This window comes from Chryseobacterium sp. VAUSW3 (assembly GCF_002205795.1).
Lineage (GTDB): Bacteria > Bacteroidota > Bacteroidia > Flavobacteriales > Weeksellaceae > Kaistella > Kaistella yananensis.
This window is the reverse complement of record NZ_NIUY01000003.1, coordinates 228,986-286,656: the sequence shown is the minus strand read 5'-3', so window position 1 is coordinate 286,656 and position 57,671 is coordinate 228,986. Positions and strand designations below refer to the sequence as shown.

Below are 57,671 nucleotides of genomic sequence, written 5' to 3'. Positions count from 1 at the left end.
CTCGTTCATATAATAGGAACTGGTTACAAAATTCCCTGTACCTTCATCAAACCAGAAAGCTCCGGTAGGATTATGTCCGGCTGGCAGAATGGAAGCCCGGTCTTTGAGCGATACTCCCACCACTTTCGACCGGAAATTGGTAGCCATTCCGAGCTGATCCGTAATCGTCGTGCTCCAGAGATTGTGCGGCGAGTGCGCCCCGATTTTTTCTGAACTGGCACTGATTCCCTTTACCGATGCATCGGTCGTGCAATATACGTTTTTGCCGGTTTCGCGGTCTGTCCAGTCGTTACCGGCAATCCCATGGATAGAGGGAACCGAGCCTGTGTAAATAGAAGTGTGACCCAGTGCGGTTACCGTAGGAACATAATCGATCATCACATTACTGAGGCTATACCCCTGGTGTAGGAGCCGCCTGAAGCCGCCGCTTCCATATTTGCTTTCGTAGCGGTAGAGGAAATCCCACCGCATCTGGTCTACCACAATTCCTACCACCAGTTTGGGTTTGGGTGTGGTGGATGATTGATTTCTCTGTGCCTTCATGCTGAAAACAGACAGGAACACGAAAAACAGAATTTTAATTTTTCCGGACATTTTATCAAAGTTTTTATCACTGCAAATTTAAAGGAAATTACAAAGGGTTAACCCAAATTTTTAAAAATTCATGCTTTGTTAATACTTCTTTGTTTAAATTTGAAAAAAATAGGATTAATGAAAAGACGGGAATTATTGAAAGGCGGCTCGCTTGCGTTAGGCGGACTGCTTTTGACACCTTTTTCAGCCAAAGCCAATATCTTCAAGGAAGAATTTGGGGGCAAAAAGGCAAAGAATATTATCTTTATGGTGAGCGACGGGATGAGCTCTGGCACGCTGCACATGGCCGATTTATACAGCCGACGTAAACTGGGAAGACCTTCGCACTGGATTTCTCTTTATGAAGAAAATCTTGTACAGAGAGGAGTGATGGATATGGCTTCTGCCAGCTCTATCGTTACCGATTCGGCTGCAGCCAGTTCCTCATGGGGAGGCGGCCACCGGGTAAACAACGGCAGCCTGAATATCGGTGCGAACGGGGAAGAACACCTGCCTATTCTGCAGAAATTTAAAAAAGCAGGAAAAAAAGTGGGGTTAGTGACCACTGTTCCCGTTACCCACGCGACACCGGCAGGGTTTTCGGTATATACCAAAAGCCGTAATTCCCAGGAAGAAATCGCCGCCATATATTCGGAACTGGGGTTTGATGTGATCATGGGCGGCGGACACAAATACTTTGATGCGGCACAGCGGAAAGACAAAAAGGACATGTACGCTGTTTTCAGGAACAAAGGGTATTCGGTAGCGCGGAATAAAACTGAAATGAATGCCGCACCGCAAAACAAACCGCTTATTGCAACCTTTGATGAAGACGGCCTACCCTATACTGCCGACCGGAACAGCAGCAGTTTTATGAAAAACAATATTCCGACTTTAGCGGAAATGACCTCCAGAGCGATCAGCCAGATGAAAGACCACAAAAACGGGTTCGTGATGCAGGTGGAAGCCGGAAAAGTGGACTGGGCTGCGCATGGAAACGATATTTCTGCACTTCTTTATGACCAGCTGGCTTTTGACGACGCCGTGAAAACAGCGATGGACTTTGCCAAGAAGGACGGCAACACCCTGGTGGTTCTCACTTCCGATCACGGAAACGCCAACCCGGGACTTATCTACGGCAAAAACGTGAACAGCAATTTCGACAGAATCCAGCAGTTTTCACAAACCAACGAATGGATTCTTCAGGGAATTAATGCCACCGACAGCATCAGCACCATTAAAAACAGAATTGCACAGGCGAATGCCGGAATTTCGATTACGGAAGACCAGGCAAAAGAAATCCAATCTTATTACGCCAAAGCAAAAATGGAAGACGGCGTGTACAACCCTCGACATCTGCCTTTCAAACTGCTGTCGCAAATCCAGCAGGAGCATACTTCCGTGGGCTGGATCAGCATGGACCATTCGGCCGACTATACCGAGCTTGCCATGTTTGGGCCGGGAAGCGAAAAGATGAAGTCTTTTATGAAAAACACCGATATGCACACCTTCCTTCTGAAAGCCGCAGAAGTTGAAAATAAATTTTAAGGGTTACATACATAGAAAAACAAAACGCTCCGGAATCCGGGGCGTTTTGTTTGTTTATGACTGTTAAAGTACGGTTGAGTTTTTTTAGTTCGATTTAATTTTTCCTGAATTAAAAAACACTCTACATATTTTCGTTCCGGTTTTTGGTAAAGATTACACATCACAGAAATCCTGAAAAACGAAAACCTTTTATAAAACCTTTGCTACATACATAAAAACGCTAACATTTTACATTTAGCGTTTTGCTTTATTTATCTGCTACGAAGTTACAACCTTTATAGAGCGGGGATCACTCTCTTGGCCACATACTTTCTTTTTCGTTGGCATTTAGAATGTATGGAACATCTTCTATTTTTTGCCACCCCTCCTCTGGTAATATTAATGAATCTGATAATCTATAATTTGTGAGTATCTTAGAATAATCAGGTTCTTTAGAATTTATCTTTACAACAAATTTTTTACCAATATCTGATTTTGTGGTATTATAAAGACCGTCTGTAGTATTACCTTTGTATATATTTCCTTTCCAAATAAATGTATAATTTATACTTCTTCCTCCCTTAAAATAACTAAAATCTTTTAAAATTGCCCCTGAATAGATTGTATTTTTATCTAGCTTTGGATGAATGAAATTTTTAATATAATAGCCTCTTATTATAACAATTAAGACAAACAATATTATTAAATACGTTGCAATTTTTTCCTTGTTTTCATTAAACAGTTCAATGATGGTTTTATTTTTTTGCGGCATCTTGTAATTGATTTGATACTGTTTGTGACATTATTTCAGACTGAGCCTCCTCGCTGCCGCACGAAATGAAATTCGACGAAGTCAATCCTTTCGTGTGGTCACATTAAAAATCAAACGTTCTAAATACTTCAATATCATCTAAAAGTCCTTTTTCATCAGCATAATCTCTTGCACTGCTGTAAATATATTCTTCTGCTTTATAAACCAAACCAGCTTCCACAGGGTTTTGGTGCACGTAATCTATTTTTTGTTTAATTACCTTGTTGCTCCACAGTTCGATCGGTTTATTATCATGTCACCAAAACTGATAATGGGTTACGTTTGAACTTTTTGCTGCTTCTTTTCGAAAGAAATCCAATAGAAACTCTTTCCTGCTTTCTCTCGGATTTTCTCCAATGGCTTTAACAATAGCTCTACTGGTAAACCTTTTCAAATCACCAATCAGCAATTCTGGCTTTTGTCCTTTTATACTCCTGAAAACCAAGTGAACATGGCTGGACATGATACACCAGGCATGGATTTCCAACCCTTTTTCTTTTTGACAAAATCTTAGACTATCCAAAAATAAATCTTTATACTCATTCCGTGTAAACACATCAAGCCATCCCACCGCAGCAAAACTGATAAAATATAAACCTTCAGGGTTTAGAAATTTGTAATTTCTGCTCATATTAAATCATTCTTTAATAAAGATAAAAATAATTTAATGAACTAAAAAAATGGCTTTATTGCAATGGCCACACGAAAGGATTGACTTCGTCGAATTTCATTTCGTGCGGACGCGGGGGATAAATTTTAAATCTTAAAAAAAGAAATATGCTTCAATAGTAGAGATTTACAAGGTTTTTACTTCATCAATTCATCAAATAGTCTTTTATAATTTTTAATTGCAATGAAAATTTTAATTAAAAAAAACGCTGAAAAATTTGCTGGTTTAAAAATTACGAGTTAGGTTTGCATCACAAAACAAAGAAAATGTACAATTCAATTATTATTTCTTCAAATATTATTTCGGGTGTGATTTCACATTCCGGGGAGGAATAATTTTGATGTAATCGAAAGATATATTTGAAAGCCTCCCGAGAAATCAGGAGGCTTTTTTTATGAAATTAAAACAAGAAAATGAATTTATATACCAACAATATTATTATCAGCATTATTATCAACTCGCCACCGTGAGAGATGCTGCTGTATGCCAAACTGTAAGCCTTTCTCATTTCGGGAAAGGCTTTTTTTTATTCCTAAAAATCAATTATCAACTCAATAAAAAAGTAAAAAACAATGTATTTCAACAACGAAACAGTCCTTTATCTGGACGGAAAATTTGTAAAAGCCACCGAATCTACAACCGATCTGTATGGTCAAACCCTTCATTATGGTTATGGTGCTTTTGAAGGCATCCGTTCTTACGAAACAGAACACGGAACCAAGGTTTTTAAAGCCGAAGAACATTACGAACGTTTAAAAAAATCCTGCGAACTGGTGAAAATTCCTTTGGATTATACAGTTCAAGAATTAGTTGAAGCCACCTACGAATTGCTGGAAAAAAACAATTTAAAGAATGCCTACATCCGACCGCTGGTATATTGCGCCCCAAATATGAGTTTGACAAAACCTACGAGCGTTTCGCTGATGATCGCTGTGTGGGATTGGGGAGCTTATTTAGGTGAAAAATTATTGCGCTTAACGGTTTCTTCCTATTGTCGTCCGCATCCAAAATCCATCCATATCGAAGCAAAAATCTGCGGTCATTATGTCAATTCTATCTTGGCAACTACCGAAGCAAAAGATAAAGGTTTTGATGAAGCCTTGCTGTTGGATAGCGATGGTTTTTTAGCTGAAGGTCCGGGAGCGAATTTATTTTTTGAAAAAGAGGGAAAATTATTCACGCCTCAATTGGGAAATATCCTTCCGGGAATCACCAGATCTACGGTTTTGGAATTAGCCGAACAATTAGGATTGGAGGTACAACAAGGAAATTTTACTAAAGAAGATTTATTACAAGCCGACAGCGCATTTTACTGCGGAACAGCTGCCGAAGTGGTGGGAATAGCATCAGTAGATGATTATCAATTTCCTCTGGAGTGGAAAAAATCCCTGGGCTACCAACTGCAGACCGCCTATGCTCAAAAAGTGAGAAACACCGTAAACACCTTAAATACAGAAACGGTATGAAAGCACTCAACACATATAGTAAAACCTTCACCCAAAATCCAGGACAGCCAGCTTCCAAGGCTATGCTCTACGGAATAGGGCTTACAGATGCCGATATGGAAAAAGCGCAGGTCGGAATTGTAAGCACGGGGTACGAAGGAAATACGTGCAATATGCACTTGAACGGTTTAGCCAAAACCGTAAAAAAAGGAGTTCAGGAAGCCGGTTTGGTTGGACTGATCTTTCATACCATCGGGGTGAGTGACGGAATGGCCAATGGAACCGACGGGATGCGCTATTCCCTTGTTTCCCGCGATGTAATTGCTGATTCCATCGAAACGGTGGTCAATGCACAGTATTATGATGCTGTTGCGGCAGTGGTGGGTTGTGACAAAAACATGCCGGGTTCTGTCATCGCTTTGGGCCGTTTGAACCGTCCGGGACTGATGGTGTATGGAGGCAGTATTCACTCAGGAAATTATAAAGATAAAAAACTGAATATTGTCTCGGCTTTTGAAGCTTTGGGAGCAAAAATAAACAACAGTATTTCGGAGGAAGACTATAACGGAACCATCCGCTGCGCATGTCCCGGGGCGGGTGCCTGTGGCGGAATGTATACGGCCAACACCCTTGCTTCCGCGATTGAAACTTTGGGGATGAGCCTGCCTTACAGTTCGTCTAATCCTGCGGTAGATGAGGTAAAACACAGGGAGTGTCTGGAGACAGGTGCAGCACTCCGTGTGTTGCTGGAAAAGGACATTAAGCCATCAGATATTATGACCCCAAAAGCATTTGAAAATGCCCTTACCATGGTAGTGGTTTTGGGCGGTTCTACCAATGCGGTACTGCATTTAATCGCAATGGCAGATTCGGTTGGGTTGGAATTAAGCATTGATGATTTTCAGAAAATGAGCGATAAACTGCCGGTTTTGGGCGACTTAAAACCCAGCGGAAAATACCTGATGGAAGATCTGCACCAGGTAGGCGGCACCCCTGCCGTGATGAAATACCTGTTGGAAAAAGGCCTGCTTCATGGTGACTGTTTAACCGTTACCGGAAAAACAATTGCTGAAAACTTAGAAAACATTCCGGGATTAAGTCCAGGGCAAGAGGTATTCAGAACACTGGATCAGCCTGTAAAATCAACCGGACATTTACAGATTCTTTACGGGAACCTTGCCACCGAAGGAAGTGTTGCGAAAATCAGCGGTAAAGAAGGTGATTTTTTTGAAGGCAAAGCCAAAGTTTTCGACGATGAACAAAGCACCAATACGGCCATCGAAAACGGTGAAATACAGAAAGGTGATGTGGTGGTTATCCGTTACTGTGGGCCAAAAGGCGGACCCGGAATGCCGGAAATGCTGAAACCAACTTCAGCTTTGATGGGCGCCGGTCTGGGAAATGATGTGGCCCTCATTACCGATGGGCGGTTTTCAGGAGGAACGCATGGATTTGTGGTCGGACACATTTGCCCGGAAGCTATTGAAGGAGGAAACATTGCTTTGGTTCAAAATGGTGATGTGATCACCATTGATGTGAAGAACAGGCTGGTTAATCTGAAGGTAAGTGAGGCGGAACTGCAACACCGAAAATCAGAATGGACAGCCCCACCGCTCAAAGTGAAACGGGGCGTGCTGTACAAATATGCAAAATCTGTGTCCAGTGCTTCTACTGGCTGTGTAACCGATAAATAAAAACAATGGAAACAACAATATTATCAAAAAAAGACCAGAATAAATCTGTGCAAAAACAAAAAATGAACGGTTCTGAAGCGGTGATACAAAGTTTGAAAGCAGAAGGGGTAAACACTGTTTTCGGGTACCCGGGCGGCGCTATTATGCCGGTTTACGACGCACTTTTTCACCATGCGCAGGAAGTGAAGCACATCCTTACCCGCCACGAACAGGGGGCGATTCACGCAGCACAGGGTTTTGCCAGAACTTCGGGAAAAACAGGAGTCGTATTCGCCACTTCCGGCCCGGGCGCCACTAATTTAATCACCGGATTGGCAGATGCTTTAATAGATTCCACTCCTTTGGTCTGTATTACGGGGCAGGTGGCCTCGCATCTTTTGGGGACCGACGCTTTTCAGGAAACAGATGTCATGGGAATTTCAATGCCCGTGACAAAATGGAATTGCCAGGTAACGAAAGCAGAAGATATTGCTCCGGTCCTAGCCAAAGCTTTTTACATCGCAGGTTCCGGGCGACCCGGTCCGGTACTGGTGGATATTACCAAAGATGCCCAGTTTGAGTCAGTGGATTTTCTGTACAGAAAGTGCTCCGCCGTCAGAAGTTACCAACCGGAAGTAAAACTAAATTTAGAACAGGTACAGACCGCGGCAGCGGTATTGAACAAAGCGAAAAAACCTCTGATGATTATCGGACAGGGAATTATGCTTGCCAATGCGGAAGAAGAACTGTTGACATTTGCTGAAAAAACGGGAATTCCGGTCGCCTCTACCCTACTGGGTTTAGGAGCGTTTCCAGGTCATCATCCTCTGTTTGTGGGAATGGTAGGAATGCACGGCAATTACGCACCGAACGTAAAAACCAATGAATGCGATGTCTTGCTGGCAGTCGGTATGCGTTTCGACGACCGGGTAACGGGTGATGTTTCGCGATATGCAAAACAGGCAAAAGTGATCCACATCGACATTGATGCTGCCGAAATCAATAAAATCATCAAAGCAGATATCGGGGTCTTAGCCGACGCTAAAGATGCCCTGACCATATTAACTGAGTTGGCCGAGCAACAAAGTCATCAGAATTGGCTGGATGAATTTCATCATGCAAAACAAAATGAACTGGATGTATTGTCTGAAAACAGAAAAAAAGAATTTTCAGATGAGCTTAGAATGGATTTGGTGATTGATTTACTTTCCGGGAAAACCAACGGCAATGCAGTGATCGTCACCGATGTAGGGCAACATCAAATGATGGCGGCGCAGTTCTATCAATACAATCAAACCAAAAGCAATGTTACCTCCGGCGGATTGGGTACGATGGGATTTGCGCTTCCTGCAGCGATCGGAGCAAAAATGGCAAATCCTGAAAAGCAGGTTGTTGCCATCATTGGCGATGGTGGTTTCCAAATGACTTTACAGGAACTGGGAACCATTATGCAGAACAGTACCGGCGTGAAAATCATCATCTTAAACAATGGTTATTTAGGAATGGTGAGGCAATGGCAGCAAATGTTCTTTGAAAAAAGATATTCATTTACCGACATTCAAAGTCCGGATTTTGTTGCACTCGCGGCTTCGTACAACATCAGAGGAGAAAAAGTAGAAAAACAGGAAGATTTGAACGACGCACTGGACCGACTTTTAAACACAGAAAACGCCTTTCTGCTGGAGGTGAAAGTAGCCAGAGAAGACAATGTGTTCCCGATGGTGCCCACCGGCGCCTCTGTATCTGAAATCCGATTACAATAATTTAAAAAAATGGACAAAATGGAAACCCCAGATCAAACTTTTACCGTATTCATATTTACGGAAAACACCATCGGCATGCTCAACCGTATTACCATCATCTTTACAAGACGCCATTTAAACATCGACAGCATCACGGCTTCGGAAACTGAAGTAAAAAACGTCCACCGCTACACTATCGTTCTGAGAACTACAAGAGAAAAAATTGATAAAGTGGTGGGTCAGACAGACAAATTAATCGATGTGTTGAAAGTCTTTGTGCACACGGATGAGCAAGTGGTACATCAGGAGATTGCGCTGTATAAAATAAAAACAACCGGATTTAAGTCAAACGATGTAGAGCAGGTAGTACGGCAAAACAGCGCGAAGATTCTTACGGTAGATCCCGATTTCATCATCATTGAAAAAACAGGACATAAAGCCGAAAACCAGGTATTATTTGAAAAACTGAAACCATTTGGTATTCTGGAATTTGCCTGCTCCGGCCGGGTGGCCGTAACCAAACCGATGAAAGACTTAAGCACTTATTTAAAAGAATTAGAACTGAATTAAAAAAATCAATAATTAATGGCACAATTAAATTTTGGCGGCGTGACGGAAAATGTCGTAACCCGGGAAGAGTTTTCCCCTGAAAAAGCGAGAGAAATATTAAAAAACGAAACGGTAGCGGTCATCGGTTACGGAGTGCAGGGTCCGGGACAGGCCCTGAATCTGAAAGACAATGGAGTAAAAGTAATTGTCGGGCAAAGAAAAGGAACCAGGAGTTGGGAGAAAGCGCTAGCAGACGGGTGGGTGGAAGATGAAACCCTTTTCGATGTGGAAACCGCATGCGAAAAAGGAACGCTCCTTATGAATTTACTGTCGGATGCCGGGCAGATCCAGGCATGGGAAACCATGAAAAAACATTTGACCCCAGGGAAAGCGCTGTATTTTTCGCACGGATTTGGTGTTACTTTTCACGAAAAAACAGGCATCGTGCCGCCTAAAGAGGTTGATGTTTTTCTAGTGGCACCGAAAGGTTCGGGAACATCGCTGAGAACCTTATTTTTAAAAGGGCAAGGGTTAAACTCCAGTTATGCCGTTTTTCAGGATGCAACCGGAAAAGCTGAAGAAAAAGCGCTGGCATTAGGCATTGCCATCGGTTCGGGTTATCTGTTTGAAACCACTTTTCAAAAAGAAGTATACAGCGATCTGACTGGCGAACGGGGCGTTCTGATGGGGGCGATCGCAGGTGTTTTTGAGGCCCAGTACCAAGTGCTCCGCGAACGCGGACATTCGCCAAGTGAAGCCTTCAATGAAACCGTGGAAGAGCTTACCCAAAGTCTGATGCCTTTGGTGGCGGAAAACGGAATGGACTGGATGTTTGCCAATTGCAGTACGACCGCACAACGCGGAGCACTGGACTGGAAAGGAAGATTCAGAGAAGCCACCACTCCTGTCTTTAATGAATTATATGACCATGTGCTGTCCGGAAAAGAAGCCGCAATTGTGATCGAAGCCAACAGCAAGCCGGATTACAGAGAAAAACTCAACGAAGAACTCCAAGAGATCCATCAAAGCGAACTTTGGCAAACCGGCATGCAAGTCCGAAAATTAAGACCTCAAACCACATGATCAGTTTAGAAAATATAAGAGCAGCGGCCGAAAACCTTAAAGGAGTGTCGGTTCATACGCCTCTTATGAAAAACGAAAACCTGAGCGAGCGGTTTGCCGCTCAGGTTTACTTAAAACGGGAAGATTTACAGCCGGTACGCTCCTATAAACTACGCGGTGCCTATCATAAAATAAGCAGCCTTAGTGAAAACGACGCAAAATCCGGGGTGGTATGTGCAAGTGCCGGAAATCACGCCCAGGGTGTTGCTTTCGCGTGTAGAAAACTGAATATAAACGCGGTTATCTATATGCCTGTTACCACGCCGGCACAAAAAATAAAACAGGTAAAGCTCTTCGGCAAAGAACATATCGAGGTGGTACTGAAAGGCGATACTTTTGATGATGCCTACAATGAAGCACTTCAATACAGTCAGACAAAAAATGCAGTTTTCGTTCATCCGTTTGACGATGAATCCGTCATTTCCGGACAGGGAACGGTAGGTTTGGAAATTCTGGAAGACACCAAAGAGCCTATTGATTTTCTATTTTTTCCGGTGGGTGGTGGTGGCCTGGCTGCGGGAGTGGCGACGGTCTTTAAACAGTTAAGTCCGGAAACCAAACTCATAGGGGTGGAACCGGAAGGTGCTGCATCAATGAAAACATCACTGGAAAATGGTAAAAACACGGCATTAACCGATATCGATAAATTTGTAGACGGAGCTGCCGTAAAAAGAGTCGGTGATAAAACATTTGAAATCTGTCAGAACCTTTTAGATGAAGTCATCGCGGTTCCGGAAGGGAAAGTCTGCTCTACGATTCTGCGTCTGTATAACGAAGAAGCCATTGTTGTAGAACCTGCGGGAGCGTTAAGCATTGCTGCGCTGGATCTGTACAGAACGCAGCTCGAAGGTAAAAATGTGGTGTGTATTGTGAGTGGCAGCAACAACGACATCACAAGAATGGAAGAAATAAAAGAGCGATCTCTGATGTTTGAAGGTTTAAAACATTACTTTATCATTAAATTTCCGCAACGGCCTGGTGCGTTAAGAGAATTTGTAAATGATATACTGGGAGCACATGATGATATTACTTATTTCCAGTTCACCAAAAAGAATAACCGGGAAGACGGGCCTGCAGTGGTGGGAATTGAACTGAAATCCCATTCAGATTTAGGTACCCTGGAGGAAAAAATGAAAAACAAAAAGATCAGCTATCAGCACCTGAATGAACAGAAGGAGCTGTTTACCCATTTAATTTTGTAGCGTTTGAAGTGAAGAGATCGTCCGGGCAGTTGGGCAAATCTTACCGGTCAAGTGCGGGTTGCTTTTCAAAGTCATTTTTCTTGGAAGTGCTCTCTGCATTGGGGGAATTTTTTATTAATTTTTTAAATCTTCGACTCATACTTCATTTGTGAAATATCCATGAAAAAGCTATCTATGAACTACTCATGAACTATCCATGAAGTATCCATGAAGCATCCATGAAGCATCTATAGAGATGACCAATTTGTGACCTGTCCTCAACTAACTACAAATATTATAGAACATCCTGAAAACGCTATATAACAGTACTTTTTACATCTGAAGGAGTGACTCTCTTGTATGTACCGGAAGTGCAAAATTTAAGTTAAGATATAGAAAATATTGGCTTTTTTGACGCCAAATCTGTCTGAAAACCAAAGAATTTCGGTTAAAAAAGACTCTTTTGGGAAGTTTTAGGGCGTGATTTTCCCAATTTTTATGCTGAAATTTTTGTGCTTGGGACATTTCGAGTCGGTTTTGGAGGATTTTTAATTCCCTTCGTACATTTTTTAATTTCATTACTACGGAATTTTTGTTTCATACTAATGAATTTTTTTTTCATACGTACGAAAATATTTTTTGTCCTTACGTTTTCAGGCTGTTTTCAGTATAAAAAAAGAAAAAACCTTCCCAAAAACGGAAGGTTTTAACTATATATGAAAAGTAGGATTAGAATTTCAGATCTCCGTTTACTTCTCTTACCGCCTTGGCAGCTGTTTCGAATTTTTCTTTTTCAGCGTCTGTAAGCGCGATTTCCACGATTTTTTCAACACCGTTAGCACCGATAATCGCCGGAACGCCTAAACAGATATCGCTTTGCCCGTACTCTCCGTCGAGCATCAGGGAACATGGAATCATTTTTTTGTGGTCGCAAAGGATCGACTGTACCATTACGGAAACCGCCGCTCCCGGTGCATACCATGCAGAGGTTCCTAACAGTTTGGTTAATGTCGCTCCTCCTACTTTGGTTTCCTCTTCCACATAAGCCTGTTTTTCAGCATCCAGGAATTCAGTTACAGGAACGCCGTTTCTTGTTGCTTTGCTCATCAGCGGTAGCATTCCAGTGTCGCTGTGCGCCGCGATCACCATCCCGTCAACATCTGAAATCGGGCATTCCAGAGCTTCTGCCAGTCTGTATTTGAAACGTGCTGAATCCAGGGCTCCACCCATTCCGATAATTTTGTTTTTCGGAAGTCCTGAAGTTTTGTGAACCAGATACGCCATGGTATCCATTGGGTTGGAAACGACGATAATGATAACATCCGGAGAATGTTTTACCAGATTGGCAGTCACTTCTTTTACGATTCCTGCGTTGATTCCGATGAGTTCTTCTCTGGTCATACCCGGTTTTCTTGGGATTCCGGAGGTGATTACGGCTACTTTCGAGCCTGCAGTTTTGCTGTAATCGCCGGTGGTACCGGTAATTTTGGTATCAAAACCATTCAGTGACGCGGTCTGCATCAGATCCATTGCCTTTCCTTCGGCAAAACCTTCTTTAATATCAACCAAAACTACTTCGGCTGCAAAATTTTTCATCGCAATGTATTCTGCGCAGCTTGCGCCCACTGCTCCTGCACCTACAACGGTAACTTTCATATCTACTTATTTATTTGTTTTTAATGGTGATATGGAACCTTGCGGTTTCCATATCTTTTTATTTATTGTTTTTTAATGGTGATATGGATCCTTACGGCTGCATATCATTTAATTTTTAAAAGTTTCTTTTCTGAAGTCAAATTTACAAAATATTGAAGTTGCAGACAAAAATGAGCGTGTAAAGTTTTGTCAAAAATCATCATCCCCCAATATTCTAATCACGATCTCTTACAGAACGTTTTCTGTTACGTGCCGGAGTAAGCGGAATCTGATGACTTCCGACAGAGCAGACTGTTGCCGGTCATCTTTTTTATGAATCGCTCTATTCAGTTTTTCTTACCATGAATCAATTATTTTTGGATAAATTCTTGCATACCTTTGTGTAAACTTTCCGAAAAATCATTATGAGTTTTACAGAACATCTTCACCAGGGATACCGCAACAGAAAATTTGATATCGACAAAAGGAAGACCGAAGATTTTATCGACCGGTTTTTCCGGTTTATCTTTTTCCTCGAATACCATCGCTGTTCGGAAATCCCACAGATTGAAGAGCGTCTTGAAGGTTTTAAGACTGAATTCAAAGAAATTCTTTCGAGTGTCATGAAAGGCCAGGAAGCCGTAGAAAGCGATGTTTTTTTCGCGAAATTTCCTAAAATCTACCGCACGCTCGAAGACGATGCACGGTATATCTGCGAAAACGATCCGGCCGCAAAGAATATGGAAGAGGTTATGTTCTCCTATCCCGGTTTTTTTGCCATTGCGGTGTACCGTTTTTCGCACGAACTTTTTAAAAATAATGTTCCGCTGATTCCCCGAATCTGGACCGAATTTGCGCACAGCAAAACCGGAATCGATATTCATCCCGGAGCAGAAATCGGCAAAAATTTCTTCATCGACCACGGAACCGGAATTGTGATCGGAGAAACAACGGTGATCGGAAAGAATGTGAAACTTTACCAGGGCGTCACGTTGGGCGCGCTATCGGTGACTAAAGACTTGGCCAATGAAAAACGGCACCCGACCATTGAAGATAACGTGGTAATATATGCCAACGCCACCATTTTGGGTGGTGAAACCGTAATCGGAGCACACGCACTCATCGGTGGTAACGTATGGATTACTGAAAGTGTCGCGCCGAACTCTGTCGTATTTCACAGGGGATTGGTGACGGTGAAAAATAAACTGCCGGTGAATGAACCGATAAATTTTGTTATTTAAATATAGGGTGATGGGTGATCGATGATGGGACGGTTTTTGAAGAACTAAGAGGAGATGCAAAGTTTACCACAGAGAACACAGCGTTCTATTTAGAGGACACAGAGATTAATCATAACCTTTTGGGGTCTTTTGAACAAATAAGATTAAATTTTGTGGTAGGTATTGTTTTTTTACCACAGTGTTCACAAAGATTTCACAAGGGGGCACACTGAAGTGCATTGAAATTTAAAGGCAAAATCTGCCGGCAATTGAAATAACTTAAAAACAGAATATATGAAACTGAACAATGTTTTGGAAGCCATCGGGAATACTCCCACGGTAAGAATCAATAAACTTTTCGATAAGAACGTAGAAGTATGGATGAAACTCGAAAAACAGAATCCAGGTGGCAGCATTAAGGACAGAATTGCCCTCTCGATGATTGAAAAAGCTGAACGGGAAGGCAAAATCAACAAAGACACACTGATTGTAGAGCCTACTTCGGGCAATACGGGCGTAGGATTGGCGATGGTTTGTGCCGTGAAAGGCTACAAACTCGTGCTGGTGATGCCAGAAAGCATGAGTGTGGAGCGCCGCAAACTGATGTCGGCGTACGGCGCACAGTTTGTGCTTACCCAAAAAGAATTGGGAACGTCGGGTGCCGTAAAAAAAGCGCAAGAAATGGCAGAGGAACTCGACAATGTCTGGATTCCGCAGCAGTTTGAAAACGAAGCAAATCCCGATATTCACCAAAAAACTACCGCCCAGGAAATCCTTGCCGATTTTCCCGAAGGTTTCGATTACCTCATCACCGGCGTGGGAACAGGCGGACATATCACCGGTGTTACCCGAGTGTTGAAGCATAAATTCCCCAACCTGAAAAGCTTTGCCGTAGAACCACATGACTCACCTGTAATTTCAGGTGGAAAGCCGGGACCACACCCGCTGCAGGGCATTGGTGCCGGATTTATTCCCGGAGTTTTAAATACCGGTCTTCTGGACGGCTCTATTCAGGTGGAAAAAGAAGAAGCCTATGAATTCAGCAGAAGACTCGCACGTGAGGAAGGAATACTTGCAGGAATCTCCACCGGGGCATCGCTCGCCGCCATCAACAGAAAACTTTCGGAAATTCCCGACGGTTCGAAAATCCTCACCTTCAATTATGATACCGGAGAACGTTACTGGTCTACAGAAGGGCTTTTCGGAGAAAATGTTTTCGAATCTTAACGGACGCTAAATTTCCCGCAGATTCCTGATTTTTTTCAATATGATCATATTCAAAAGTTTAAATCAGTGAGATCTGCTCAATCTGCGAGAAAGAAAATTTCCCATAGTAAAATTAAAATCCTGCGGCATTGCAGGATTTTTTTATGAATATATTTTTTGGCATTTGGGGCAAACGTAAGTCTTGCGTTTTACTTTTCCCATCTCATCAATAATGAGCTCTGTTTTGTCTTTCGGACAGGACTTTTTTCCATAGATCAGCGTTTTTTCTTTTACCTGATCTGTTTTCAGCAGATCGAGAAATTCGTAGGCGTAATTCACCACCGTTTCGATCAGGTATACCAATTTTTTCTCAGGGATGTTTTTCACGGGACTGTCGGGATGAATTTTCGCACGGTAAAGCGCTTCAATCCTGATGATGTTACCAACGCCGGTAAACAGCTCCTGGTCCAGCAGCGCATCACCGATCATCTGGTCGGCATAATGTTGCTGAAGTGTGCTCAGGACGAACTCTCCGTCGAACTCCTCTTTTAAAATATCGGTTTTAAAATTAAAATAATCGGTTGGTTTTCCCTCGTACAATTTGGGATGGGCGACATAAAAATTAATTTCCGAATGAGGAAAATGAAGCGAAAAGCTGGCATTCACCTTTTTTCTTTTATTCACAAGCATGCTTCCGAAAAGCCCAAGATGCACACCAACAAAGAAATCCTTAAACACGAAAAGCAGATTTTTCCCGTAGGCATCAATGTCAAAAATTTTAATGTGGTCGATGGCAGATTTATCCATTTCGCTGTAGCCGGAAGCTTCAGAAACGGTTTTTCCTTTGAAACGCTGGAGTCTGTTTTTTAAATGTAAGATGGAAGGTCCTTCTGGCATGTTATTTCTGTTGGTTTAAAAACTGCCGGGTGGCGACAGACTGGTTATAGATTTTCTGACGGATTTTCTGCATTCGTCCTACCGGCTGCAATTCTTCCGGGTTTTCAAAAGGATTGAATGAGAGGTTTTCGTAACTGATGGTTTCGTAATCTGAAATATTCTGTTTCGGTAATCTAATTTCCCCTACCGTAATGAACTCCGAATGTTTTTCCTTCCAATCTTTCAGCAGATTATTTACCGGCGTTTTCTTTTCATCAACCGCCAGCTGAACCTGAAAATCGAGTAAAAGTTCATTATTCAGAAAATAGTTCCTTAGGGTTTTTGCCTGGTCAATGTCTTCGCCTTTCTGAACTTTCTTATTTTGTGACGGTTTGAGACGGATTTTCACCATTCGTTCTCCGAGCCGGAAACAGCCAACAGAATGAAAATCGTACGAGGAAATCCACTGTTTTTCAATATCCAGCACCTTCATGACGTTGTTGAGGATGGGCAGGATTTCTTTATCAAAAAAGAGACTCAGCCCGGCTCTGATAAGTCCCGGAATCTTTAAAAATGAAAGAGAAAACGGCGTTCCCCGCGAAATTATAAACCGGTTGGCTTTGATGTGAAGTTTTAAAAACTTCGAAACCGAATTTGTCACAAAAACCGGAAGATTTACCAAAGGAAATTTGGCGCTTACGGGAATGTTTTTATTGTAGATTTTAACGGCACATCCATACAGCGGATATTCGCCGCTGCCTTCTGAAACAAAGGCATTCGGATGCGAATAACGGATAATGACGCCTAAATTGTGGCCCTTTAAAAATTCAGAAAAATCAGCCGCCTCATTGACGACGGGAATAAAATCTCCGCGCACAAAACCAAAAGATTTGGCATGAGCATTACGGGTAGAAATTCTCTTTTCATTGAGTTTATGGGAAACCGAGACGGCTTTTTCGATGAGTTCAACATCCTCATTCAGGAGCTTTTCTTCTTCGGCGGTAAGGTGATCATATTTTGGCGAATAGGTAAGGCACATCTTGATAGATTTTTCTATACAGAGGAACATCAAATATGAAACCACGAATTTACACCGAAAGGCTCAGCAGGAACTGATAAGCTTTTTCTGCCCCGGAAATACAGTCCTGATGCCTTTCAACCGTGATCTCCTGATCTAAAACCTGTTTAAAATTCTTCCAGTAAGAACCAGTATTTTCGCCATAACACCGAAAATAACTGAAAGACAAATCTTGAAAATCCGGATGCTTTGAAAGCTGTTTTGCGATGACATTTCCACCTAAAGTGGAACCTTCCATCACGTATAAAATCCCGAACGCTTCGGCTTCATTTTTTATTTCCACAGGCGTAAGGGTTGCTGATTCTTCAATATTCAGCACATCCATATCCTTTTTAATCGAAGCCAGTTTTCTTCTTTTTTCAAGATCGAGTTGCTGTGCATTCTTAGGAGTTACCGCAGAAAAAACCGCATCTTCAAACTGCAGAAGGAAAAGGTAATTGTAGCGGATGAGATTTCTGTAATCAACGACTGAAAAACGACCGTCGAAAATCCTTTGGGAATTGAAATGTGCCTCCACACGGTCGTGCAGGATTTTGGTATTTGCTTTTAAAATTTCAGAAATCATTAAGGTTTTTTAAAGGTCAAAATAAAGGTCGTTCCTTCATTTTCTTTACTTTCATAGGTAATATTCCCGCCCAGACGTTTCATAATTCGATATGCAATGGAAAGACCTACGCCATTCCCTTCAAAGGATTTGGCATTGTCCATCCGGTTGAAGATCTTGAACATATGGGCCTGTGCTGATTCGGGAATTCCGATTCCGTTATCTTTTACTGTGTAAATTACATAGTCGCCTTCCACTTTCCCATTGATTTCCACTTTTGGATTCTCACTTTTGGAAGAATATTTCACGGCATTGCCAATGATGTTCAGGAATACCTGGGTAAGCATGGTTTCGTCTCCCATTACATTAGGCAGGTCGCCCACGATAATTTCGGCATTTTGGTTAAGTGTTAGCTTCATATCGCAAGAGACTTTATTGACAATAGCGGTTGCAGACAGCTCCTGAACTGTGATTTCGGATGATTTAGCACGGCTAAGGCTCAGTACGTCACGCATCATGTTTTCCATACCCAGGATTTCCTTTAAAATACTGGCGATTCTTTTGCGGACTTCAGGATTATCGTGATGGGATTTCTCGAGGAGCTGGGCATTGAGTTTAATCACGGTTAAAGGCGTGCCCAAATCATGGGAAATGGTGTATGAAAAACTGTCGAGTTCCTCATTAAGATTGCGGAGTTCTTCATTTAATTCCTGCACCCTTCTGAACTGGGTGTAGGTTGTTTCCAGAATGGTTGCCACCACTTTTTTAGCGGCGAAAATATCTTTGTTTTTCCAGGGCTGTGCTTTTCCTTTGATTTCTTCGATATAGGTTTCAAAAGATTTCCGCGGGGAAATTACAATCAGTTCCTCACCGTCAACGATTCTGGCTTCGGTTTTTTTCGCCGGATTGCCTGCCCACAGGATCTGCCCGTCGATTTCTTTGCGGAACCAGATGAGCAGCTCATTCCGCTTGTCGTCGGTAAACCCGAACATCACGCCTGCTGCATTCTCTATCCTACCCAGATTTCCCTGCTGGGAATTACTGAAATGATTGGTGGCGTAAAAATTCTTCAGGGGATTTTCTCTTGCGTACTGTACTATTTTGAGGATGTTTTCATCGGAAGGTACCTGCCCTGAAGTTCTGATATGATGACCTACAATAATCGCCAGCCCATCGGCTTCCGGATATTCCTGCATTTCCGCAACGTTACTGAAGAGGGAATTCTCAAGGTTATCATAAGCCATGAGTTTTGCCTTCAGGGCTACAATTTTACGGTCGAGCTCTATACTGTCGGCAAGCAGCTGTTTCGATTTATAGGAGGTGTAGGCGTTTGCCGCGATTACGGTAAAAACTTCGGCACGGATGCGGTTGACCAAATCGATATGTTTGGGTTCAATATTCTGGCAGGTCACCATTCCCCACAGTTTATTATTGACGACAATGGAAGTACTGAAACTGGAGGCTACACCGGTATTTTTAAGGTACTGCCCATGAACCGGCGACATTGCCCTCACGGAGGAATAGGTTAAATCCACCGCCGCATCTGTACTGCTGATGATGGGAACCGGTTCGGAGTACACATTGCTGAAAATACGTTTGCGCTTTTTAAGATACAGTGCCCTTGCCTGTCTTGGGATATCATTTTCAGGATAATGCAGGTGGAGGAAACTTTCGACCTTGCTTTTTACTTTTTCGGCAATTACTTTGCCGCTGCCGTCTTCCAGAAAACGGTACAGCATGATTCTGTCGTATTCTACCGCTTCGTATACCGAATTGAGCAACTCATTCCAGATATCTTTGGAATCGGTTGCATTATGAATATTTTCGTATTTTTTGGTGACAAAGTTTTTTTGATTAAAGTGTTCAATAATCTGCTCGAACTCCAAAAATACATTTTCTAAATACCTGTAAATGGTTAAGTGAAAAAGTTTTCCTTTAATTTCTATTCTGTCGAGAAAAACATCTGTTTCTCTCATGGTTTTAAAATCAAGGTTGGTAACAACAACCGAATCCAGCAAAGCGCGGAAGGCCTGGGGATTGTCACTTATTTTTTTACCAAAAGAGCCTTTATCCATAGGAAAAAGCTCTGAAATATTCTGTGAGAAAAATTTCACTGTTTGCGAATCAGCATCCAGCCCGATAAGGTATCCAAAATCCTGGATATGACCCGAAATATGTATTTTTTCCTCGTGGCAATCCACAAAATTCATAGGCAGAAATAATGAAAGTAATAAACAAATATACTACTTTTATTTAACATAATAATTTACTTTTCTTCTTCGAAATAAAGTCGGTAATATTTGCCTTTTTCATCCTGGCCCGTCTCAATCATCTTGCGGTCGCCGTGAACATAGATATGAAAGTTCTTATCGAGCTTTATGACGCTTTTGAAGCCCCGGCTCTGTTTTTTAACGGCCGCTTCGCTAATCGCAAAATCTTCCGAGATGGAAACCTGCATTTCCTGTTCGTAATCGGATTTGAAATTTCCGAAACTTTCAATCACATTGGGATCTTCCAGCACTTCTCTGGTAAATTCATCGTAATCGAAAGTCTCCTTTTCCTTGAAAAAAGTGATCGATTTATTCAGAAAATCTGCCTGATCGGCTTTGGTGGTTTCAAATTCCTGAGGCAGCTGTTTGGTGATGTATTCTTTATACACCGTAAGGGTTTCCTGGGTCTGGAAATATTCATCATCGCGCTGTTTTACTTTCAAGAAATCCTCGAACCAGTAGTACATATCACCATTTTTGTTGTTATCTACCACCGAAACGGCATAGCCTGTTTCTTTACTGCTGTTGTAGATCAGCGCGCCTTTATCGAGTTTGGAAAGCCCGATGCCGTAATCTTTTTCAATTTCAAAAGCTTCATTCTGAGGGAAAATTTTCAGGAAAGGATTTTTATTTTCGGTTTTGAAAATCCCGATTGAATCAATTTTGTTTCCGTCGGCATTTTCTTCGCCTTCAAAATAAACGATGAAGAGTTCGCCACTCTGCACACGCGGATTTTCGGCCACTTCGTAAAGATGCTGCGCAATATTTTCAGCTTCGTAAACAAATTTGTCTCTGTCGTCGAAAATTTCAGAAACCGAGCTGTACACCGGATTATTGACCAGATAGGTATCGCTATAGAAACTAAATTGTTCTTCGGATTTAAAGGCTTTCAGAAAGAAATCTTCCAGCAGCTCCTTCATTTCATCTTCAAGCTGAAGCTCCTCCTGCGAAAGAATTAGTGATTCCTGATTGATTCTGTTTCCTACTTTATGAACGATAATTTTTGAGAGCATTTTTAAGTTTTAAATGAGATTGCAAAGATAATTTTAAAGACTGCGGCTGCAAACTTTTTACGGTTTTGTGTGAGGCTTTTTTAAACAGTAGCAATCATTTTCCTCACCATTTCATTTGACTGACCATAACTCACGATTTGTACGTCCAAATCTGTGTTTTTAAACTTCTGAACTGATTTTTTGATGGCATCCAGAATCCATTCGGTCTTGTTTCCGAAAACACCCCCGCCTACGAGTGTAAGCAAAAGCCTGTTAGAACCACCGTTCTCTAAATTGATTAGTGCGGCATAAAAGGTGGCTTCATAAGTGGCTTCTAAAATAATTTTTGCGAAGCTTTCCCACTGCTGTTCCGGGAATCCGGATACATATCCGATGGGAAGCGCAGAACAGTATACCTGACTGACAATCTGATCCTTATTGGCTGTAGTTACTTCGGCATTCCACTGTATTCCCACTTTCAGTTTACCTTTTAGGATTTCTCTTTCATCCTCATCCATTGCGGTAATGTGGGCATTAATTCTTTCCAAACCCTGCGCGGTGGGATAACAGTAACCGTTTCTCATGCTCCATAGCCTGAATTTTTCGTTGTTGAAAAAATCTTCAAACAGGGAAAGGCAATTAATCTGGTGGTATTCCGTCTGGCCAACCTGTCCGTTCAGCGGCACAAAATAATTTCTGTACACTGTTCCAGCGCCACAGGCAATGGCGCATGCAGGGCCCTGGGTGGCATCATTTTCGTAAATACCAACGCCCTTTTCGGGAGTAACAGTGGGATGAACCATTTCCAAAAGGTTAAACTGAGATGCAGCCTGAAAAACCGCTCCGTTATTTTCAGGAGCACAATGCAACATGCCGACATTTCCAACTGTTTCCGACAGGGAAATTTTTCCTTTAAAATCTCGGAGATTGATTTTACGCTGTAAATCCCTGAGAGAAGGAAGCTCCAGTGTGCCAAAGCGGTAAGATTTTCCGTTCGCTTTAGAGATCAGCTTCTCCCCTTCAATTTCAATATGCGTCCGTACATTTTCAGGAGAAACCTCCTCAAAGCCCATCAGTTTTTCAAACCAGGTCATTCTTTAAATTTTTATAAAAATAATGAATAATTTTTGACGTTTGCTATTTGAATCAGGTTCATCATGCAATAATGGACATAAAATCCCCGAATCTATGACCCGGGGATTATTATTATCATCAAAGGATTGCTTGGCCGCCTTTGGTGGCTCGCCATAACGTATTTTGTTATTTGTGATTATTTAACTTCTTCGAAGTCTGCATCCTGAACATCATCTGCACCAGAATTAGCTCCGGCATTTCCCTGAGAAGGATCTGCACCTGGCTGCCCTTGCTGGCCTGCTGCGTACATTTCTTCGGAAGCGGCCATCCAAGCAGCGTCTAGAGCTTCAGTTTTGGTTTTTACAGAATCTAAATCTTTAGCTTCGAAAGCGGTTTTCAATTCAGCAACTGCAGTTTCGATGGCTGTTTTCTTGTCCGCAGACAATTTATCGCCAAATTCTTTCAATTGTTTTTCGGTTTGGAAAATCAATCCGTCAGCTTTATTGAATACTTCAACTTCTTCTTTTTTCTTAGCATCTGCTGCAGAGTTTTCTTCTGCTTCACGCTTCATTCTTTGGATTTCATCGTCAGAAAGTCCTGAACTTGCCTGAATTTTAATAGACTGCTCTTTTCCTGTTCCTTTATCTTTAGCTGAAACAGAAAGAATTCCGTTCGCATCGATATCGAAAGTCACCTCGATTTGTGGAACTCCTCTTGGCGCTGGTGGAATATCTGTTAAATCAAATCTTCCGATTTCTTTGTTATCGTTGAACATTGGTCTTTCTCCCTGTCCTACTCTGATGCTTACAGCCGGCTGATTGTCAGACGCGGTAGAGAATACTTCAGATTTTTTAGTTGGGATGGTAGTGTTGGCTTCAATTAGTTTAGTGAAAACAGAACCCATGGTTTCAATACCCAAAGAAAGTGGAGTAACGTCTAATAAAAGAACATCTTTCACATCTCCAGTTAAAACTCCACCTTGGATTGCTGCACCAATTGCTACAACCTCATCCGGGTTTACTCCTTTTGAAGGTTTTTTACCGAAGAATTTCTCAACTTCCTCTTGGATAATCGGGATTCTTGTAGAACCTCCTACCAAGATTACCTCATCGATATCTGAAATGGTAAGACCTGCATCGGCCAAAGCTTTTTTGCAAGGCTCCATTGATCTTCTAACCAAATCTGCTGACAATTGCTCGAACTTCGCTTTTGTTAAGGTTTTCACCAAGTGTTTTGGTCCTGTAGCGGTAGCAGTAATATACGGAAGGTTGATTTCTGTTTGGGTTGAAGATGACAACTCGATTTTTGCTTTTTCCGCAGCTTCCTTCAACCTCTGCAACGCAATTGCGTCAGATTTTAAATCTACCCCTTCTTCAGCTTTAAATTCATCTGCCATCCAGTTGATGATTACATCATCAAAATCATCACCACCAAGATGGGTATCTCCATTGGTTGATAATACTTCGAAAACTCCGTCACCAAGATCAAGGATAGAAACGTCGAAAGTACCACCACCTAAATCGTAAACTGCGATTTTTTGGTCTTTATGATTTTTATCTAAACCATAAGCTAAAGCTGCAGCGGTAGGCTCATTGATAATTCTTTCAACGGTTAAACCAGCGATTTCACCAGCTTCTTTAGTAGCCTGTCTTTGCGCATCGTTAAAGTATGCAGGAACGGTGATAACCGCTCTGGTTACTTCCTGTCCCAAATAATCTTCCGCAGTTTTCTTCATTTTCTGAAGAATCATTGCAGAAATTTCTTGTGGGGTATATTCTCTGTCGTCGATTTTTACTTTTACAGTATCATTTGGTCCGCTTACCACTTGGTAAGGAACTCTAGAAACTTCTTTAGCATCATCTTTAAAGTGGGTACCGATAAATCTTTTGATCGAATATACGGTTTTGGTAGGGTTGGTTACTGCTTGTCTTTTTGCAGGATCTCCTACTTTTCTTTCACCATCTTCGGTGAAGGCAACAATTGAAGGCGTGGTTCTTTTACCTTCAGCATTAGGAATTACAACAGGGTCTTTACCCTCCATAACAGCAACACAAGAGTTGGTTGTTCCTAAATCGATTCCAATTATTTTACTCATAGTATGTATATTTTTGTTTTTAAATTTTATTTGCAGTGGTTTTCTCCAATTTTGTACCAAGGAAAAAAGTGTGACAAATTGACATTTATTTCATAAAAATTGGTAGTCATCAGCTGACAATTAAAGCAGCAAAGCTCAGCGGTTAATATAACAGTTAATCTCATCTGGATTTATGATTACTGTGATAAAGCTATGGTGATTCGGATCATAAAAAAACTCCTCACAAGGATGATAACTGTAAGGAGTTTTTTTACGGAAAAGTAAAATTTGAAAGGACTTATTTCTTCAAAGTCAAAATATACTCAACCATTTTCTTTGCATTTTCTTTGCTCATCCCTGCGTGCGGGGTCATAGGAATTTCACCCCAGTTCCCTTTTCCGCCTTCGATGATCTTGGTGGCCAACATCTCCATATCCGCATCAGTATATTTATCTGCAATCTCCTGGTAAGACGGTCCCACCAATCGGGCATCAGTTTTATGGCAGGTAAGGCAATCCATTCCTTCGATAAGCGCCAGGCCTTCATGTTTTCCGGCAGCTGCAGAGTCTACCACCTTCAGTGTGGGTTCTTCCAGCATTACATTACTTTCTTTCGCGGAATCAATCGGCTTTTTACTGCAGGAAGCAGCCATAACAAGTACACAAATCACTACATATTTCTTCATATTGCTAAATTTTTAACAAAATTATTTTTTATTCTTTAAACATCTCCTACAAATTTGACGATAAAAGTCATATAAACCGTATGACTTGGATCATACTCGCATGAGGGCAAATGTTTCTACTTTTGAGTAAACAAAAAACAATTAAATTATGTACACACTTAAAACAATGGCACTTTCAGTGCTCACTTTGGCACTTTTCTCCTGCGGAGGGGATAAAAAAACAGATTCAATTCCTACAGCAACCACCACCGAAACTACAGCTACTACTACAGAAGCTCCTGCTGCATCCGGAACCAATGAGTACGATCCTAAAAGAGGTTTAGGACCACACGAAAACGTAGATGTAAGCAAATTTGACCCTGCAATGGCGGCTGCCGGCAAAAAAATCGCTGAGGTGAAGTGTACTTCATGTCACAAACCAACAGAAGAAAAATTGGTAGGACCAGGCTGGAAAGGCGTTACCCAAAGACAAACTCCTGAATGGATCATGAACTTTATCAGCAACCCGGATCCAATGATCGATGTAGACCCTGAATTACAGAAACAACTTGAGCTTTGTTTGGTGAGAATGCCAAATCAGGGACTTGCTGATAACGAGGCAAGAGAACTCCTGGAATATATGCGCGAGATTGACGGTGCAAAATAATTTCTGAGAAGAAAAATTTTAATCAAATATATATGAAAAGTCTTAAATTATTGGGGCTCTCTGCCATTGTTGCCATAACAGCGCTGACAGGTTGCAAACCAAAAGGTACTGAGACCGCCGTAAGTGGCGACGCTGCACAAAAAGTTTACGTTGCTCCCGGCAAGTACGATGAGTTTTACAACTTCGTGAGCGGTGGTTTCAACGGGCAGGTAAACGTATATGGCTTGCCAAGCGGAAGATTGTTAAAGGTACTTCCTGTTTTTTCTGTAAATCCTGAAAACGGATACGGATACAGTGAAGAAACCAAACCAATGCTCGAAACTTCTCACGGTTTTATTCCATGGGATGACCAGCACCACCTTTCCCTTTCACAGACTAATGCGGAAGTGGACGGAAGATGGCTTTTTGCTAACGCAAACAATACTCCGCGCGTGGCAAGAATTGATTTAAAAACATTCAAAACTGTTGAAATTCTGGAGTTGCCAAACTCTGCAGGGAATCACTCTTCACCATTCCTTACGGAAAATACAGAGTATGTAGTTGCAGGAACCCGTTTTGCAGTTCCTACAGATGATGCCAACGGCGACGTTCCGATTGATTCATTCAAAGAAAACTTCAAAGGAGTACTTTCATTTATCGGAATCGATCAGCAAACCGGCGGTATGGATCTTTCTTTCCAGATTGAAGCTCCAGGGATCAACTTTGACCTTTCACATGCCGGTAAGAAAAAATCGGGCGACTGGTTCTTCTTCTCCTGCTACAACTCAGAGAAAGCAAATACTTTACTTGAGGTAAATGCTTCGCAGAACGACAAAGACTTCATTATGGCAGTGAACTGGAAAAAAGCTGCTGAACTGGTGAAAGCCGGAAAAGGAAGAAAAGTAACCACAGAATATGCGCACAATAAATGGGATGAGAGTACCCACAGCGCAACTTCTACTATGAAAAAAGAAGTGGTTGTACTTTCTGTTGAAGATATGAAAGATGCCATGTTTATGATTCCTTGCCCTAAATCTCCACACGGATGTGATGTTGACCCAACTGGTGAATACATTATTGGTTCCGGTAAATTAGCTGCACTTATTCCAGTATTCAGTTTCGACAAAATGATTAAAGCGATTGCTGACAAAAATTTTGCAGGAGAATACGATGGCGTACAGGTGATTAAATATGAAGCTGCTTTACACGGTGAAGTTCAGAAACCAGGCTTAGGCCCACTCCACACAGAGTTCGACGGAAAAGGAAATGCCTACACTTCGATGTTCGTTTCTTCTGAAGTTGTGAAATGGAATATAAAAGACCTTAAGGTTCTTGACAGACAACCAACTTTCTACTCTGTAGGACACTTAATGATCCCAGGCGGTGATTCCGGGAAACCTTTCGGGAAATACCTTGTAGCGTACAACAAAATTACCAAAGACCGTTATTTACCTACAGGTCCGGAACTGGCACAGTCTGCACAGCTCTACGACATCAGTGGCGATAAAATGAAACTGCTGCTGGATTATCCAACATTTGGTGAACCGCACTACGCACAGGCATTACCGGGCGACATGCTTTCTAAAAATCAGGTGAAATTCTTTAAAATTGCCGATAATAAGCACCCTTATGTAACCAAAGGAGAAGCGGAAAGTAAAGTCGTAAGAGAAGGAAATAAAGTACATGTTTACATGACCTCTATCCGCTCTCACTTTGCTCCGGATAATATTGAAGGCATCAGGGTTGGGGATGAAGTTTACTTCCATGTAACCAATCTTGAGCAGGACTGGGATGTACCTCACGGTTTCGCCATCAAAGGAAACGAGAATGCCGAACTGCTGATTATGCCGGGAGAAACCTGCACCCTGAAATGGGTTCCGAAAAAACCGGGCATGTACCCAATGTATTGTACCGACTTCTGTAGTGCACTGCACCAGGAAATGCAGGGATATGTAAGAGTATCACCCGCCGGAAGCAACACGCCGCTTATCTATTCACTGAATAATAAGAAGGATAATGCCCAGGGGCCTGTAAAAGAAGGGGAAACAAAATAAATTCAGAAATAAGGGGCAGATATTTCTGCCCTTTTTTAATTTTAAAAATAATGAAAACTCAATCCTTAAATAATTTAACAAGAGTTTTACTGGTAGTGTGCGGGATTGCACTTGTGGTTTCTATTTTTGTACCCCTATGGTCCATATATCTTGAAGCACCGCAATATCCTGAAGGTTTAGCCATGTATCTCTGGGCAAATAAAATTACCGGAGAATATGAGATCATCAACGGACTGAACCACTATATCGGCATGAAAACCATTCATCCCGAAGATTTCTGGGAGTTCAAAATACTTCCCTATGCACTTTCCTTCTTTGCAATCTTGTGCTTCCTTGCGGCATGGCTGAACAAAAAAACCTGGCTTTATATTACTGCGGTTCTGTTTATGTTCTTCGGTATAGCATTTATGGTCGATTTCTGGCTTTGGGAATACGATTACGGCCATAATCTGGATCCGAACGCAGCAATTGTAGTTCCGGGGATGTCTTATCAGCCACCATTAATCGGATTTAAGCAGTTACTGAACTTCGGTGCTTACTCTTACCCCAACATCGGCGGAGGAATTATGTTTGGCGTAGCACTAATTTTGGCTATCTTAGCATTTATAGAGTTCAGAAAAACCAAAAACCCCAAACGTAATTAGTTCAGAAAGAAACTATAAAATTTAATTCAAAACACTATGAACTTCTCAAAACCTCTTATTCTTGCCGCATCAGTCTTGGCCATTATGTCCTGCCAGAAAAGCGGTCCGCAAGACTTCAACCTTGGTAAAGACCAGTGCGATAACTGCCGGATGACCATTACTGATCTGAAATATGCCACCCAGCTTATTACCGAGAAAGGGCGGGCCTATAAATTTGATGACATCATGTGTATGAACATGTACGAAAGTTCAAACCCTGATAAGGCAACCAACGCCAAGACCTATGTTATCGATTTCCCTTCCGGTAAATTCCTGGAAAAACCAAGAGCTACCCTTATCAAAGGCGGCAGCATAAAATCGCCAATGGGTGGAAATACGCAGGCTTATCAGGACAAGGCTGCTGCACAGAAGGCTGCCGCAAGCCTGGGAGCAAGTCTAATTAAATAAGGAATTCATGTTCAGATTAATGTTTCTTTTTTTTCCTGTACTCATATTTTCGAATATTCTGAAAGTGGGAAAAAACGAACAGTTTAAAACCATTAAACAAGCTGTCGCCGCATCAAAAAGTGGCGACAGTATTTTAGTGGAAAGCGGGGTTTACAAAGAAGGCAACCTCAGCATTACGCATCCTTTATCACTTATCGGTATCGGCAGGCCGGTTCTGGATGGGGAAATGAAGTATGAAATCCTCTCTTTCCGCGCGAACAATATCTTGCTGAAAGGCTTCCGAATCATCAATTCCGGTGAAGACGAAATTAAAAACATCGGCGCAGTGAGGCTTTACAACAGCCATTACTCAACCATTGAAAATAATATTTTCGAAAACAACTATTTCGGCATCTATATACAACGCGGTTACCGCTGCATGATCCGCAATAATAATATCACATCTACGCGGGCCACTTCACAGGAAGGAATTGGTGACGGAATCCACGCCTGGGTAAGCGAGGAAATCTGGATCAAAAACAATTATATTGAGGGTCACAAAGACGGCATTTACCTCGAAAAAGTTATTAAATCATACATTTACCGCAACTACTCTAAAAAAAATCTAAGGTATGGCCTGCACTTTATGTCATCGAATGATGATGTATATGTGGGCAATACCTTCGATAACAATAACGCAGGTGTGGCGGTAATGTACAGCAACAATGTGGGAATGGTGGGTAATAATTTCATCAACAACTGGGGCGACGCGAACTACGGCCTGCTGTTGAAAGACATCAGTTTCAGTAAAATAAAACATAACCGATTCCAGAACAATACAACGGCCATCTTTCTCGATGGCGCCACGAAAATCGACCTTTTCAAAAATGATTTTGAGGACAACGGCTGGGCAATGAAAATCAATTCCAACTGTATGGAAAACCGGGTGATGAACAATAACTTTATCAACAACACCTTTGATGTATCCACGAGCGGAACTATGGCCATGAATGATTTTAAAAAGAATTTCTGGGACAAATATGAAGGTTATGACATGGATAAAGACAAAGTGGGCGACGTGCCTTTTCATCCTTTGAGTTTATATGCCGTGCTGGTAGAGAATAATCCATCGATTATGTTACTTTTTAAAACCTTTTTTGTGGATCTGCTCGATAAAACTGAAAAAATAATTCCCAGTCTTACGCCTGAAAATTTTGTGGACGAGCAGCCGCTGATGAAGAAAGTCGAAATATAAAATGAAATACGAAGTTTGAAGTCCGCAGTTTGAAGTCGGAAGTTTGGAGCTTCCCACTTCCCTCCAAATATAGAATTATGATAGAAGTAAAAAATTTAACCAAGAAATTCGGCAAATTCACCGCTCTGGATGACCTGAATCTGAGTTTTACGAACAGTAAATCCATTGCGCTCATCGGCCCGAACGGCTGCGGGAAAACTACATTGATTAAATCGATTTTAGGACTCAACGTCATCGAGACCGGTGATATTCTGGTGGACGGAAAAAGTGTGAAGGACGATTATCTTTACCGCAAAGACATCGGCTATATGCCACAGATCGGCCGCTATCCGGAAAACATGAGCATCGGACAAACCATCAGAATGATTAAGGATACGCGGAAAATATCCGAAACCCATCTCGATACCGAACTTCTGGAAAACTTCGAACTGGAAAAAATGTACGACAAGAAAATGGGTACGCTTTCCGGAGGTACGACACAGAAAGTGAGCGCCGTACTGGCATTTATGTTCGATCCGAAAGTCATTATCCTGGATGAACCTACAGCCGGACTGGATCCTTTGGCTTCCGAAATCCTGAAAAATAAAATCATCAAAGAAAAAAACAGAGGCAAACTCATAATCATCACCTCGCATCTTCTGAGTGAGCTGGATGATATTGTGAGCGAAATTGTTTTTATGAATGAAGGCAAAATTATCGTTCAGCAATCGGTAACCGACCTGATGACCGAAAGAAAATCAGAAAAAATATCAGAATCCATCATCAGCATCCTAAAAGAAATGAAAAAATGAACAAGATCGCACGCTTTATACTTTTTGATATTTTAAAAAATAAGATTGTAATTTTCTATACCATTTTACTTTTCATTATTTCCTGGTCGGTTCTCGGCCTCGAAAGCAATTATACCAAAGCTACACTGAGTTTGCTGAATGTGGTACTTTTGGTAGTTCCTTTGGTCAGCATTATTTTTTCGACCATTTATGTTTACAACAGCAGCCAGTTTATCGAACTGCTCCTGAGCCAGCCGGTGCCGCGGGTAAAGGTTTGGTTTAATATTTTTTTGGGACTTTCCACGGCTTTGGTTCTGGCATTTCTGCTGGGATGCGGCATTCCGATTCTGCTCTATTCGTCGATTGAAACAGGATTTTCGCTTATTATCATCGGTATTTTACTCTCGGTGATTTTTACTTCATTTGCGATGCTTTCCGCCATTATCAGCCGCGACCGAGCGAAGGGAATCGGAATCTCGATTTTCATCTGGATGTTTTTCAGCATTATTTATGACGGAATCCTGCTCGTTCTGATGTTCCAGTTCGCCGATTATCCTATTGAAGGAATCATGGCCACACTTGCAGGTCTCAATCCGGTGGGGCTTTCGCGAATTTTCGTTTTGCTTCAGCTGGATATTTCAGCGATGCTGGGTTACTCGGGAGCTGTTTTTCAAAAAGTTTTCGGATCAGGCGGCGGCATGGGAATCTCGATGCTGATTCTGATGATCTGGGCAACGGTTCCATTTGTACTTTCTTTGATAAAATTCAATAAAAAAGACCTTTAATTATTTATTAAATACCGCTTTTTCGTTTTGGTGACAAATATCACAATTACAGACACTTGCATATGACCACAGTCATACCCCGCAGTTCATTTTTGTTCGTACTTTTAATAAAAATTAAGCAATGAAAAAATCGATTATCATTTTAGGCCTGGTGGGTTTTGCCCTGGTGTCGTGTAAGAAGAATGAAACCACCACGACAGATTCTGCTGCAACGACCGAAGCCGTAGGACAGGGACAGGAAGCTGTTCTGGACGATGATTCCAACCCAACAGTGGTACAGTTGGCGGCAAAAAATCCGGATTTATCAACTCTGGTGACCGCAGTGAAAGCCGCAAACCTCACAACATCTCTCAGCAACGCAGGTCCATTTACAGTATTCGCTCCACTGAATTCTGCTTTCGACAAACTTCCGGCAGGCACTGTTGACGGTCTTTTGAAACCAGATCAGGCTGATGCATTATCTGATGTTCTTGGATATCATACGTATGTTGGGGTGATTAAAGAAGAAAATATGACCGACGGACAAAGTTTAGGAATGGTAAACGGAAAAAATATTACGATAACGATAGTAGACGGGAAGCCTGTAATCAACGGAAAAGCAAAAATTGTAGCCACAGTTCCTGCTTCTAACGGTATTGTGTATGCGATTGACGAAGTACTGCTGCCCGAAAAGTAAATTCTGAGTTTGTTAAATTTAATTGTAGAAATGGCTCTCAAAAATATTTTGAAAGCCATTTTTTATTAATAAAAGTATCTGTTTTTAATGCTGCTTTTTCGTCTTTAAGTTTACAAAGATGAGGAGCAGCGCAATAAAAATAAGTAAAGAAATGTACAGCAGGAAATGGTTTGCATAAGGAATCGAAATATATTTTATCGAAAAAATGCCCATCAGTCCCAGAAGAAATTCATTAAGGAAAATACCCAAAAGAAAAAGTTTAAGACCCAACAGCAGCGGTTTGGAAATGGTGAAGAAATTGGTTGCCAGAATCTCGTTCACCAAAAATGTTGCAATACACATCAGCAGCACCAAATGCAGATAAGCGATCACTACATTACGGAATCCGAAAGCAAACTGGTTTACTGCAGGAATATTGGAGCCCAACTGCAGCGCAATTTTCACTGCAAATGCAAATCCCACAAAAAGAAGTACAAACCTGTGCATCGGCGACCATTTCACCACCAGATTCGTCCAACTTTTTTTTACAAAATCATAAATCATTACGGCCCCTGCAGTTTGGCCCAGCGTCGCTATAACAATCAGAGTAAACACGGCAGCCGGCAGCTTCATCCATAAAACCGAAAGCCCTACGCCGATGAAACAGCCAAGAAACATCAGCCAGAACAGCAATTTATTTTTCTTTTCAGAAATAGGCGATCCGGCTTCTTTCATCGAATAGAGCAAGAGGCCGATGCAGGAAAATATAAAGAATCCGTTATACTGAAAATGCAGAAAGTAATATTCTGAGGCCAGGTAAAGATCCTGGTTTATATTTTTAGAACTCATCATGTAGGCCAGGTTGAAAACGCCTGCCGACGAAATCACCGCAAAAAACAATCCTGCAAGGAACCAGATTTTTGAAGCATCCTGAATTTTCATGGAATCTCTGATGAAGAAATAACAGAATACAAAACTGGTAAGCAACGCTGCTGTAGAAGCTGCAATCGACGCCCAGAAATAACCGCCGTAGATGAACGTACCGAGCATTGCAAAAGATGCGGCAAGGTTAATAACGATTAAATATTCATACTTTCTGAGCTTAACCAAAGGATTCACTTTACTTATATAGTGCATGATCAATACATACAGCACGTTGGTAATCCACCCATAAAAAGCGAAGTGCGAATGGGCTTCCTGCAGATGTTTCTGATCCAGGAAGGGTAATGAATAAAGGATTTTATAACGCATGATGACACCCAAAAGCGCCACCAGAAAAAAATTGAAGACGGAAAATTTAAGCCAGAACGTGCGCTGCATCAATAATAAATTTTATGGTTAATGAGTTGTATTTTATCTTCTCGTTCCATTTTTTTAACCGTTCGGATTACCGTTTCAATCGCCAGTCCGGTAGAGTTAGCCATTTCTTTTCGGGTCACATCTATAATGGTCTTTTCGCCGGGTTCAATACCCATGGTTCTTTTGTGGATTTTAAGAAAATTGATGATCCTTTCATGTGGGCACTGGTGTACGATCGATTTTAATCTTAAGGTTTTTTCATATGCTTTTTTGGCAATTTCCTTAGTAAACTCATAGTGAACCTCAGGATTATCTAGCATGAATTTTTTAAAAAGACTCTGATTAAAACTGAAAACCTCAGCACTTTCGCTTGCAATTACTGCATTCGCGGGATATCGTTCTGCAAGCAGAAACGGCGGTTCACCGAGAAACTGGTGGTCATTCACTTTATTGATCAGGAACTCTTTCCCGTCAGAATCGGTATTGTAAATCTTTACTTCACCTTCAGTCAGATAATAAAGATTGATTGCGATTTGATCCTCCCGGAAAAGGGTGTCCCTTTTTTTAAGATAAATGACAGGAACCTTGTTTTTTAACAAAATTTCTCGTGTAAACATAGGCAAAGTTTGTCTCAAATTTAACGAAAATTTATCATTCTGCCTACGGTAAGACCGGTAAAAGTGAGCGAAAATTACCTATTTTTGAGGAAAATACAGTAAGTTTTATGGCGAATCAGTTTAATCCGAGAGATGTTACCTGGCTTTCATTCAATGAGCGCGTTTTGCAGGAAGCGATGGACGGAAACGTTCCGCTTCACCTGCGCATCCGTTTTCTGGGCATCTTTTCAAACAATCTTGATGAGTTTTTCCGCGTGCGTGTTGCTGGTTTAAAGCGCGCTATGGATTTTAAAGATAAATTCATTACAGAATCCTTCTATCAAGCCCCAACAAAAATCCTGCAGCAGATTAACGAAATTGTAATCCACCAGCAGCAGAATTTCGATAAAACCTGGAAAAAAATCCAGATTGAAATGGCGGAACAGAAAATTTTCATCCGCAGCGCAAAAAACCTTTCCCCGGCGCAGGAACGTTTCGTAAAGGAGTATTTTGATGAGATGGTTGAAAGTAACGTGATTCCCATTTTACTTCATGAAAATGTGCCTATGCCCTATCTCCGCGACAAATCACTGTATCTGGGCGTGGCAATGAGAAAGAAAGAATTTCAGTACGAAAGCAAATTTGCCATTATTGAAATTCCTTCCCGGGCGGTGGGACGCTTTGTGCTGCTGCCGTCCGAGGATAAAGCGGAGAAAAACGTCATGCTTCTGGAAGATGTAATTATTTATAACCTTCCGCATATTTTCTCCTATTTCGGGTATACTGATTTTGAAGCGCACTGCTTTAAAGTAACCAAAGATGCGGAATTCGATTTAGATAACGATATCAAAACCACGCTTGCAGAAAAAATTGAGAAAGGCATTAAATCGCGAAGAAAAGGAAAGCCTACGCGGTTTGTTTTCGATAAGGATATGGATAAAGCCCTGCTCGAATTTCTGATCCGTAAACTTCATTTAAGCAAAAAAGACAGTATAATTCCTGGCGGCAAAATACACAACTTCCGGCATTTTATGGACTTTCCCGATGTTTTTAAAATGTACCGGAAACCAGAGGAACGCAATTCTTTTGACCACGCGATGTTTATCGGACAAAGAGTTACGGATGTGATTCAGAAAACCGATGTTCTGCTCACCTTTCCGTATCACCGGTATACGCCGGTCATTGATTTACTCCGCGAATCGGCGATGGATCCCGAAGTAAAATCGATACAGATCACGGCCTACCGATTGGCAAGCCAGTCGAAAATCGTGAATGCCCTCATCAACGCAGTAAGAAATGGCAAGGAAGTTACGGTGATGCTGGAACTTCGCGCAAGATTCGACGAAGAAAGCAATCTGGAATGGAAAGAAATCCTGGAGCAGGAAGGGGTAAAGGTACTCTTCGGAATTCCGAATAAAAAAGTTCACGCAAAACTCTGCATCATCAAGAAAAGATCGCACAACAAAACCGTTCAGTATGGCTTTGTAAGCACAGGAAACTTCAACGAAAAAACGGCAAAAATATACGGCGACCATCTCCTGATGACTTCGGACCGCGGAATTATGGCCGACATCAACAAAGTTTTCAATGTATTGAGAAAACCTAAAGAAGACATTCTGCCCGCCCTGAAATCCTGTAAAAATCTACTGCTCTGTCCTCAGTTCATGCGCGAAAAAATAATGCAGCATATCGACAAAGAGATTGAAGAAGCAAAGGCAAACCGTCATGCAGAAATGATTATTAAAGTGAATTCTTTAAGCGACCGCGCCCTGATTCAGAAGATTTACGAGGCAGCAAATGCCGGAGTTATCTGTAGGCTGATCGTTCGTGGGATTTACTGTGCTGTGAACCAGAAACAGTTTAAGAAAAAAATTCAGGCCATCAGCATTGTGGATGAATATCTGGAACACGCCAGAGTCATGTATTTTTACAGCAAAGGAAACGAAGATATTTATATTTCTTCGGCCGACTGGATGACGCGGAACCTGGATTACCGAATTGAAGCGGCGGCTAAAGTCACCCAGAAAAATTTAAAGAAAGAAATTAAAGACATGCTCGATATTCAGCTCAGCGATAACGTAAAAGCCAGAATTCTGGATAAAAAACTGCGCAACGAGTATGTAAAAACCGGCACAAAAGAAATCCGCTCTCAGGTGGAAACCTATCATTACCTCAAGAGTTTATCGGCCAAATCCTAACACCACCTTCTCATTCTTGTAGGTACAGGATTAAAAATGTACCTTTGCTCTGCTTTTGGAAAAGGGAATCACGTGAAATCCGTGAACTGTCCCCGCAACTGTAAATCACATAAAAAAAATTGTTTCAATACAAAACCACTGGAAACGGGAAGGTGAAACAATGTGAAAGTCAGGAGACCTTGCCTAAAGTTTAACAACAAAAACGCTTTCGGAGGAAAAGCCTGAAATATGAATAAAAAATATCTTTTCTCAGCAATACTGCTTTGCAGCTCTATACTTTTACTGGCACAGGAGCACGCCATAGATACTGTTTTTGTATTTGACAATCAATTGGATAACTCGAGAAAAGTTCAGAAAATATCAAAACTCAAGGAAGAAGATTTACTCAAAAACACCACGAATCTTTCCGAGGTTCTCCGTTTTCAATCGCCCGTTAATATTAAAGAAAACGGCCGGGGAATGGTTTCTTCGCCCTCTTTCCGTGGAACAACCGCACAGCAAACTGCTTTCATCTGGAATGGGATTAATGTGAATTCCCCTTTTTTAGGTCAGGGCGACATCAATAATCTGAATCTCCTCGGGTACGATCAGTTAGAAATAAAATCTGGTGGCGGAAGCGTGATTTACGGAAGTGCGGCAATCGGCGGAACAATTCACCTAAACAATGAACTGACTTTTAACAAAGGTTTCCGCCAGTCTCTTTTTATGGAATATGGCTCTTATGAGACAGTTAACACCTTTCTGAAATCATCTTATAGCGATGAAATCCTAAGTGTGAAATTTAGCGGCAATTATTCAGAAAGCAAGAATTATTACGAAGTTCCGGAGAAAAATTATCAAAACATCAACGGACAATACCAAAATAAAAATTTCAATCTCGGTGTTGCTTATAAAATCGGTTCGGGAAATACCCTTGCCTGGCAGACCCAGCACTTTAGCGGTTCACAGCATTATCCCACTACAGAATTTGGTTCCAGATCCAAATATCTTTCCGATAGCTTCCGAAGCACGCTGAGCTGGAATTTTAAATCAAAAAAAATTCAGAACATTTTACGACTGGCTTATCTGGAAGATGAATTTCAGTATTTCAGTATGATAGAAAAGCCTAAAAGCAGCGGCGGAACAAGCGAAGTTTCTTTGCTGAAAAACGATTTCAACTATTCCATTAATGACGATTTTGCCCTGAATATCATTACCGATTATCAGCTCAATAAAGGCAAAGGTTACCAATCCGGAATTACGGATGTCGTAAGAAATGCCGGTGCTTTTGCCGCATTATTGCGATGGAGTCCTCACCAAAAATATTATTTCGAGGCGGGAATAAAGAAAGATATCGTTGAAAATCTGGAAACTCCCATTTTATTTTCATTATCCGGCCGCCACGCCGTAAACCATTGGTATTCATTAATTTTCAATTTATCTAAAAACTTCAGATATCCTTCTTTTAATGATTTATACTGGCAACCGGGCGGAAACCCAGATTTGAAATCGGAAGTTGCACATCAGGTTGAACTCGGCAATAATTTCAAATACAGAAATCTCTCCTTAAGTCTGTCTCCCTATTATCTGCGAATAAAAAATATGATCCAATGGGTTCCGGGTTCCCTCGGATACTGGGTTCCGGTCAACACTTCAGAAGTTGAATCTTTTGGCCTCGAGTCTCAGCTTGAATTAAAGAAAACCTTTGGTCAACATTCTGCAAAGATGAGTGTAGGATATGTGTTCACCCACGCGATCAATAAAGAAACCGGGAATTTCATGACGTACGTACCAAAACATAAAGTTTTCGGCAATGCAAGTTACCGCTATCGTTCTGCCGAATTATATGCACAGGCAATGTTTACCGGCCTCACTTACACCACCACTGATGAAGAAAGATCTTCTGCCATCCCATCCTATTTTGTAATGAATACCGGAATGAACTTCCGTGTTCTGAAAAACCAGCAGCTGGGAATTAAAATCAACAATCTCTGGGATCAGGTATATGAAACTTCAGCATATTATCCGATGCCTAAAAGAAATTACAGCATTCAGTTACTGATTAACTTTTAAATAAATATAAAAAAATGAAATTATCAAAAATTTTAGCTTCGGCTTTTGCCTTTACGTTATTGTTCAACATTTCCTGCCGAAATGAAGATCCTGTCGTGGAAGTTCCGAAAGGCGCTTATGGAAAGGGGATTCTAATTGCAAATGAAGGAGGATTCTCAACCCCTACTGCATCGGTAACGTTTTTGCCGAACGATCTTTCAGCTCAGGAAGACAATATTTACGGCAAAAACAACAATAACGAAAACTTAGGAAATGTATTCCAAAGCATCGGCTTTAAAAATGATAATGCGTTTTTGGTAATGAATGTTCCAAACAAAATTGAAGTCGTAAACCGATATACTTTCAAAAAAACCGCTACGATTTCTGCCAATCTTGAGCAACCCCGTTACATTGCTTTCACAGGAAATTACACCTACGTGACCAATAATAACTTTTATGATGTCATGAAACTGAATATTTACGACGCCGGCAACAGCTTTGTGAAAAGCATTAATTTCGACCGTTATGCCGAAAAAGTAGTTGCTTCCGATGGCTTTGTATATGTACAAACCGATGGAATTACCTATGACAGCAACTACAACGAATTGCCAACCGGACATACCATCACTAGAATTAACCCTTCAAATAACCAGGTGGATAAAACCATCACGCTAACCGACAATGGCGCAATTCGTGACATGATTGCTGACGAAAACACGGTATATGTTTTATCATCAGATAACAACCAGACCTACCTTTACAAAATAGCGGCAAAAACGGCAACCGTGGAACAAATTGCTTTACCCGGAATTACGAATGCGGCAAAACTTGCGATAGAAAACAATAAAATCTATTTTGTGACAGCGGCGAAACAGCTGTATTCAATGAACGGAAACACCGTAGTTCCTATGTTCGGTTTTGAAACCAGAAACATTTATGGATTTAATGTAATCGACGGAAAAGTATATATTGCAGATCCTTCTTTCTCAGCCAACAGTATTACCAGAGTTTATAACACTTCCGGAACGTTACTCAAAACCCTTACTACCGGGATCGGGACCAATGGTTTCTACAAAAACTAATTTTTTTTCAAAACGGTGTCAAGGTCTTTACTTTGACACCGCTTTTTTTTAAGCAGGTTTTAATCCTAAAATCTGCGCCTCTTTGATGACGAAATTTCGGGCTTCAACTTTATCGTTGGCAATTTCGCCTTCCAGAATCGCTTCTTTTACTTTTTCCTTCAAAATCCCGATTTCTCTTCCGGGTTTCAGGTTGAAAAGTTCCATAATTTCCTCTCCGGAAATCGGCGGCTGAAAATTCCTGACCTGATCTTTCTCCTCTACTTCTTTAATTTTCTGGGCAACATATTCAAAATTTTTCTTGAATTTCTGCTGTTTTGAAGAATTTTTAGTGGTAATATCGGCCTTGCACAGCGTAAAAAGATCTTCCAGATCCTCACCGGAATCAAAAAGCAGTCTCCGCAGCGCCGAATCTGAAGTTCCGTCATCGATTAAAGAAATAGGACGCGACGAAAGCTTCACGAGTTTCTGCACATACTTCATGTCGCTTCCCAAAGGCAGTTTCAGCCGGTGGAAAAGACTTTTCACCATTTTAGACCCCAGAAATTCATGTCCGTAAAAAGTCCAGCCAATGCCTTCCACAAATTTTTTGGTCGGCGCTTTTCCGATGTCGTGAAGAAGGGCGGCCCAGCGCAGCCAAAGGTTTTGGGTGTTTTTGGAAATATTGTCGACCACTTCCAGGGTGTGCCAGAAATTGTCTTTATGAGTCTGCCCTTCCACTTCTTCAATGCCGCGTAAGGCAGTAAGTTCCGGCATCACCAAAGGCAAAATACCGGTTTCTTCCATTAGTTTTAAACCAACAGAAGGTTTTTCCGAAAGCATTATTTTATTGAATTCAACCATAATCCTTTCCATGGAAACGATTTTGATTCTTTCGGCTTCTTTTTTTATGGCGTGAAGTGAATTTTCTTCGATTTTAAAATTCAGTGTAGATGCAAACCGAATGGCGCGCATCATCCGCAAAGGATCATCCGAATAGGTTTGGCTGGGCTCCAGAGGCGTTCTAATGACTTTATTTTCAATATCAGAAATTCCGTTGAAAGGATCAATCAATTCTCCGAAGTTTGCTTTATTAAGAGAAATGGCGAGCGCGTTGATGGTAAAATCGCGGCGTTTTTGGTCGTCTTCCAGCGTGCCGGTTTCTACGGAAGGCTTTCGGGAATCTTCGGCATAACTTTCTTTCCGTGCCCCTACGAATTCCAGATCCAAACCATCATGTTTGAACATTGCCGTTCCGTAATTTTTGAAGACTGAAACTTTTAATTTTGGGTTGATTGCCTGGGCTACTGCTTTCGCCAGATCCATCCCGTTACTTTCGGTAACGAAATCGATATCTGTTGGCACTTTCCTTTTCATCAGAAGATCGCGGACGTATCCGCCGACAATAAAAACTGTCTGGTGCTTACTTTCTGCGACTTCAGAAATAATTTTAAATAATTTGAAATTTTGATTTTGAGTAAGATTAATCAGCATAGCAGGAATTCCGGACCCGGAAAATTTTTGCAAAGATAGCAAAATAGCAAAACCTGCATTTCTGCAGATTTATTTTATTGTATCTTATTATTTTCATCGAGAAGCCAGTCATCGATTTCGTCTTCAAGGTAAGAAGTCTGGAGTTTGATGGCTTCCAGAAAATCATCTGGAATATTTGAAACGTCTGTATTCTCCAGATTCCATAACTCGTCGCTCATTGATTCATATTCTGAGTAAATTCTTTTGAAACGCGGGCTTTTCTGCTCTAATTCCTCTATTTTTTTCTTTTGAGGATTGAATTTTCTGTAGGGTCTGGAAGGATTCATGGAAATGTTTATTTTTTAGTTTTAAACTGTAAAATATCAATCAAATAAGTATATTCAGATAAAATAAACATTCCAATACTGTTTGAAAATGAAAAATTTATCAGATTGTCAGTCGCTTTTCAGAAATTAAAATTAGTCATAAAATTGAAACAAAAAAATATTTTAACAAGAATTTCTTATTGTTTAACATATAGTTATAAATTTGCAGACACGCTTTTTTTATGAAAGAACTTTTACTGAAACAGAAACAGGTTGTGTTTTTCATTATTGCCGGTGGTTTGAGCGCAGTGATGGAAATTGGTTCTTTTAAAATCTTCAGTATTTATATTCCTTTGGTCTTTGCTGATGAATACAATTACCACGGAATTTATTTCCCGCTGAGTAATATTTTCTCTACTGCATGTGGAATTATTACAAACTATTTTTTAAGTATTTGGTTTGTTTTTGTTCGTGGGAAACACTCCAAAAAAAGAGAATTTGCTTACTTTATGGGTGTTTCTTTTCTATCAACAATTTTAAGTTTAACATTTTTCCAGATTTTCTTCAGCTTTATCTTCATCGATCACCTTGATCTGGGATTCTTTGTAGTCAGCCAGGAAATGTTGAGTAAAATTTCGGCTATTCTTTTGGTTTCAGTTTTAAATTATACCGTTAAGAAAAATTTTATTTTTAATGGCTAGAAAAAGTTTAAGTTTGATGTTCTAACTGTAGATTACTGAAAACCGATTTCTCCAATGAAGAAAATCCTTAATTATGTCTGGCGTGGCTGGATGATTGTGCTGGGTGCCGTGCTCACCATCAGTTTAGGAATTCCTGTACTACTGCTTTCGATCCGCAAAGAGCATTATAAATATGCATACAAATTCATCAGGATTTGGTGCTACGGAATGTTTTACGGAATGGGATTCCGGTACGATCTTAAAAAACTGACCGACAAAAAAATCGATAGAAACACGCAATATGTTTTTATCTCGAATCATACTTCGATTATGGATGTAATGCTGCCGTGTATTCTGATGCCTCATCATCCGCTGTGCTACGTCGGCAAGAAAGAACTCGTAAAAATCCCGATTTTCGGCATTATTTATAAAAGAATCTGTGTCATGGTAGACCGCAGTTCGGCCAAGAGCCGGGCAGATGTATACCGCCGCTGCGCTGAAAGAATGGAGGAAGGCGACAGTATCGTGATTTTTCCTGAAGGCGGGGTTCCCGATGATACCTCCGTCATTCTCGACAGTTTTAAAGACGGTGCGTTTACTTTAGCTTCCAAACATCAGTCTCCGCTCCTTGTGTTTACGTTTGTGGGACTGAAGGAAATGTTTCCCTTTGATGCTTCCAAAGGATATCCAGGTAAGGTAAAAGTTTATCTCGCCGATATTATGAGCCCGCACCATTCAGCAAACGAGCTGAAAACAGCAGCACATGCCCAAATAAAAAAGATTTTGGAAAACTCATATTGAGAAAATAAATAGTTATATTTGTTTTAAAGAATCATAATAAATGTCGACAAACTATTCTAAAAAAACCAATTGGGGACAGTTCGTGCCGTTGGTAACCGTGTTTTTCTTCTGGGGATTTGTTGCTGCGAGCAACGATATTTTGATCCCGGTCTTCAAAAAAGCCTTTAATTTATCACAAAGCCAAAGCCAGTTGGTATCCGTAGCATTTTATGTTGCCTATACCGTTGGTTCTTTGATTTACATGTTTATATCCAAAGCGATAAAGCAGGATGTGGTAAACAAAATTGGTTATAAAAATGGTTTAATTGTAGGACTTTTGATCTCTGCTGCGGGGACACTTCTGTTTTATCCTGCCGCAAATATGGGCTCTTTTGCGCTGATGATTTCAGGATTGTTTATTGTTGGTTTGGGCTTTTCGCTTCAGCAAATTGTGGCCAATCCTCTAGCAATTGAAGTAGGACCCACAGAAACCGGCTCGCAGCGTTTAACGATGGCGGGAGGAATTAATAACTTCGGAACTACGATTGGTCCACTGATCGTTTCTTTTGCAATTTTCGGTTCTGCATCAGCTGCAAATACCGAAGCGAGTATTGAATCGGTGAAAGTTCCGTATCTGATTTTAGGTGCAGCATTTGTTCTGGTTGCGATCCTTTTAAAATTCTCTTCATTACCTAAAGTTACCCCCACCATTACAGAAGATACGGAAGACGCAGTTCCAGGTGAACACCGAACTTCTGCACTTAAATATCCACAACTTGTTTTAGGGATGATAGCGATTTTCGTTTATGTAGGCGTAGAAGTTTCTACCGCGAGTAATTTACCTGCTTATATGGAAAAATCACTCGGATTTTCAACCAAAGATATTGCTCCTTACGTTTCCTTGTATTGGGCTTCATTAATGATCGGCCGTTGGACCGGTGCTGTGGATGCATTTGACATTACTGCCGGATTTAAAAAAATTCTTAGGTTTTTGGCACCTTACTTAGCTTTTGGAGTATTTTTAGCAGTAAATGCTATCGCCAAACATGATCTTTCCCATTTTTATGTTTACAGTCTTATTATTTTGGTTATGATTGCGTGTGATATTCTGAGTAAAGGAAATCCGGCAAGAATGCTTCTGATTTTCTCTTCAATGGGAATTATCGCCATTGCGATCGGAATGATGACTTCAGGAATGACTTCCGTTTATGCCTTCACCAGTGTTGGATTATTTTGCTCTACCCTTTGGCCTTGTATTTTTGCACTGGCGATTAATGGTTTAGGAAAACATACCAACCAAGGTTCGGGATATCTTATCATGATGATTATGGGAGGTGGAATTATCTCCTGGATCCAAGGCATGCTTGCGGATATGACGAACATTCACTTCAGTTATATCGTGGGAATTTTATGTTTTGCTTATCTGGTATTTTATGCGGTTCGCGTAACTAAAATCCTGAAGGCACAGGGAATCGAACTTGATCATCTGAAAAGTGAAAGTGGCCATTAAAAAGAACTATATTAAAAGAAAAAGATTTTGGGCAGGTAGTTTACTTGCCCAATTTCTTTTATTTTTCATCTTCTCAAAAACTGAAATTACTGTTCGTTTCTTTGAACGGTTTTTTGAGTGGCAAAAATCCCTTCATCAGAAAATATTTGCACACAGCCCTTTTTCAGTGGGAGATGTGGCGTATATTTTACTGGCCATTATTTTCAATTTCTTTCTGATTAAAATTTTAAATAAAAAAACCCGGAACGCTTACCTTTTCAAATCTGTCATACTGCTGAATATTCTGTATTTTATTTATCAGCTGTTTTGGGGAATGCTTTATTTTCAGGAACCCATTATCCATAAACTTCCAAAAGAGGAAATTACTCTGGAAGAAACCAAAGATTTAACCGTAAAATATCTTAAATACTGTAAACAACTTAGATCATTGGTGAAGGAAGATAAGGACGGGGTTTTTAAGGTAGAAGATCTGGAATCAATAAAGCAAGAAATCCTGAAGCAACAGAGGCGTCTTCCCGGCTTTCCTGATCCAAAAAGCAGCAACAATATCAATTCTCTAAAACCCAGTCTGTTTACAGGCATTATGAGCTATACAGGCATATTGGGATATTATAATCCTTTTACTGCAGAAGCGCAGTATAATGCAGCATTACCAGCCACTTACCTGCCTTTCACCTTTGCACATGAAAGTGCCCATCAGTTAGGTTATGCCCGTGAACAGGAGGCAAATTTCATTGGATACCTTATCGGGAAAAATTCGGAGAATAAGGAATTAAAATACAGCACTTACTATTTTGTATTAAAATCGCTCCTCAACAGTTTAGCAGAAAAAAATCCAGATTTTGTAAAACAGATTATCGGTGAATATTCTCCAGAGATGAAAAGAGACCGGGCTGCTGAAAAAAGATTCGTGAAAGAGCATGAAGGTATTGTGGAAAATTTCTTTGGATTTACGAACGATCTTTTCCTGAAAAGCAACCAGCAGGAAGGCAGTGTTACGTACTCTTATTTTGTTGATTTAATGGTACGTTACGAAAGATACTCCGGTGTTAAATAGCAAAAAAAGAATCGCATCTTGCGATACGATTCTAAAAACACAAATGATGAAAAAAAATTTATGCCTTTCTAAAGACTTGCATCCTCATTAAGACGGCGTAAAATTACTACTTATCTTTTAACTGACCAAATTTAATCTATAAAACTGCTAAAAATCAGAAAAAAACATAACCGATAGACAGCACACTAAGATAAATCTCATTTATATAGAAAGCATTAATATATTTCTGACAGAAAATAAAAAAAGCCCAACCTAAGTTGAGCTTTTTTGTAGCGAAGACGGGAATTGAACCCGTGACCTCAGGGTTATGAATCCTGCGCTCTAACCAACTGAGCTACCTCGCCGCTAAAGTGGTGCAAAGATAAAAATATTTTGCAACCCAGCAAAAAATTAATTCAATTTTAAATAAGATATTACATCTGCGGCATGATCCGGTTTGGCAATAATGGTGTTGTTTGCATCCAGAACGAAATAAGTAGGCGTTGCACGCACATTATAGGTATCGGCATAACTGCTGTACCAGCCTTTCAGTTCAGAATCGTTAATCCAGGGTAAGTTATTCACTTTGTTATCGTAAGCTGCTTTTTCACTGTCCAGAGAAAAGGCAATAACTTCTATTTTCTGGGCTTTCATGGCGTTATACTTCTCGATAAGTTTCGGAAGTTCTGCTTCGCAATGAGAGCAGGTTGAGGCCCAAAAAACGATTACTTTTTTATCTGCTTTCACTGCTGCGAGCGATTTCGCTGATGTTTTCGTAGGTTTATTGAATACATAATCAGGAAACTTAGCTCCAATTTCAGTATTCTTATTGATTGCGATGGTTCCGGCAAGGCGGTCATTAATCGTACATTTCAGGTTTGTAGCTTCTGTAAGATATTTATTTTTCAGATCCTTCATCTCATAAACATCAAAAATCTCGATCAGCTCTGACAATACCGTTTGTCCACGCGGCGTTTCTGTGTTCACCGCCTTAAGAAGCTTATCAACATCTGCTGATACATTTGTACTTGGACCCACATTCAGGTAGGCCAACAGTACAGGTCTCATTAATGATGAAGTTTCAAGCATTTCATTGGATTTTATCAGGAAATCAATGATCTCATCATGCGTAACAGGTTTTTTAGCAGGATTTTTTTCTACGAATTTTGCGTAGTTAGTGTTGTAATAATTGATGAACGGGAACCTGCTGATATCCTGCGCATCCACAGAAAGACGCGATATTTCAGTATCCAGTGCTTTTCTGAATTGGGTATCTGCCTTGTAATAATCTTTTATCTGAACCAATGCGGGCAGAATATATTCTTTCTTTTGCTGCACATCCTGAATATTATTCATCAGGAAATTGCTTTCATCAAGATAATCAATGTTTGAAATCTTGCCGTTCGCAGTATCAAACTTCATTTTTACGTCCTTATTTTCCGAAATAAAATTAACCGACATGTTTCCTTCCGGAAAATACAGCTTCATCATTCCCGAATACGGCTTTGTAACAGCAATTTGCCAACCGTTACCCTTTCTCATCTCTTTGGTTGTAAGGATGTCTTTTGAACCGTTTAATGAGTACAGATAAACTTCTTTAGGATTAAAGCCTGCGGGTACATCAATATTAATTTTGAACTGGGCAGACAGGGAGTTTGCTAAAAGTAAGGCTGAGATTGCAACAATTTTTTTCATAAGGTAAATATAAAAAAACCCACCGTAATTCGATGGGTTTATAAAGCTTTAAATTAATTTATACAATTTTTTTTCTTGTTTTATAATGGTAATAGCACATAAATAATATGGCAGCCGCCGCCAATACATATACATACATGTCAATTGGTGACGCAGGAGTTCCGGGACCTACACCACCACCACCACCAGGTGGAGAAGGAGCAGGCGGTAAAGGTTCAGCTTTGTAAAATACCGTTCCTATCAGGAGACAAAAGAATAGTAGAGATTTATTGAGAAATTTCATAATTTGTGTTTTATATTATCTTACAATTTTGGAACTAATTTTTTCACCCTTCTCTGAAACTGCTGTAACAATATAAGCACTGTTCGCTTTCGCAAGATTCAAAACATAATCTTTGTCTGCCAACACTTTTTTCTCGGCAAGAATTAACTTTCCACTCATGTCATACACTTGGATATCGGCTGTTTTCCAATTTGGATCAAAATGAACCACAAAATTGTCGATCAACTGGTGATAAACTACTTTAGTACGTGACGGTTTCGCAGTTCCATCTGTTCCTAATACACCACTAGGCTTTCCGTAGAACAGGCTGTATCGGTCTGAAGTAACTGGGATCACCTGATTCTGCAAAATCTCCATCGCTTGACCGTCGGGAGATTTATAATAAAATCCTGTACCTGTAGATAATTGATGAACTCCATTTTCAATTACTTCAGTATTCTCTCTAATTTCAAATTTCAGTGACTTGATGCCGCTGTTATATAAAGCTAAAGGGACCGCTTTTCCTAAAAAATCGTTTTCATTGGCTTCATTAATATATAACCAGTAAGCATTAATATAGTTCATATCATAACCGCCATTCACTGCATCTTCTTCAAATGTACCAATGATGTTTTGGTTTCCTAAAACAGACTGCGCAGTTTGCTCCGCAGTATGACCTGTAATTGCAGAAGGGTAAACCGCGTAATATGTCCTTGCAAGTTCTGTACCTTCCTCACTTAGTGCAATAACGCCAAGTTGTTTTACCGTACCATTAGCATCAGCACCTTTCCCGGCATTTACAGAATATCCTGTAGTGTTATTTCTGGGTGTAGATTTAAATCTTCTTAAATTATCAAAACTTAAAGTTTTATCGGAACCTACCTCAGCATTATTATTTCTGAGCTTTACCACAAACGTTTGCATGGGTTTAATTATGAGGCCAACATCACCCACAGGAACAGGTGCACCTGATGTAAAATTCACATATTTGGCGCCGGTTGAGAATGTTCCGGATGGAAGGGAAACTACAGTTCCCGGATCGTAGCGAATACCCTGGATGGATGAAATACTATTGTTATCAGTTACTGCACCATTTTCTGTAATCCCTATAAACCCTAAATCTAAATTAGTAAGATACGGGTTTCCAAACTGATAAATATTTCGGCCAAAAGTAGCAACAGACCATGGATTAGCAGGAGCTGCAGGATAATCCCAATCATCCTGAAGGTATGAATTGTAACGTTCGTTATATGAATTTAGAGCGTTACCCGTTGCACCAAAATTAACGCCATTCGCGGCATTAGTTAACTTTTCCGTTACCCCGTTACTGAAAGGGATTCCTTTAAGGGTATAAACAGTACCTGCTGGAGTTGGTGCGTTTGCAGGCATTGATGCTGGCGGATTACCAGAATCAAACCCGTTGGAACCAAGCATGTAATAAGTGGTACTTTTCGGAGTTAAAGAAGAAATATTCAGGTTATCTGAAACAGCTGTCAAATTATTCCAGGTAAGGACTTCGTTTTTTGAATATCTGACATTTGAAAATGTTTTCCCTAATGTGCCGATACCTGTACCTGAAAGTGTATTGATTGTTTTATTATAAAAAGGAAGAGCAATTTGCTGGTAAGTACCGTGTTTACCCGTGCGGTATTCCTTATCTACTATCGCAGAGATATTGCCCTGTGCAATTCCGTTGATGTAGAGTTGGCCATAAGTAGAAGCTGCGTAGTTCGCAGGATCATTTAGTCGCAGGATAATGTTACCTCCGTCGGTTTTATTGCCTGTTCCGGCATTGTCTAATGTTTTCAAAACATCAGTGGCAGCGCCTTCAATCATGACATTGCCCTTCACATCTAAAATACCGCTTCCTTTAGTCTGTAAACCGCCTCCGTTATAAACAAGCGCGTTTTCACCGACATAAAATATACCCGAATTGTCCACATGGACCATGACCTGGGCGGTACTTTGTAAACTTAACGCCAGGAGCGCTACAGTAAATAGATTTCTTTTCATTTTATGTGTGTTTGTGTTTTTTAAATAACTAAGTATTCACAAACAAAGATATTAATTAATTTTTTAATATAAAATAAATAGTAGAAAATCTTAAAACTTAATATTTGCTTTGGTAAGCACTATCTCATCCTGAGCTTCAATATCGAACATAAAATCTTCCAGTACTTTTTCTGTGGCACCCCTCAAACCCCGGGCTCCCAAGCCTTTTTCCATGGTTTCCTCTACAATTGCCTCAATAGCCTCATCTGTGAATTTAAGATTTACACCATCCATCTTGAACAACTCTATAAATTGGTTGATGATCGAATTTTTTGGTTCTTTCATAATTCTTACCATCGTCTCTTTTGTGAGTTTATCCAGATAAGTCACTATTGGGAATCGCCCCAAAAGCTCCGGAATAAGACCAAATTTACGTAAATCAATCGCATTAATCTGACTTAAAATGTAATCCTCATCTTCAGCTTTATTGAGTTTTTCAGCACTGAAGCCTATGGCCTGCTTATTCAGGCGTCTCTCGATAATTTCTTTAATTCCGTCGAAAGCTCCACCGGCAATAAAGAGAATGTTTTGAGTATTTACCTGAATGTATTTCTGATCAGGATGCTTTCTACCGCCTTGTGGTGGCACGTTTACAATACTTCCTTCCAGAAGTTTCAGCAATCCCTGCTGAACACCTTCTCCGGAAACATCTCTTGTGATGCTTGGATTATCAGATTTTCTGGCGATTTTGTCGATTTCATCAATAAAAACGATACCTTTTTCTGCTTTTTCCACATCATAATCGGCAACCATCAGAAGACGAGACAGGATACTTTCCACATCTTCACCAACGTAACCTGCTTCAGTAAGAATCGTAGCATCTACGATACAGAACGGCACATTGAGTTCTTTGGCGATTGTTTTTGCCAATAGTGTTTTACCGGTACCCGTTTCACCAATCATGATGATATTGGATTTTTCGATTTCTACTTCCCGGTTTTCATCCTTGGCGTGTAAAAGTCTTTTATAATGATTGTAAACCGCGATTGAAAGCTGTTTTTTGGCTTGGTCCTGCCCTATAACATACTGATCAAGGAACGATTTTATTTCCTTGGGTTTCTGTAAATCCGAAATACTTTCCGCGGCGGAAAAACCGGAGGACGGGGTATTCTCCATAATGATAGCATGCGCCTGCTCGATACAGTTTTCGCAGATAAAGCCTTCGTTTCCGGAAATCAAGATCTGTACTTCGTTCCGTTTTTTTCCACAGAATGAACACTGGTTGGAATTCATATATTTTTTATAACTTTTTTAGTGAGAATATTATTCAAAAAATTTGTCAAAGCTTTTTCGACTTTGACAAAATTTTGGTTTTTATGAGTTTATGATTTCATTCTGAATTTCTTTGTATTCAGAATCCGATAATTTCAATCGGGAATTTTTAAAATTCATATCATCCATTTTATTGATCGGAATGAGATGAATGTGGGCATGAGGAACCTCTAATCCCACTACTGCAACGGCAATCCTTTGGGAAGGGTAAGTCTTTTTCAGTTTTTCTGCAACGGTTTGTGCAAAACTCCAGAGATTTTTGAAATCCTCGCTCTCGAGATCGAAAATAAGATCTACTTCTTTCTTAGGAACCACCAACGTATGACCTTTAACCAAGGGCATTGCATCCAGAAAAGCGAGATGATTTTCATCTTCTGCGATTTTGTACGCAGCGATTTCGCCTTCGATGATTTTTGTGAATATGGAACTCATGATTTTGGGTTTGATGCTGCTCTTTAATCTAAGAAAACAACGGTTTGTAATGCCGCAAATTTACAACATAAATAAAAAACCGGTGAATAAACCTTTAAATTTCCCCAAACAATTTTTTGCCTTTTGTATATTTCTACAAAGAAATTTCCAAAACTTCGAAAGAAAGTTTGTTTCCGTTTGGCAAGACAATGTCTGCAGTTTCACCGACAACTTTCCCTAAAAGACCTTTCGCAATCGGCGTGTTAATGGATATTTTTCCCGCTTTAAGATCACTTTCGTTATCCGGCACCAAAGTGAATTTCTGCTCTCCTTTTGTCGCATTATTTTTCAGTCTTACGGTGGTTAAAATTGAAACTTTCGAAGTATCAAGCTGCGATTCATCAATTACTTTCGAATTAATAATTAAATCCTTCAGTTTAGAAATTTTCATCTCCAACATTCCCTGTGCTTCTTTTGCAGCATCGTACTCTGCGTTTTCCGAGAGGTCGCCTTTATCTCTAGCCTCAGCAATCTGCTGGGTAATTTTTGGTCTTTCAATAGTTTCCAACTGTTCCAGTTCCACTTTCATTTTGTCCAAACCTTCTTTGGTAACATAACTTGCCATAATTTCTTTTAATTTGCGTTAGTATAAAAAAATAATCCGACATTTGCCGGACAATGATTTCTGTTTGTATTCGTTTTACAAATATATAAATTTTATTTTTAAATGAAAAGAATTATTTCTACAATCATTTTACCAATTATACTCATTTTCAGCGCCTTAAACATCAGCTCATGCAATGAACGTGAAGAAACCGTAAATTGCTTTCCCGACGTTCCAGTAAATGTTATTTTAAACATTAATTTGCCCGCATATTATAATTTACAAAATGTAAACGGCTGGATTTATGTAAACCAGCAGGAAGCCGGAACACGTGGTCTCATCGTAGTGCGTACCACAAACGGATTTAAAGTTTACGACCGTAATGCACCGCACATCTGCCCCGACACCAATACAACACTGAGTGTAGAAAACAACATTAAAATCGTGTGTCCAAAAGATGGTGCCGAATGGATTCTGATTACCGGAGAACCTATAAAAAATGCGCAGATTGCGCCAAAAACTTACCGGTATAATTTCGATTCAGCTACCGGAATCTTAACTATTTTCAACTAAATTTAATGCATGAAAGCTGTCATTCAAAGAGTTTCTGAAGCCTCCGTAAAAGTTGAAGGTAAAATTGTCGGCGACATTTCGAACGGTTTGCTGCTCCTGATCGGAATTGATGAACTTGATGAAAAAAGTGATGCCGATTGGCTCGTACAGAAAATCCTGAATCTTAGGATTTTCGGCGATGAGGAAGGAAAACTGAATCTTTCCGTCACAGACATTGCAGGCGAAATACTTTGCATCAGCCAGTTTACCTTAATCGCAGATTATAAAAAAGGAAACAGACCTTCGTTTATAAAAGCTGCCAAACCAGAAAAAGCAGTCCCATTATTCGAATATTTTAAAACTGCGGTTGCCCAATCTGGTTTAAAAACAGAAAGTGGAATTTTCGGAGCCGATATGAAAGTTTCTTTGCTTAACGATGGTCCCGTTACAATCGTGATGGATTCTAAAACGAAAATTTAAACAATACCTTCTTCTATTCTTTAAAAAAATATTTTGCTTTCAAATTTTATATAAATTTGAAAAAAATCATCATTTTTTTTATGAATAAAATTTTAATCCTTCTTTTCACATCGGCACTTTTTTCCTGCACAAAAAAAGAACCGCATCTTAACACTACAAAATCAGACAGTACCAAAATCATTGAGTCGATTAATGTTGTTAGAATGAAAATAAACGACAGCATCCGGCTGAAAAACAACCAAAATATTTTTGCAGATCTGAGCGGAACGCATGTACTAAAATTCAGTTCTGATGAAAGCCCCGCAATTAACGGAAAAGTAAATTTCGAAAAGACAGGCCGGGATTTATATTCAATTTCAGGCAGCGGGAAATCCGGACAAAACACTGTAAAAATGGAAGGCATCATCAACCGTGTTTCAGCCAAACATCTTAACTTTGAAGGGAGAATCATTCAGAACATCAACGGAAAAACCTATACCAGAACCAAGAAAACCACTTTTCTGGACGAAGGAAAAGGCAACTACTGGCGGCTTCAGGACAAAATTAATGGTTCCGGATTTGTTGAGTACATTGATATCCATTTTTAAGAAACCTCAAAAAATTAAATTATGCTGAATTACGAAATCTCGGGCACAGGCAAAGAAAAACTGGTTTTACTGCACGGTTTCATGGAAAATCTGATGATTTGGACAGACATGGAACCTTATCTTGCTAAAGATTTCACTTTAATAAAAGTTGATCTTCCCGGGCACGGCCTTTCTAAAGTGCACAATGAAATCCACACGATGGAATTCATGGCTGAGGAAATAAGAAATTTAACTGATCATCTGCAACTCGGAAATTTTCATCTTTTGGGACATTCCATGGGCGGTTATGCATCCTTGGCTTTTGCGGAGAAATATCCGGAGGTTCTCAAAAGTTTGACCTTATTCTTCTCGACCTATTTTGCTGATGATGAAGAAAAGAAAGAACAGCGCAGGAAAAGCCACCGAATCATTCGGGAAGCTTACCCAAACTACGTAAAAGCAGGCGTTCCGAACTTATTTAATGCGAATGAAAAAGATATTCTTGAAGGCAAAATTGAACTGGCTAAAGAAATAGCACTTTCAACTAAAACAGACGGCGTTCTTGCAGCCGTGAAAGGAATGACCGAACGGTTGGACAGAAAATCGGTTCTGGAAAACTTTTCAGGAAAAACTCTAATCATTGCCGGAAAACACGACCAGGCTGTAAATGTGGAGAAAACGCTTAAAAACCTGCCTGACAAAACCAACATTAAATCTTACCTGCTCGATTGCGGACATAACGGACATTGGGAAAAACCGGCAGTTTGCGCAGCAATCATCAATACCGAACTGCTACACAATCTACCCAAAAATTTAATCTTTTAAAATCCTATAACCATGGAAATTCTCTCAAAGATTTTAATCGCAATTGTGGCACTGGAACACCTTTACATCATGTACATGGAGATGTTTGCATGGGAGACTTTAGGAAAAAAATCATTTAAAGGCGCATTAAAAGACGAACTCTTCACACCAACGAAAGGCTTGGCAGCAAATCAGGGTCTCTACAACGGATTTTTGGCTGCCGGACTCATTTGGTCTTTATTAATTAACGACTCCAACTGGTCGACGTATGTGGCCCAATTTTTTCTGTCATGTGTAACCGTTGCAGGATTATATGGCGCTTTTACTGCTTCGAGAAAAATATTTTTTGTACAGGCTCTGCCGGCGATTTTAGCGCTTCTTGTCCTCTTCTTTAAATAATTTAAAGAGAGCTTTAGAAATCTTCTTCAGCAATTTTTTCTTTAAAATCTTCAATCGTTTCTTCGATGGATTTCCTGTATTTTCCGCCGGCTGCATTGATGTGACCACCTCCGTTGAAATATTTACGGGAAAACTGATTCACATCTACATCTTCTTTGGAACGGAAGGATATTTTAATGAAATCCTCATACAAATCTTCCATGAAGAAAGCGGAAACCTGCGTTCCCATGATGCTTAATCCATAATTCACAAAACCTTCGGTATCTCCCTTCTGGAAGCCAAACTCTTTCAGCTCGTCACGTTTCAGCCATAAGATCGCGACTTTACCTTCCTTCACCACTTCTACCCTGCCTAAAACCAAAGCAAGAAGATGCAGTCTCGAAACCGTATTGGTATCCCAGGTATTTGAGGTAATCATTGCCGGATCAGCTCCTTTTTCAATTAAATTAGCGACAATTCTGTGGGTGGTTGCGCTGGTCGAACGGAAACGGAAACCGCCTGTGTCCGTCATAATTCCAGTATAAAGACATTCGGCGATATCTTTATTTACTAAATCGGTTTCATTCAGCGAATCGATAAAGTGATAAATCATCTGGGAAGTCGCGGGAATATTAACATCCGAATACACAAAATCGAAATCTTCAGGCTGCTGGTGATGATCGATCAAAATCTTCTTTGCTCTGGCTTTTTCAATCCAAGGGCCTACGAGATTTCCACTTCTGTGAGACGCGTTAAAATCGAGAATAAAGATTACATCTGCGTTATAAATAGCTTCACCAGCCTGTTTTCTTTTATAATCTGCAATGATGATTTTCTTTGCATCGGGCATCCATTTCAGGAATTTCGGGAAATCATTGGGAACAATTACATCAGCCTCCAAACCTTTCTGGCTTAAGAAATGTTTCAGCCCCAAACTCGAACCGATTGCATCCCCATCCGGATTATAATGCGTAATAATTACAATTTTGTTATTAGGTATTAAGAGTTTCTGTATCGATGAAATTTCTGAGGGCGTAAACATATTGGATCTGAATTTTTTAAGACTTCAAATATAAGTTTTTATCATTAAGCGTACACAAGCCTCTGGGAAAGAAGTTAGGTACATTCACTGAAAATAATTTAAATATGTTTGCAGAAAGTAAAAACTTTCATATATTTGCAGTCTGAAAAATAAGATATAGTTTTTACTAAAAAATATTAGCAATGAGCAAGAGAACATTCCAGCCATCAGAAAGAAAAAAAAGAAACAAGCACGGTTTCAGAGAAAGAATGTCAACTCCTAACGGAAGAAGAGTTTTGGCAGCTAGAAGAGCAAAAGGCAGAAAGAGTTTAAGTATTAGCTCGGCGAGAGCTAAGAGATAATCTCAGAAATTATCATATACAAATATGCTTGAAAAGTAAATTTTCAGGCATTTTTTGTTGTTAAAATTTGCCAAAATTAAGTACAAACACAAACTTTTTCTTTATTTTTGGCAAGGTTATTTGCAACATCAATAATCCCGGAATTATCGGGTAAGATTCAACAACAATCAGATAAAGTATGCCACATTCCTCTCACGAAGGCCAGGATGTAATCCGCCTGAAAAGTGCTAAAATTGCCCAGAAAAATTTTACGGTCCTGAACGACGTAAACCTTCATATCAAAAAAGGCAGATTCTGCTATCTTATCGGAAAAACAGGTTCCGGAAAAAGTTCTTTGCTGAAGACACTTTACGGACATATTCCACTTTCCGGTGGAGAAGGTAATGTTGCAGGATTCGATCTTGCCAAACTTCGCATGTCTGATGTACCGAACCTGCGCAGAAAACTGGGAATCGTCTTCCAGGATTTTCAGTTGCTGACCGACAGAACCGTAGAGAAAAACCTGCGTTTTGTCTTGGAAGCTACGGGTTGGAATGACAAAACTAAAATCGACGACCGGATAAATGAAGTTTTGGGAAGTGTAGGCATGAAATCGAAAAAACACAAAATGCCGCACGAACTTTCAGGGGGTGAACAGCAACGTATTGCGATTGCGAGAGCCCTGCTAAACCACCCAGAACTCATCCTTGCCGATGAACCTACTGGAAACCTAGACCCGGAGACTTCGAACGAAATTATGACTTTACTGAAGCAGGTGGCGTTCGAAAATAATTCGGCTGTAGTGATGGCAACGCATGATTACCATATGATTCAGAATTTCCCGGGTGAAGCAATCCGTTGTGAAGATGGCAAAGTAACCGTTTTGAATACTACTGAACTTTTTGAATAATAAAATTTTTATACGAAATATAAAAAATCCTGCAAATTCATTGCAGGATTTTTCGTTTTATAAAGCCATGAGTTTTGCACATAAAAAAACGGGATATAGCCCGTTTCTATTGATTTATTTCAATTTTTTATTATCCTTTAAACTGACCCATCGCGATAAATTTATCCTGTCTTTGGGTTTCAAGTTCTTTACCGGTAAATGAAGAGAAAGCCTTGATGTTATGCAAAATCGAACTCTTTAAGTGCTCATAAGCAACCTGCGGATCGTAATGTGCACCTCCAAGCGGCTCCTCGATAATTCCGTCTATAAATTTTTCTCTCAGTGCATCCTGAGGAGTTAATTTCAGTGCGTTGGCTGCGTCTTCTTTATGATCCCAGTTTCTCCACAGAATTGAGGAACAGCTTTCAGGAGCAATTACGGTGTACCAAGTATTTTCTAACATATACACTTTATTGCCAACCCCAATTCCCAACGCGCCGCCACTCGCTCCTTCGCCAATAATGTAAACGAAAATCGGGGTTTTAAGCATGGTCATTTCAAAAATATTTCTTGCAATTGCTTCTCCCTGTCCACGTTCTTCAGCTTCCAATCCTGGATAAGCTCCGGGAGTATCAACTAATGAAATCACAGGAATTTTAAATTTCTCTGCCAGTTTCATCAGTCTCAAAGCTTTTCTGTAACCTTCGGGATTACTCATTCCGAAACGGCGGAGCTGTCTTTCTTTCGTGGTTCTCCCTTTTTGGGTTCCGATGATCATCACCCTTTGTCCGTCAATTGTTGCCAATCCACCGACCATTGCGGGATCATCGGCAAAATTACGGTCACCGTGAAGTTCCAGAAAACTGTCTTTATCGGTAATTCCTTTGATAAAATCTAAGGTATATGGGCGATCCGGATGGCGGGACAACTGAACTCTCTGCCATGGGGTAAGGTTGCCGTAAATTTCTTTCTTCTTTTCTACAATTTTATCTTCAATTTGCGAGCAGGCAAGTTTCACATCTACTCCGCTCTCTTCACCTACCAATGAACAGGTTTGGTACTGATCCATCAGCTCTTTTATGGGAAGTTCAAAATTTAAATACTCCATTTCTTTAGTTAAGAATTAATCTTTCAAATTTAGGAAAAATAATAGAAAATCAGCTGATATTATTCACTGCATTTTTTATCCTGCCCAC

57 protein-coding genes, 1 tRNA gene and 1 riboswitch (2 of these 59 running past the window's edge) are annotated in these 57,671 nt (G+C 40.4%); of the genes, 31 read left to right on the top strand and 27 right to left on the bottom strand.

Annotated elements, in window-relative coordinates; all coding sequences use genetic code 11:
• Positions 1-594: the beginning of an alkaline phosphatase PafA gene (pafA, locus tag CDW55_RS11150; RefSeq protein WP_088469842.1), read on the bottom strand. Its footprint begins 1,053 nt before the window's first position; the window shows 594 of its 1,647 coding nt (coding positions 1-594); it begins with the start codon at positions 592-594; its stop codon lies off the left edge, out of view.
• Positions 595-711: 117 nt separating this feature from the next.
• Between pafA and CDW55_RS11145 the strand changes: the two genes are divergently transcribed.
• On the top strand, positions 712-2,121 hold the full coding sequence (locus CDW55_RS11145; protein ID WP_088469841.1) for an alkaline phosphatase: 1,410 nt from the start codon (positions 712-714) through the stop codon (positions 2,119-2,121).
• 289 nt (positions 2,122-2,410) lie between these two features.
• Here the strand turns inward: CDW55_RS11145 and CDW55_RS11140 are convergent, their stop codons facing one another.
• The 3 genes from CDW55_RS11140 to CDW55_RS11135 form a co-directional block, all read right to left on the bottom strand.
• Positions 2,411-2,872, bottom strand: a complete 462-nt coding sequence (locus CDW55_RS11140; protein WP_088469840.1) for a hypothetical protein — start codon at positions 2,870-2,872, stop codon at positions 2,411-2,413.
• 103 nt (positions 2,873-2,975) lie between these two features.
• Positions 2,976-3,107, bottom strand: coding sequence for a hypothetical protein (locus CDW55_RS12640; protein WP_317043777.1), 132 nt, complete (start codon positions 3,105-3,107; stop codon positions 2,976-2,978).
• A 60-nt stretch (positions 3,108-3,167) separates the two neighbouring features.
• A complete protein-coding gene (locus CDW55_RS11135) occupies positions 3,168-3,542 on the bottom strand; it encodes a transposase (RefSeq protein ID WP_317043776.1) in 375 nt (124 codons plus the stop codon).
• Positions 3,543-4,153: 611 nt separating this feature from the next.
• Between CDW55_RS11135 and CDW55_RS11130 the strand changes: the two genes are divergently transcribed.
• Genes CDW55_RS11130 through ilvA form a run of 6 tightly spaced genes read left to right on the top strand, consistent with a single transcriptional unit; the run spans position 4,154 to position 11,314 of the window.
• On the top strand, positions 4,154-5,047 hold the full coding sequence (locus CDW55_RS11130) for a branched-chain amino acid transaminase (protein WP_088469839.1): 894 nt from the start codon (positions 4,154-4,156) through the stop codon (positions 5,045-5,047).
• Positions 5,044-6,720 (top strand): dihydroxy-acid dehydratase, encoded by a 1,677-nt coding sequence (gene ilvD, locus CDW55_RS11125; RefSeq protein WP_088469838.1) that lies wholly within the window; start codon positions 5,044-5,046, stop codon positions 6,718-6,720. Before CDW55_RS11130 ends, ilvD begins: the two co-directional genes overlap by 4 nt.
• A 5-nt stretch (positions 6,721-6,725) precedes the next feature.
• Positions 6,726-8,462, top strand: a complete 1,737-nt coding sequence (ilvB, locus tag CDW55_RS11120; protein WP_088469837.1) for a biosynthetic-type acetolactate synthase large subunit — start codon at positions 6,726-6,728, stop codon at positions 8,460-8,462.
• Positions 8,463-8,480: 18 nt separating this feature from the next.
• Positions 8,481-9,011, top strand: a complete 531-nt coding sequence (gene ilvN, locus CDW55_RS11115; RefSeq protein ID WP_088469871.1) for an acetolactate synthase small subunit — start codon at positions 8,481-8,483, stop codon at positions 9,009-9,011.
• Between the two features lie 15 nt (positions 9,012-9,026).
• Positions 9,027-10,073, top strand: coding sequence for a ketol-acid reductoisomerase (gene ilvC / locus CDW55_RS11110; RefSeq protein WP_088469836.1), 1,047 nt, complete (start codon positions 9,027-9,029; stop codon positions 10,071-10,073).
• Positions 10,070-11,314, top strand: a complete 1,245-nt coding sequence (gene ilvA / locus CDW55_RS11105) for a threonine ammonia-lyase IlvA (protein WP_088469835.1) — start codon at positions 10,070-10,072, stop codon at positions 11,312-11,314. Before ilvC ends, ilvA begins: the two co-directional genes overlap by 4 nt.
• 708 nt (positions 11,315-12,022) lie before the next feature.
• On the opposite strand, the gene CDW55_RS11095 is transcribed toward ilvA, so the two are convergent.
• Positions 12,023-12,949, bottom strand: a complete 927-nt coding sequence (locus CDW55_RS11095) for a malate dehydrogenase (protein ID WP_088469833.1) — start codon at positions 12,947-12,949, stop codon at positions 12,023-12,025.
• 404 nt (positions 12,950-13,353) lie between these two features.
• Between CDW55_RS11095 and epsC the strand changes: the two genes are divergently transcribed.
• Together epsC and cysK are read left to right on the top strand one after the other, a co-directional pair.
• Positions 13,354-14,169 (top strand): serine O-acetyltransferase EpsC, encoded by an 816-nt coding sequence (gene epsC / locus CDW55_RS11090; protein WP_088469832.1) that lies wholly within the window; start codon positions 13,354-13,356, stop codon positions 14,167-14,169.
• A gap of 273 nt (positions 14,170-14,442) precedes the next feature.
• On the top strand, positions 14,443-15,375 hold the full coding sequence (cysK, locus tag CDW55_RS11080; RefSeq protein WP_088469830.1) for a cysteine synthase A: 933 nt from the start codon (positions 14,443-14,445) through the stop codon (positions 15,373-15,375).
• Between the two features lie 141 nt (positions 15,376-15,516).
• Here cysK and CDW55_RS11075 read toward each other — a convergent pair whose 3' ends face one another.
• The 8 genes from CDW55_RS11075 to CDW55_RS11040 all read right to left on the bottom strand — a co-directional run bounded on the left by CDW55_RS11075 (position 15,517) and on the right by CDW55_RS11040 (position 24,947).
• Positions 15,517-16,251, bottom strand: coding sequence for a DNA-formamidopyrimidine glycosylase family protein (locus CDW55_RS11075; protein ID WP_088469829.1), 735 nt, complete (start codon positions 16,249-16,251; stop codon positions 15,517-15,519).
• 1 nt (position 16,252) lies between these two features.
• Complete coding sequence (locus tag CDW55_RS11070; protein ID WP_088469828.1) at positions 16,253-17,269, bottom strand: hypothetical protein; 1,017 nt, start codon at positions 17,267-17,269, stop codon at positions 16,253-16,255.
• 49 nt (positions 17,270-17,318) lie between these two features.
• Entirely contained in the window at positions 17,319-17,873 is a 555-nt protein-coding gene (locus CDW55_RS11065) for a biliverdin-producing heme oxygenase (protein ID WP_088469827.1), read from the bottom strand.
• The gene (locus CDW55_RS11060) at positions 17,873-20,062 is read right to left on the bottom strand and encodes an ATP-binding protein (RefSeq protein WP_088469826.1); all 2,190 of its coding nucleotides are present in this window, start codon (positions 20,060-20,062) and stop codon (positions 17,873-17,875) included. The genes CDW55_RS11065 and CDW55_RS11060 overlap by 1 nt, the downstream gene beginning before the upstream one ends.
• Positions 20,063-20,118: 56 nt before the next feature.
• Positions 20,119-21,135: a nucleoid-associated protein gene (locus CDW55_RS11055; protein WP_088469825.1), complete on the bottom strand. Its 1,017-nt coding sequence runs from the start codon at positions 21,133-21,135 to the stop codon at positions 20,119-20,121.
• A gap of 80 nt (positions 21,136-21,215) precedes the next feature.
• Entirely contained in the window at positions 21,216-22,208 is a 993-nt protein-coding gene (locus tag CDW55_RS11050; protein ID WP_088469824.1) for a hypothetical protein, read from the bottom strand.
• Between the two features lie 176 nt (positions 22,209-22,384).
• Positions 22,385-24,283 carry a molecular chaperone DnaK gene (gene dnaK, locus CDW55_RS11045; protein WP_088469823.1) on the bottom strand — a complete coding sequence of 633 codons (1,899 nt, stop codon included), beginning with the start codon at positions 24,281-24,283 and terminating at the stop codon, positions 22,385-22,387.
• A 277-nt stretch (positions 24,284-24,560) separates the two neighbouring features.
• On the bottom strand, positions 24,561-24,947 hold the full coding sequence (locus CDW55_RS11040; RefSeq protein WP_088469822.1) for a c-type cytochrome: 387 nt from the start codon (positions 24,945-24,947) through the stop codon (positions 24,561-24,563).
• Between the two features lie 148 nt (positions 24,948-25,095).
• Between CDW55_RS11040 and CDW55_RS11035 the strand changes: the two genes are divergently transcribed.
• The 8 genes from CDW55_RS11035 (at position 25,096) to CDW55_RS11000 (ending at position 32,182) form a co-directional block, all read left to right on the top strand.
• Entirely contained in the window at positions 25,096-25,593 is a 498-nt protein-coding gene (locus CDW55_RS11035; protein WP_088469821.1) for a c-type cytochrome, read from the top strand.
• Positions 25,594-25,625: 32 nt separating this feature from the next.
• On the top strand, positions 25,626-27,626 hold the full coding sequence (gene nosZ, locus CDW55_RS11030) for a Sec-dependent nitrous-oxide reductase (RefSeq protein WP_088469820.1): 2,001 nt from the start codon (positions 25,626-25,628) through the stop codon (positions 27,624-27,626).
• Between the two features lie 50 nt (positions 27,627-27,676).
• Positions 27,677-28,270, top strand: coding sequence for a hypothetical protein (locus CDW55_RS11025; protein WP_088469819.1), 594 nt, complete (start codon positions 27,677-27,679; stop codon positions 28,268-28,270).
• Between the two features lie 36 nt (positions 28,271-28,306).
• Entirely contained in the window at positions 28,307-28,717 is a 411-nt protein-coding gene (locus CDW55_RS11020; protein ID WP_088469818.1) for a nitrous oxide reductase accessory protein NosL, read from the top strand.
• Between the two features lie 7 nt (positions 28,718-28,724).
• Complete coding sequence (locus CDW55_RS11015; RefSeq protein WP_088469817.1) at positions 28,725-29,951, top strand: nitrous oxide reductase family maturation protein NosD; 1,227 nt, start codon at positions 28,725-28,727, stop codon at positions 29,949-29,951.
• 77 nt (positions 29,952-30,028) lie between these two features.
• The gene (locus tag CDW55_RS11010; protein WP_088469816.1) at positions 30,029-30,742 is read left to right on the top strand and encodes an ABC transporter ATP-binding protein; all 714 of its coding nucleotides are present in this window, start codon (positions 30,029-30,031) and stop codon (positions 30,740-30,742) included.
• Positions 30,739-31,506 (top strand): ABC transporter permease subunit, encoded by a 768-nt coding sequence (locus CDW55_RS11005; protein ID WP_088469815.1) that lies wholly within the window; start codon positions 30,739-30,741, stop codon positions 31,504-31,506. Before CDW55_RS11010 ends, CDW55_RS11005 begins: the two co-directional genes overlap by 4 nt.
• A gap of 121 nt (positions 31,507-31,627) precedes the next feature.
• On the top strand, positions 31,628-32,182 hold the full coding sequence (locus CDW55_RS11000; RefSeq protein ID WP_088469814.1) for a fasciclin domain-containing protein: 555 nt from the start codon (positions 31,628-31,630) through the stop codon (positions 32,180-32,182).
• Between the two features lie 84 nt (positions 32,183-32,266).
• Here the strand turns inward: CDW55_RS11000 and CDW55_RS12510 are convergent, their stop codons facing one another.
• Both CDW55_RS12510 and CDW55_RS10990 read right to left on the bottom strand, forming a co-directional pair.
• The gene (locus CDW55_RS12510; protein ID WP_179285940.1) at positions 32,267-33,481 is read right to left on the bottom strand and encodes a hypothetical protein; all 1,215 of its coding nucleotides are present in this window, start codon (positions 33,479-33,481) and stop codon (positions 32,267-32,269) included.
• The gene (locus CDW55_RS10990; protein ID WP_088469813.1) at positions 33,481-34,077 is read right to left on the bottom strand and encodes a Crp/Fnr family transcriptional regulator; all 597 of its coding nucleotides are present in this window, start codon (positions 34,075-34,077) and stop codon (positions 33,481-33,483) included. Before CDW55_RS10990 ends, CDW55_RS12510 begins: the two co-directional genes overlap by 1 nt.
• A gap of 107 nt (positions 34,078-34,184) precedes the next feature.
• On the opposite strand from CDW55_RS10990, the gene ppk1 reads away from it, so the two are divergent.
• The 3 genes from ppk1 to CDW55_RS10975 all read left to right on the top strand — a co-directional run bounded on the left by ppk1 (position 34,185) and on the right by CDW55_RS10975 (position 39,367).
• Positions 34,185-36,254 carry a polyphosphate kinase 1 gene (gene ppk1 / locus CDW55_RS10985; RefSeq protein WP_088469812.1) on the top strand — a complete coding sequence of 690 codons (2,070 nt, stop codon included), beginning with the start codon at positions 34,185-34,187 and terminating at the stop codon, positions 36,252-36,254.
• 3 nt (positions 36,255-36,257) lie between these two features.
• Positions 36,258-36,456, top strand: a riboswitch (cobalamin riboswitch).
• Between the two features lie 26 nt (positions 36,457-36,482).
• A complete protein-coding gene (locus CDW55_RS10980) occupies positions 36,483-38,306 on the top strand; it encodes a TonB-dependent receptor plug domain-containing protein (RefSeq protein ID WP_088469811.1) in 1,824 nt (607 codons plus the stop codon).
• Between the two features lie 14 nt (positions 38,307-38,320).
• Entirely contained in the window at positions 38,321-39,367 is a 1,047-nt protein-coding gene (locus CDW55_RS10975) for a hypothetical protein (protein WP_088469810.1), read from the top strand.
• A gap of 48 nt (positions 39,368-39,415) precedes the next feature.
• On the opposite strand, the gene CDW55_RS10970 is transcribed toward CDW55_RS10975, so the two are convergent.
• Positions 39,416-40,837 (bottom strand): CCA tRNA nucleotidyltransferase, encoded by a 1,422-nt coding sequence (locus CDW55_RS10970; RefSeq protein WP_088469809.1) that lies wholly within the window; start codon positions 40,835-40,837, stop codon positions 39,416-39,418.
• 74 nt (positions 40,838-40,911) lie between these two features.
• The gene (locus tag CDW55_RS10965; protein WP_088469808.1) at positions 40,912-41,163 is read right to left on the bottom strand and encodes a hypothetical protein; all 252 of its coding nucleotides are present in this window, start codon (positions 41,161-41,163) and stop codon (positions 40,912-40,914) included.
• A gap of 221 nt (positions 41,164-41,384) precedes the next feature.
• Between CDW55_RS10965 and CDW55_RS10960 the strand changes: the two genes are divergently transcribed.
• From CDW55_RS10960 to CDW55_RS10945, 4 genes are read left to right on the top strand one after another with little or no spacing between them, the layout of a single operon-like run.
• A complete protein-coding gene (locus tag CDW55_RS10960) occupies positions 41,385-41,843 on the top strand; it encodes a GtrA family protein (protein ID WP_088469807.1) in 459 nt (152 codons plus the stop codon).
• 54 nt (positions 41,844-41,897) lie between these two features.
• Positions 41,898-42,623 (top strand): lysophospholipid acyltransferase family protein, encoded by a 726-nt coding sequence (locus tag CDW55_RS10955; protein ID WP_088469806.1) that lies wholly within the window; start codon positions 41,898-41,900, stop codon positions 42,621-42,623.
• A gap of 40 nt (positions 42,624-42,663) precedes the next feature.
• Positions 42,664-44,112, top strand: a complete 1,449-nt coding sequence (locus CDW55_RS10950) for an MFS transporter (protein ID WP_088469805.1) — start codon at positions 42,664-42,666, stop codon at positions 44,110-44,112.
• Positions 44,096-45,169 carry a DUF3810 domain-containing protein gene (locus CDW55_RS10945; RefSeq protein WP_228399644.1) on the top strand — a complete coding sequence of 358 codons (1,074 nt, stop codon included), beginning with the start codon at positions 44,096-44,098 and terminating at the stop codon, positions 45,167-45,169. Before CDW55_RS10950 ends, CDW55_RS10945 begins: the two co-directional genes overlap by 17 nt.
• A gap of 270 nt (positions 45,170-45,439) precedes the next feature.
• Here the strand turns inward: CDW55_RS10945 and CDW55_RS10940 are convergent.
• The 7 genes from CDW55_RS10940 to greA form a co-directional block, all read right to left on the bottom strand.
• Positions 45,440-45,513: transfer RNA gene (locus CDW55_RS10940), tRNA-Met, on the bottom strand.
• Positions 45,514-45,559: 46 nt separating this feature from the next.
• The gene (locus tag CDW55_RS10935) at positions 45,560-46,843 is read right to left on the bottom strand and encodes a TlpA family protein disulfide reductase (RefSeq protein ID WP_088469804.1); all 1,284 of its coding nucleotides are present in this window, start codon (positions 46,841-46,843) and stop codon (positions 45,560-45,562) included.
• Between the two features lie 58 nt (positions 46,844-46,901).
• The gene (locus tag CDW55_RS10930) at positions 46,902-47,126 is read right to left on the bottom strand and encodes a hypothetical protein (protein WP_088469803.1); all 225 of its coding nucleotides are present in this window, start codon (positions 47,124-47,126) and stop codon (positions 46,902-46,904) included.
• 15 nt (positions 47,127-47,141) lie between these two features.
• A complete protein-coding gene (locus tag CDW55_RS10925; protein ID WP_088469802.1) occupies positions 47,142-49,118 on the bottom strand; it encodes a T9SS type A sorting domain-containing protein in 1,977 nt (658 codons plus the stop codon).
• A gap of 90 nt (positions 49,119-49,208) precedes the next feature.
• Complete coding sequence (gene clpX / locus CDW55_RS10920; RefSeq protein ID WP_088469801.1) at positions 49,209-50,390, bottom strand: ATP-dependent Clp protease ATP-binding subunit ClpX; 1,182 nt, start codon at positions 50,388-50,390, stop codon at positions 49,209-49,211.
• Positions 50,391-50,471: 81 nt separating this feature from the next.
• A complete protein-coding gene (locus CDW55_RS10915; protein ID WP_088469800.1) occupies positions 50,472-50,861 on the bottom strand; it encodes an HIT family protein in 390 nt (129 codons plus the stop codon).
• Between the two features lie 133 nt (positions 50,862-50,994).
• A complete protein-coding gene (gene greA, locus CDW55_RS10910) occupies positions 50,995-51,465 on the bottom strand; it encodes a transcription elongation factor GreA (protein ID WP_088469799.1) in 471 nt (156 codons plus the stop codon).
• 102 nt (positions 51,466-51,567) lie between these two features.
• Between greA and CDW55_RS10905 the strand changes: the two genes are divergently transcribed.
• The 5 genes from CDW55_RS10905 to CDW55_RS10885 all read left to right on the top strand — a co-directional run bounded on the left by CDW55_RS10905 (position 51,568) and on the right by CDW55_RS10885 (position 54,245).
• Positions 51,568-52,017 (top strand): hypothetical protein, encoded by a 450-nt coding sequence (locus CDW55_RS10905; RefSeq protein WP_088469798.1) that lies wholly within the window; start codon positions 51,568-51,570, stop codon positions 52,015-52,017.
• A gap of 9 nt (positions 52,018-52,026) precedes the next feature.
• On the top strand, positions 52,027-52,476 hold the full coding sequence (gene dtd / locus CDW55_RS10900) for a D-aminoacyl-tRNA deacylase (protein ID WP_088469797.1): 450 nt from the start codon (positions 52,027-52,029) through the stop codon (positions 52,474-52,476).
• Between the two features lie 80 nt (positions 52,477-52,556).
• Entirely contained in the window at positions 52,557-53,063 is a 507-nt protein-coding gene (locus tag CDW55_RS10895) for a hypothetical protein (RefSeq protein WP_143756231.1), read from the top strand.
• A gap of 21 nt (positions 53,064-53,084) precedes the next feature.
• A complete protein-coding gene (locus CDW55_RS10890) occupies positions 53,085-53,867 on the top strand; it encodes an alpha/beta fold hydrolase (protein WP_088469795.1) in 783 nt (260 codons plus the stop codon).
• A gap of 12 nt (positions 53,868-53,879) precedes the next feature.
• The gene (locus CDW55_RS10885) at positions 53,880-54,245 is read left to right on the top strand and encodes a DUF1304 domain-containing protein (protein WP_088469794.1); all 366 of its coding nucleotides are present in this window, start codon (positions 53,880-53,882) and stop codon (positions 54,243-54,245) included.
• A gap of 13 nt (positions 54,246-54,258) precedes the next feature.
• On the opposite strand, the gene CDW55_RS10880 is transcribed toward CDW55_RS10885, so the two are convergent.
• Positions 54,259-55,266, bottom strand: a complete 1,008-nt coding sequence (locus CDW55_RS10880) for a DHH family phosphoesterase (RefSeq protein ID WP_088469793.1) — start codon at positions 55,264-55,266, stop codon at positions 54,259-54,261.
• A gap of 182 nt (positions 55,267-55,448) precedes the next feature.
• Between CDW55_RS10880 and rpmH the strand changes: the two genes are divergently transcribed.
• Both rpmH and CDW55_RS10870 read left to right on the top strand, forming a co-directional pair.
• Positions 55,449-55,607 carry a 50S ribosomal protein L34 gene (rpmH, locus tag CDW55_RS10875; protein WP_034755721.1) on the top strand — a complete coding sequence of 53 codons (159 nt, stop codon included), beginning with the start codon at positions 55,449-55,451 and terminating at the stop codon, positions 55,605-55,607.
• Positions 55,608-55,785: 178 nt separating this feature from the next.
• Positions 55,786-56,496 carry a cell division ATP-binding protein FtsE gene (locus tag CDW55_RS10870; protein ID WP_088469792.1) on the top strand — a complete coding sequence of 237 codons (711 nt, stop codon included), beginning with the start codon at positions 55,786-55,788 and terminating at the stop codon, positions 56,494-56,496.
• A gap of 130 nt (positions 56,497-56,626) precedes the next feature.
• Here the strand turns inward: CDW55_RS10870 and CDW55_RS10865 are convergent, their stop codons facing one another.
• The gene (locus CDW55_RS10865; protein WP_088469791.1) at positions 56,627-57,583 is read right to left on the bottom strand and encodes an acetyl-CoA carboxylase carboxyltransferase subunit alpha; all 957 of its coding nucleotides are present in this window, start codon (positions 57,581-57,583) and stop codon (positions 56,627-56,629) included.
• A gap of 49 nt (positions 57,584-57,632) precedes the next feature.
• Positions 57,633-57,671, bottom strand: partial view of a glutamate--tRNA ligase gene (gene gltX / locus CDW55_RS10860; RefSeq protein ID WP_088469790.1) — the 3' end only. 1,476 nt of this gene lie beyond the right edge of the window; 39 of the gene's 1,515 nt are visible here — the last part of the coding sequence; the start codon falls outside the window, past its right edge; the stop codon is at positions 57,633-57,635.

What these genes read in the sequence shown, in the direction of transcription:
- greA (WP_088469799.1), bottom strand. Translation starts at nt 51,465, where the DNA reads ATGGCAAGTTATGTTACCAAAGAAGGTTTGGACAAAATGAAAGTGGAA.
- CDW55_RS10950 (WP_088469805.1), top strand. Translation starts at nt 42,664, where the DNA reads ATGTCGACAAACTATTCTAAAAAAACCAATTGGGGACAGTTCGTGCCG.
- CDW55_RS12510 (WP_179285940.1), bottom strand. Translation starts at nt 33,481, where the DNA reads ATGCAGCGCACGTTCTGGCTTAAATTTTCCGTCTTCAATTTTTTTCTG.
- nosZ (WP_088469820.1), top strand. Translation starts at nt 25,626, where the DNA reads ATGAAAAGTCTTAAATTATTGGGGCTCTCTGCCATTGTTGCCATAACA.
- CDW55_RS11015 (WP_088469817.1), top strand. Translation starts at nt 28,725, where the DNA reads ATGTTCAGATTAATGTTTCTTTTTTTTCCTGTACTCATATTTTCGAAT.
- CDW55_RS11060 (WP_088469826.1), bottom strand. Translation starts at nt 20,062, where the DNA reads ATGAATTTTGTGGATTGCCACGAGGAAAAAATACATATTTCGGGTCAT.
- CDW55_RS11035 (WP_088469821.1), top strand. Translation starts at nt 25,096, where the DNA reads ATGTACACACTTAAAACAATGGCACTTTCAGTGCTCACTTTGGCACTT.
- CDW55_RS10870 (WP_088469792.1), top strand. Translation starts at nt 55,786, where the DNA reads ATGCCACATTCCTCTCACGAAGGCCAGGATGTAATCCGCCTGAAAAGT.
- CDW55_RS11000 (WP_088469814.1), top strand. Translation starts at nt 31,628, where the DNA reads ATGAAAAAATCGATTATCATTTTAGGCCTGGTGGGTTTTGCCCTGGTG.
- CDW55_RS10905 (WP_088469798.1), top strand. Translation starts at nt 51,568, where the DNA reads ATGAAAAGAATTATTTCTACAATCATTTTACCAATTATACTCATTTTC.
- CDW55_RS10895 (WP_143756231.1), top strand. Translation starts at nt 52,557, where the DNA reads ATGAATAAAATTTTAATCCTTCTTTTCACATCGGCACTTTTTTCCTGC.
- CDW55_RS10925 (WP_088469802.1), bottom strand. Translation starts at nt 49,118, where the DNA reads ATGAAAAGAAATCTATTTACTGTAGCGCTCCTGGCGTTAAGTTTACAA.
- ilvD (WP_088469838.1), top strand. Translation starts at nt 5,044, where the DNA reads ATGAAAGCACTCAACACATATAGTAAAACCTTCACCCAAAATCCAGGA.
- CDW55_RS11040 (WP_088469822.1), bottom strand. Translation starts at nt 24,947, where the DNA reads ATGAAGAAATATGTAGTGATTTGTGTACTTGTTATGGCTGCTTCCTGC.
- CDW55_RS11020 (WP_088469818.1), top strand. Translation starts at nt 28,307, where the DNA reads ATGAACTTCTCAAAACCTCTTATTCTTGCCGCATCAGTCTTGGCCATT.
- CDW55_RS11140 (WP_088469840.1), bottom strand. Translation starts at nt 2,872, where the DNA reads ATGCCGCAAAAAAATAAAACCATCATTGAACTGTTTAATGAAAACAAG.
- CDW55_RS10960 (WP_088469807.1), top strand. Translation starts at nt 41,385, where the DNA reads ATGAAAGAACTTTTACTGAAACAGAAACAGGTTGTGTTTTTCATTATT.
- CDW55_RS10970 (WP_088469809.1), bottom strand. Translation starts at nt 40,837, where the DNA reads ATGCTGATTAATCTTACTCAAAATCAAAATTTCAAATTATTTAAAATT.
- CDW55_RS10915 (WP_088469800.1), bottom strand. Translation starts at nt 50,861, where the DNA reads ATGAGTTCCATATTCACAAAAATCATCGAAGGCGAAATCGCTGCGTAC.
- CDW55_RS11135 (WP_317043776.1), bottom strand. Translation starts at nt 3,542, where the DNA reads ATGAGCAGAAATTACAAATTTCTAAACCCTGAAGGTTTATATTTTATC.
- CDW55_RS10980 (WP_088469811.1), top strand. Translation starts at nt 36,483, where the DNA reads ATGAATAAAAAATATCTTTTCTCAGCAATACTGCTTTGCAGCTCTATA.
- CDW55_RS10865 (WP_088469791.1), bottom strand. Translation starts at nt 57,583, where the DNA reads ATGGAGTATTTAAATTTTGAACTTCCCATAAAAGAGCTGATGGATCAG.
- ppk1 (WP_088469812.1), top strand. Translation starts at nt 34,185, where the DNA reads ATGGCGAATCAGTTTAATCCGAGAGATGTTACCTGGCTTTCATTCAAT.
- epsC (WP_088469832.1), top strand. Translation starts at nt 13,354, where the DNA reads ATGAGTTTTACAGAACATCTTCACCAGGGATACCGCAACAGAAAATTT.
- CDW55_RS11055 (WP_088469825.1), bottom strand. Translation starts at nt 21,135, where the DNA reads ATGCTCTCAAAAATTATCGTTCATAAAGTAGGAAACAGAATCAATCAG.
- CDW55_RS10935 (WP_088469804.1), bottom strand. Translation starts at nt 46,843, where the DNA reads ATGAAAAAAATTGTTGCAATCTCAGCCTTACTTTTAGCAAACTCCCTG.
- CDW55_RS10885 (WP_088469794.1), top strand. Translation starts at nt 53,880, where the DNA reads ATGGAAATTCTCTCAAAGATTTTAATCGCAATTGTGGCACTGGAACAC.
- clpX (WP_088469801.1), bottom strand. Translation starts at nt 50,390, where the DNA reads ATGAATTCCAACCAGTGTTCATTCTGTGGAAAAAAACGGAACGAAGTA.
- CDW55_RS10975 (WP_088469810.1), top strand. Translation starts at nt 38,321, where the DNA reads ATGAAATTATCAAAAATTTTAGCTTCGGCTTTTGCCTTTACGTTATTG.
- dtd (WP_088469797.1), top strand. Translation starts at nt 52,027, where the DNA reads ATGAAAGCTGTCATTCAAAGAGTTTCTGAAGCCTCCGTAAAAGTTGAA.
- CDW55_RS11065 (WP_088469827.1), bottom strand. Translation starts at nt 17,873, where the DNA reads ATGATTTCTGAAATTTTAAAAGCAAATACCAAAATCCTGCACGACCGT.
- dnaK (WP_088469823.1), bottom strand. Translation starts at nt 24,283, where the DNA reads ATGAGTAAAATAATTGGAATCGATTTAGGAACAACCAACTCTTGTGTT.
- CDW55_RS10965 (WP_088469808.1), bottom strand. Translation starts at nt 41,163, where the DNA reads ATGAATCCTTCCAGACCCTACAGAAAATTCAATCCTCAAAAGAAAAAA.
- ilvA (WP_088469835.1), top strand. Translation starts at nt 10,070, where the DNA reads ATGATCAGTTTAGAAAATATAAGAGCAGCGGCCGAAAACCTTAAAGGA.
- CDW55_RS11025 (WP_088469819.1), top strand. Translation starts at nt 27,677, where the DNA reads ATGAAAACTCAATCCTTAAATAATTTAACAAGAGTTTTACTGGTAGTG.
- CDW55_RS11145 (WP_088469841.1), top strand. Translation starts at nt 712, where the DNA reads ATGAAAAGACGGGAATTATTGAAAGGCGGCTCGCTTGCGTTAGGCGGA.
- CDW55_RS10990 (WP_088469813.1), bottom strand. Translation starts at nt 34,077, where the DNA reads ATGTTTACACGAGAAATTTTGTTAAAAAACAAGGTTCCTGTCATTTAT.
- CDW55_RS11130 (WP_088469839.1), top strand. Translation starts at nt 4,154, where the DNA reads ATGTATTTCAACAACGAAACAGTCCTTTATCTGGACGGAAAATTTGTA.
- CDW55_RS11075 (WP_088469829.1), bottom strand. Translation starts at nt 16,251, where the DNA reads ATGCCAGAAGGACCTTCCATCTTACATTTAAAAAACAGACTCCAGCGT.
- ilvN (WP_088469871.1), top strand. Translation starts at nt 8,481, where the DNA reads ATGGAAACCCCAGATCAAACTTTTACCGTATTCATATTTACGGAAAAC.
- CDW55_RS11010 (WP_088469816.1), top strand. Translation starts at nt 30,029, where the DNA reads ATGATAGAAGTAAAAAATTTAACCAAGAAATTCGGCAAATTCACCGCT.
- CDW55_RS11095 (WP_088469833.1), bottom strand. Translation starts at nt 12,949, where the DNA reads ATGAAAGTTACCGTTGTAGGTGCAGGAGCAGTGGGCGCAAGCTGCGCA.
- ilvB (WP_088469837.1), top strand. Translation starts at nt 6,726, where the DNA reads ATGGAAACAACAATATTATCAAAAAAAGACCAGAATAAATCTGTGCAA.
- CDW55_RS11070 (WP_088469828.1), bottom strand. Translation starts at nt 17,269, where the DNA reads ATGTGCCTTACCTATTCGCCAAAATATGATCACCTTACCGCCGAAGAA.
- rpmH (WP_034755721.1), top strand. Translation starts at nt 55,449, where the DNA reads ATGAGCAAGAGAACATTCCAGCCATCAGAAAGAAAAAAAAGAAACAAG.
- cysK (WP_088469830.1), top strand. Translation starts at nt 14,443, where the DNA reads ATGAAACTGAACAATGTTTTGGAAGCCATCGGGAATACTCCCACGGTA.
- CDW55_RS10880 (WP_088469793.1), bottom strand. Translation starts at nt 55,266, where the DNA reads ATGTTTACGCCCTCAGAAATTTCATCGATACAGAAACTCTTAATACCT.
- CDW55_RS10890 (WP_088469795.1), top strand. Translation starts at nt 53,085, where the DNA reads ATGCTGAATTACGAAATCTCGGGCACAGGCAAAGAAAAACTGGTTTTA.
- CDW55_RS10955 (WP_088469806.1), top strand. Translation starts at nt 41,898, where the DNA reads ATGAAGAAAATCCTTAATTATGTCTGGCGTGGCTGGATGATTGTGCTG.
- CDW55_RS10930 (WP_088469803.1), bottom strand. Translation starts at nt 47,126, where the DNA reads ATGAAATTTCTCAATAAATCTCTACTATTCTTTTGTCTCCTGATAGGA.
- CDW55_RS11005 (WP_088469815.1), top strand. Translation starts at nt 30,739, where the DNA reads ATGAACAAGATCGCACGCTTTATACTTTTTGATATTTTAAAAAATAAG.
- ilvC (WP_088469836.1), top strand. Translation starts at nt 9,027, where the DNA reads ATGGCACAATTAAATTTTGGCGGCGTGACGGAAAATGTCGTAACCCGG.
- CDW55_RS11050 (WP_088469824.1), bottom strand. Translation starts at nt 22,208, where the DNA reads ATGACCTGGTTTGAAAAACTGATGGGCTTTGAGGAGGTTTCTCCTGAA.